The organism is Maribacter arenosus (assembly GCF_014610845.1).
GTDB classification, from domain to species: Bacteria; Bacteroidota; Bacteroidia; order Flavobacteriales; family Flavobacteriaceae; genus Maribacter_A; species Maribacter_A arenosus.
Genome location: NZ_JABTCG010000005.1, coordinates 173,015 through 230,685, shown reverse-complemented (window position 1 = coordinate 230,685; position 57,671 = coordinate 173,015). Strand labels below are relative to the sequence as shown.

Here is a 57,671-nt window from a genome sequence, read left to right as displayed (position 1 = left end):
AAAGGGCTGCTGGATAACATGATGTTACAAAAGACTTTTCAAGAAGTAGACTATCAATTGGACCTATTTCATTTTAAATGGACTAGTCTTGATGCACATAGAGTTTTTTTAAAGGAAGATTTTTACTTTTCCAGAATACGATCTACTACCGAAGCCCATATTCAAGGGAAGGGTTATGGTAAAAATCCAAATTTTACTTTTACTAACTTCCTAAAAGCAATCCCGCAAAAAACTTCTAACCTTGCGATTCCTTCAAAAAAGGAACCGAAAGATAATGGCATTGAAGTCATTGAGCACCGTACACCCTTAGAACTGGTGAAAACGCAATTTGACCAAACAGGAAAAATAGATATAGAAAAAGTTGCTATAGCATTTAAAAAATCTGAGAAGGAACTTTTACTAGAAGGACTTTCTAAAAAAAATTTTTCAGTGCAACCTAATTATAATGGTGGTGAGATACAATATGAGGTAGTGCCTTATTTCATTTTTACCAGTGGTCTTATTGACGATAAAATTGGTCAGATGCAAAAAAGTATACCTCCTTATGGTTTGGATGGTAATGTTCTTATTGCCGCTTTGAATAAAGTGAAACCTCCGCATCTTCCTTTAGAAGCTATCGAATTTAATTTTGAAAGTCATTTTATACCCATTCATGCCAAAGAAGCTTTTTTACGGCAATTAATAAATGAGACGGTTAAGATTAATATAGGTCAATTTAGTTCAACCTTGACCCTGTTATTTGCACAAGAATATAACCAAGAGGCGCATGAACGTTTTAGTGTTGTTTTAGACAAAGAGGTTAGGGCAGGATATAAACGCATTCTACAATGCTTTTCAGAAAACAAATACCCGGTAATATTTTCCTCTTATAAGGATGCACAAGGTAAAACCATTAAAAAATTGGATAAAGATGCCACCTTAATGGCCCAAAATATCTATGAAGAATTACAGCTGCATTTCAAATCCTTTATCGAAAGTGATGAGCATTTAAAACTTGAAATCGAGCAAAATTATTATCAGGCCTTTCTGGCAGATGTTAACCTGAAAGTACCCAAAGATTGGCTGCGTTTTCCAAAGACCTTAGTTCACGAACCTTACCAACATCAAATCGATTCCGTCCTTTTTGGGTTAAGTAGGGGTAGTGCTTTAAACGACCACCAAGTAGGTAAAGGAAAGACTTTGTCAATGGCTTTATTAGCTTACAAATTGAAGCAACAAGGCAAGAGCAGAAAAACAATTTTGTTAACCTTAAAAAGCGTTGCACCGCAATTGGAACGGGAGATTAGATCTAATTTTCCCCAACTCAATATTCTCAGATTGGATTCCAAGAATATGGCCAAATCAAAAAGAGCTAAAACCTTGACATCTTTAGCGGCAAATAAGCGTATTGATTTGGTCATCGCAGAACATGGCCATTTAAAACAAATACCCAAACAACGTGAATTTGTATTGGAAATACTGGAGAGTAAAATACGAATGATCGACCAAGACCTGCAAACTGCCAAAGAATTTGGGAACCTTAGGGAATCAAAAAAAATGATAAAAGGACTCATTAAACGTAAGGCCAATCTTGAAGAAAAATTAAAGCACACTTTAAGGACCTTGGACGAGAAAAAAGAAGGTGAAACGACCCTTTCCGATTTGCAGTTGGACGCCATACTCATAGACGAAGCCCACTATTTCAAAAATATTGGCTTTACCACAAGGCATCAAAATGTATCAGGACTTAACAATAATGCCGATAATCTGCAAAACTTGGATTTGGAAATCAGTATTGCATCCATACATCAAAGAGTCGGTGCCGACAAAAATATATTCTTTTATAGTGGTACTCCGCTCAAGAATTCTGTAACAGAACTCTATGCGTATCAGAGGTATCTTATCCCTCAAGAACTAAAAAGAAAGCAGATCTATAATTTTGATGCTTGGGCTTCCATCTTCCTAAAACAAAGCGTTAGTATTGAACCAAATATCTTTGGGGACCCCAGAATGCATGCCCGTTTTCGCTATTTTATCAATTTACCGGAGTTGAGTAAAATGTACAATTCGTTCACACATATTTGTAGAGATAAACATTTTAAGACACATAACTTGCAACTGGATAGGGATTTTGTGATATTGGAAAGTTCGCCTGCATACGAAGAACTAAAAACAGCATCTCTTGATTTTACGAAAAATAGAAATCAAAAAGCCCTGTTTACCATTCCCATTTATAATGAAAGTCAAATGAAGTCGGCACATATAACCGCCTTGAATATCAATAGGAGTTTGCTTATAGATCCTTTGTCCAAGGATAATATTTCTATATCATTTTCTGAAACCGACCAATTTAAATTGAGAAGGATTGGCAGCGATATAGCAGCACTTTATCACCAAACAAGCCCTCATAAAGGAGTTTGTTTAGTATTTAGTGATTTGAATGTTTGGAAGCCAAATCAATACAACACCTATAGCACACTTGCAAAATTATTAATGGATGAACATCAAATTCCCAAAACCGAAATTGCCTTTGCCCAAGAGCGTAAAGCAAAAAATACCACCGAAAAATTCCAAAGAGATATAAACGAAGGCAATATTCGAATAGCTATGGGCAGCACCCAAGTTCTAGGTACGGGTACAAATATCCAAAAAAGGGTGGTGGGGATTTTTCATATGGATATTCCGTATTCGCCTGATGCTTTTGACCAAAGGGCAGGAAGAGGATTACGAAAAGGAAATGAAATAGCGAAGCAGTATAACAATATGGTGGTTGAGCGTTTTTATGGTATTAAGGATACTACTGATATTTTCTCCTATTCACTGAACACCCATAAGGAAAAATTCAGAGAACAGATTCGTGAAGCGGATCCCAACCAAAGAGTATATGATGATTTGATTCCCGATGATAAAAATCTGTCCTATGCGCAAATGCAAGCAGCCTTGATAGGGGATATGGAGCAATTTCAAATGGTCAAATTATCCGATGACCTAAAGTTCTTACAAGCGCAAAAAAGATTGTTTGAGCTGAATAAAGCAAACTCCTTTAAGACCATTGATCGCATAATGTCGGAGAATAAAGAAATTAAAACACAGCTGGTTGAACTAGAACACACCCGAAACATCATGGGCCCAGATTTGATAGCAGAATTGGTATCGGAATCGCCTTTTTTTGAGCCATTGTCCATAATTAAAAAATTAGTACAGGGCAGTTCTTTGGAATTTGAAATCGATGGTTGCGATAATGCAAAACAAAAGCTCGAGCACCTTAATAAAACTTTAGTGTCTAAGTCAAGGATAAATGTCAACCACAATGCAAGGGTACTAGTGACATTCTTACCTGCTATTCGGGCTAACTTAGTTTTTGTGGCGGATTATGTGCCTAGCCAAAAACATTATTTGTTTTCGTATGGTCTAGAATTGAAACATTGTACAATTCATGGTAAACGTCAACAAAAATTTGACACAGAAAAAATACATCTTCAATTGCTTAGCCTTCTCAAAAAAGTGAATAGTGAAATACGGATGAAAAAATTTGATTTTAACCATAACCTTAAGTCCTTGGAAACGCATCAAAAGAAGGTTACTATTGGTTTCCCAAAAGAGAAGCAAGTAAAAATATCAGCATTAAAAGCAGAAATCAATTCGGTACAGCGCAAAAGGGCCATAGGTTAGTCCTGAAGGTTGGCTTTCCGTTTGCACTTTGTTTAAACCCCAAAGGTAATGGGGTACTAGTCTTTTTCTTTCCCTGTCCATAAAATAACGTCCTACGGAATTTTGGGCAACATTACTCCACTAGTATTAAAAATTGCGCCTTAGGGCGCTTGTGGTTAGGGAAAAGAAGACAAAGGTGGATTGAACAAGGTACAAGGCAGGTTTTTAACTGGACATGGTTTATTTTGAAGGATATTTAAACCTAAAATCATGTTGACCTTTGAGCTCTTATTGCAAAAATTTTCGTTATTCGGTTTTATCTGTTTTCTATTTGTATTGTTTATGGGGCTTTATCGATTAAAAAGAATGTCTAGATTACCTTTGATAGTGTTTCTTATTCTACTCTTGGCCATACCGGGCATAACAGGACTTCTTTGGTTATTTGCTGCCTTCGAGGTGGCAGTTTGGGGGTGGTGGGTTAGCAGAAAGCTAAACTAATTAAATAGAAATTTTATGGTGAAATATGGTAATTAAAGCACCGTTTATATAAACTTTAAAGGCTCCGCGAGTTAATTATTTCCACAAAGTTAATCTTACCGTACTAATTAATTCGTTTCTATTTTGACCTTAAATTAAACTTTAAGGTCATGATATTTGGATATGCAAGAGTAAGTACGAACGAACAGAATCTGGATCTACAGATTGATGCCTTTCTGAAAGAAGGAATCAAGGACAAGAACATTTATATGGACAAGGTTTCTAGTACCAAAGAAGAAAGAAGAAAACTTGGTAAACTATTGGACTATGTCAGGGAGGGCGATACGATCATGGTCTGGAAATTGGATAGGCTGGCAAGAAGTCTGATTCATTTTACCAAATTGATGAATGAATTTGAGGAAAAAGGAGTGAAGTGCAAGAGCATTACCGAACCCTTTTTAGATACGACCGATAAGTCGTCCCATTCCAAATTGATTGTGAATATGTTCGCTGCCTTGGCACAGTTAGAGCGAGATATTATTATTGAGAGAACCAAAGCTGGTTTGGAATCTGCTCGGAGGCATGGAAATGTTTTGGGGGTTCCCAAAGGAATTAGTAAGAAAAATCAGCAAAAAGCCGTACTTTGTGTGGAGTATTTTAGAGATGGGTAATTGACGGTCAGTGAAATTTGTGGGTGCCTAGAAATATCGAGGGCTACCTATTACAGCTATTTGCGACATAGAGGACTTTCTGGGAAACTTAGACCGTACAAAACAACATAAATTTATGTAGGTTCTAGATAGTCGCCCTTGTTGGATATATATACTGATTAAATTTCGGAATATGAACGAGTTAACTGCACTTAAAAAGTAAAGATGTATATATCCAACATTAAAGCATGGAACTTTAGAAAAATTAGTACATCTGACAGTAGCGGTGAAATTAGAACAGATAACCCAGGAATTAACCTTGCTTTTAATCCTAAATTAAATGTACTTGTTGGGGAGAACAATTCCGGAAAGACTGCAATTGTCGATGCAATCAGGTTCTTGCTCGGCACACATAGTTTTGAATACCAACGTTTGGACGAACGTGATTTTTATTCCAACCAACATGGTCGTAGTCGGGAATTAAGGATTGAGTGCATTTTTTCCGGTTTCACCGATCAGGAAGCAGGCCATTTTTTGGAGTGGCTCCATTTCAATGAAAAAAAACAGTATGAACTCCGGGTATGGCTCTACGCATATTTAAGGGATAACCGGGTAATATACAATATAAGAGCAGGTGTTGACGAAGATGGTACGTTTTTGGACGGAGGAGCTAAAGACTTACTTAGGTTAACATACCTGAAACCTCTTAGGGATGCTGAAGCCGAATTATCTCCCGGATATGGATCAAGATTGGCGCAGATACTAAGCAGCAATCCACTTTTTAAAGATCAATTTGATGCTGACCAAAAGAAAGTTCCGCACACCCTTGAGAAATATCTATCAAAAGGCAACAGTTTGGTAAGAGACTACTTCTCTAAGGAAACACTTGACCAAAATGAAGAATACCAGATTGAAGCAGACACTCCAGGAGGCGGACCAATAAAACAAAGTATTCAGGAACATTTAAATGACTTTTTCCATTCTGAAGATCCACAGAACCCGGAATTTCATATATCCGGTTCTGAATTGGCAAGCATTCTGCGAAAACTGGGTCTTACATTAGAAGAAAATAGATCAGGGCTTGGTGCATTGAATCAACTATTTATTGCCGCAGAGTTACTGTTGCTGCAGGGCACCAATCACCAAGGGCTGAGATTAGCCCTGATTGAGGAACTGGAAGCACATCTTCATCCGCAAGCTCAACTTAGAGTAATAAGTGCACTTCAGGACAAGCAACAGGAATTCAAAAACCAGTTCATTCTAACAACGCATAGTACCACATTGGCATCCAAAATACATCTTGACAATCTAATTCTATGCCAGGACGGGCAAGCATACTCATTAGCTCATTGCCAAACAGGCCTTGAAAAAGATGATTATGATTTTCTCGAAAGATTTCTGGACGCAACAAAAGCCAATCTGTTTTTTGCAAAAGGAGTTCTTCTTGTAGAAGGAGATGCCGAGAATATTCTGATTCCGGCCATCGCTGAAATACTTGAAAGGCCGCTCCACAAGTACGGTGTATCGTTGGTGAATGTGGGAAGTAAAGCTCTTTTAAGGTACGCTAAAATATTCCAACGACTACCTGACGGTACATTACCAATACAGGTGGCTGTTATTACTGACCTGGACATTGAACAGGTGAACCCCTCTGCCGGCTTAATAAAATCCAAAAAACGAATAACTACCGGTAAGGTACCAGATGCGCAAGAGGAAGCAGAAAAATTAAAAGCCGAATATGACTCACCAGATGGAAGGGTTAAGGTATTTCATTCCACGCTATGGACAATGGAATACGACATCGCCTTGGGAGAGTTAGTAAAACTAATCAATTATGCTACCTACATAGCGCAACTGGTAAAATCAAGATCGACACATCAGAATTTTAAGGGAGTTAACGAGAAGGAAGCCAAAAACAGGATAAGAAAAGCCAATGAAATATATGCCAAATGGGAAGCAATTCCGTTAGGTCAGAGTGAGATTGCTTTCAAAATATACAAGCGGTTTAAAGACAACAAAGCCTCTAAAGCAGTAACCGCCCAATGGCTAGCCAGAATACTCCTGAGATATAAATCCCGAGTGCTACCTATTCTGAAAAGAGATGCTCAATTGAAGTACATCGTGGACGCAATTTATCATGTAACCAAACCCGAAAATGGAGATAACTGAAAGCGACATAAACCGGGTAGAAGAAATTTTCTTTAATGGTAGCGGTTCATTTCAAGATGAAAAAGGAGAAAGGTATTCATTTATATCTTGCATAGATAAATCCATTGATGTAGAGGCTTGTCCGGGAAGTGGTAAAACCACGAGTCTTTTAGCAAAGCTTTACCTGCTTTCTGAAAGAATGCCTTTCGAAAATGGAAAAGGGATATGTGTTTTGACTCATACTAATGTGGCGATTGATGAGATAAAAAAAAAGCTGGGAAACAAAGCTAATCGACTCTTTCAGTACCCCAATTTCTTTGGCACCATTCAGTCCTTTGTTGACAAATATTTAGCAATCCCGTATTACGTTGGTAAAAACAAGTACCGACCTAGAACTATTGATACGGCAATAGCAATAGAGCGATTATTCAATACCTATTATGTGAGGGATGTTAGTAAACAAGATTTAAAGCTGGTAAAGGCTTTTTTACATCAACCTAATGGGATTGCAAGTAAGCTAACTTTGAAAAGAACGGTAGAGGGTGTGGTACTTGTAAAAGGAAGTGGTGGTGAGAAAATTAAAGTGATAAAGCCGAAAAACCAAAATTGGAAAGATAATTCTGAGGCTAAGGTTTATGATGCACTACGATCTTTGAAAATTGATATTTTAAGTAATGGGAATTTATCTTTCGATGATGCCTATTTCTATGCCAATGAATATTTAATTAAATATCCAAGGATTAAACAAGCTATATCCAGCCGTTTCTCACACGTTTTCATTGATGAAATGCAAGATACCTATTCTCACCAAGATGCGATTATTAAAGAGATTTTTGATAAGCATATTGTCATTCAACGGATTGGTGATCCCAATCAGGCCATATTGAACGACAATAATTCCGAAAGTGCTTGGGAAGATTCTGAAAGACTAAAAATAACCGGATCCAGAAGGTTTTCGCAGCCTATTGCTAATGTGCTCCGAACTGTAGCATTAAAGGGTGATCTCGATCTGACCGGCATAGGTGAAGTACGGATTCCACCGCATATTATCAGTTATCAAAATGGACAAGAGCCACAGGTTCTTGAAAAGTTTGTGTCCCTTATTCACGAACTCGGTATAGAAGATGACTATGCCTACAAGCATCCAATTAAAGCAGTTGGATGGGTCGGCAAAGAAAAAGATAGCTTAACCATAAATAGTTACTTCCCGTCATATAGCAGAGTAATGGCAAAGAAAAAGTCAATGGGTAATTTAAAATCGGCGATCCTAATTTGTGAAGCCACGAATCCAAAGGAAGTTTACAACTCGGTGATAGATTGCTGCCTTGAGATACTTCGATTAGCAAGAATAAAACATGACACCCCTAGAGGTCAAAGATTTTACAACAAAACATCATTTTTTAATCTACTAAAGCATCAATATCCTGAATCATTGGTGACACTCACTAGTAAAGTTTCTGTTTGGAACCGAAAGTTAGTGACTGACAAATCAGAAGAAGTCATTCAGGAGATTCGAACCTTTTTAAAAGATACTCTTTTCCCGGCTATCAATTTCACGTTGAATGAATATGCCTTTGCTTTTATTGATGAAGATGAGTTAGTAGATGCTACAGAAGAACAACTAAAATCAAAAAACACCTATCATTCTGAGCAGGAAGACTTGAAACATATTTCCGTTGAAGTAGGAACCATTCACTCCGTGAAAGGAGAGACCCATCGAGCAACGCTTTACCTCGAAACTTTCTATCATAAATCTTGTGGCGAGCATTTAATTGATCAGCTTATTGGAAAGCCTTATAGTCAACCTAAAAACAAAAAGGATACCTATAAAAAGGCCTGTTTAAAGATTGCCCACGTTGGTATGTCTCGACCCACTCATTTACTGTGTGTTTCGCTTAATCAAAATCTTATTGACAAAAAGTATAAACAATTAGAAAATAATGGCTGGAAAATAATATAAAATCCCATGACAATAATATATTGGAGGCATTAAAACGATTAATTGATATACAAGCCTAGAAGTTAGCCACAATTATACTGGTAATGAATAAATTAGATTATAGTATTTCGTTGAGAGAAAAAGGATTTGACTCAAATGAAATAAAAAAGAATAGAGGTCAGTAGTTAGTTACTTATTAATTGTGATTGATATATTTTCTCTCCCTGCACCATCTTGGTGATAAGGTTGTTGAATATGGTTGCCTTGCTCTGTGATCGGTTGATCCGAAAACAGAATTCATTGAAGTACCTGTTCAGATTATCATCGCTCACCCAGGAATAGGTTGTCCTTATCCAAGATTTCACTTGGTGGATCATTGTGTGGAGTGCTTTAAAGTTCAGCCCCTTGTTGCTTTCTATCTGGGTGATGTCATATGCTTTGGCTATGGGCCTGTAGCCCCTCCACTTATCGGTTGTTACCTGCGCTTCCCGACTGATGTGGTTCACAAAGATGTATTGTAGGGACCGTGCGGAGAAATCATCGATCTTCATTGCATACATTCTCTTTACCTTGCCATCCTGGGTAAGCTGTACGGCTGTCACGGCCTTCTTTTTCTTGCCGTCATAGCTCCTTCCCGTTTTGCCTTCGTCCCTTCCGCCAAGGACAAACTCGTCAACGTGTACTTCTCCGTCCATGGGATCGTTGCCGCTGGAGGTCATCGCTTCCCTGACCTTGTGCATAAAAAGCCTGGCGGTCTTTTCCGTAACACCGTAGCGAACCGACATATAACTTGCCGATAGGCTCTTGGTGGTGGTTGCCATCTCGAAACAGATGAAAAACGCTTTTCTGACACCGAACTTGACCTTATGGAAAAGTGTATCGGCGGTAGCGGATTCGATATGGCCACAGATATTGCACTGTCTGCCGAAGTCCTTGCGGATTTGACAGGCGGTATGGTTGCAACGAGTACATTTATAAGCACTTTTAGCCTTTATCGAAGCTAAGTATTCCTTGCAATCATCATCGGTTTTGAACCGATCAGAGAACTCTAGAAGATTTTGACCCTTGAAAACATCCATAATATTATATCTTTACTATAAATAAAGATACGTATTTAAATACTGACCTCTAAAAAAGAAAATGTAGAGGTCAGTAGTTAGTTACTTATTAATTGTGATTGATATATTTTCTCTCCCTGCACCATCTTGGTGATAAGGTTGTTGAATATGGTTGCCTTGCTCTGTGATCGGTTGATCCGAAAACAGAATTCATTGAAGTACCTGTTCAGATTATCATCGCTCACCCAGGAATAGGTTGTCCTTATCCAAGATTTCACTTGGTGGATCATTGTGTGGAGTGCTTTAAAGTTCAGCCCCTTGTTGCTTTCTATCTGGGTGATGTCATATGCTTTGGCTATGGGCCTGTAGCCCCTCCACTTATCGGTTGTTACCTGCGCTTCCCGACTGATGTGGTTCACAAAGATGTATTGTAGGGACCGTGCGGAGAAATCATCGATCTTCATTGCATACATTCTCTTTACCTTGCCATCCTGGGTAAGCTGTACGGCTGTCACGGCCTTCTTTTTCTTGCCGTCATAGCTCCTTCCCGTTTTGCCTTCGTCCCTTCCGCCAAGGACAAACTCGTCAACGTGTACTTCTCCGTCCATGGGATCGTTGCCGCTGGAGGTCATCGCTTCCCTGACCTTGTGCATAAAAAGCCTGGCGGTCTTTTCCGTAACACCGTAGCGAACCGACATATAACTTGCCGATAGGCTCTTGGTGGTGGTTGCCATCTCGAAACAGATGAAAAACGCTTTTCTGACACCGAACTTGACCTTATGGAAAAGTGTATCGGCGGTAGCGGATTCGATATGGCCACAGATATTGCACTGTCTGCCGAAGTCCTTGCGGATTTGACAGGCGGTATGGTTGCAACGAGTACATTTATAAGCACTTTTAGCCTTTATCGAAGCTAAGTATTCCTTGCAATCATCATCGGTTTTGAACCGATCAGAGAACTCTAGAAGATTTTGACCCTTGAAAACATCCATAATATTATATCTTTACTATAAATAAAGATACGTATTTAAATACTGACCTCTAAGAAAATGAAAGAGAAGGGATTCGAGGAATCTGAAATACAGTACTATTTAAAAAAATCGGATGAAATTTTCTTAAATCAATTAATTCGAAGTAATAAGACATCCAAGCCGAAAGGAAAACTCAGTAAAGGCATAAAAACGATAGTAATGGTCCTTAGTCTTATATTATTAACTAGTGTATTCCTTGGTTATGCAAGGATAGGATTAATCGGACTATTTATTATATGGAGCTTAGTGGGCTTTAGTTCATTTAGATAAGGATACTAGGTATTTTGAAAACGAAAAAAGGGTTAACAAAACCTCTTAGGAGAGCCTTCCTCCAGATCTCTAAAGTTTAAATGTTATTTTTATTGGGCATAAATGAAAGTTCAAATAAACGATGAGCAATAAATTCGATGATCAGGTTCAAAGGAATTTGATGGGAAAACAATTGGAAAAAGAAGACAACGTATTAGAAGCTATGTCTCTTTACGAAGCGAACATCTCGGAGGCTTTTGAAGGTAGTTTTCCTTATCGAAGATTGGCCATTTTATATCGTAAAAGAAAATTGTTGTCTGAAGAGGTGCGGGTTCTAGAGAAAGCCATTACTGTTTTTAATTCTTTAATTTCATCAGGCAGAACCGATATTAAACCGAAATTAAATGAGTTCCAAGAAAGGTTAAATAAGGTAAATTATAAAATATCAAAGTTCAAATAAACGATATGATCTCAAACTATATTCACTGGGATCCTGACCCCGAGATTATAAATGTCTTCGGGATTTCGATTAGATACTATGGATTGCTCTTTGTAAGTGGATTGATTCTAAGTGTCTATATTTTAGGTTGGATTTATAAGAGAGAGAACCTCCCATCAGAGAATCTGGAAAAGTTAACAATTTATAGCGCAATTGGGATATTAGCGGGTGCACGATTAGGACATTGTTTGTTTTATGAACCTTCCTACTACCTGTCACATCCGATAGAAATGATTTTACCGATTACCTTTCCTACTGATGGAGGAGTTGAATTCATAGGTTATCAGGGATTGGCAAGTCATGGTGGTGCATTGGGATTATTGATTGCGTTATATCTCTACTCTCGAAAGACCAAACACTCAATGATCGATACGATTGATCTGATAGCAGTTGTAGCAGCTCTAGCTAGTGGGTTCATTAGACTCGCAAATTTCATGAATTCAGAAATTATCGGGATGCCCACAACTAAACCATGGGGGATAATTTTCGAGCGAGTTGACAGTATTCCACGACATCCAGCACAATTATACGAGGCAATTTCTTATTTTTTGATATTTGCACTGATGATTTTGCTATACAAGACGCAGAGAGAAAAACTTAAAAACGGCTTTTTCTTTGGATTGGTACTCGTTCTAATATTTACGGCTAGATTTATTATTGAATTTGTTAAGGAAAATCAAGTAGGATTTGAAGATGGAATGACTTTTAATATGGGACAACTCTTGAGTCTACCTTACATTTTTGTTGGGATTGGATTTGTAATATATGGACTTTGGAGAACTAAAATGCTCAGGGCACAACAAGGTATCCTCTGAAAACCTTTAATCCAGTTCACTAAAGTTCAAAAAAACGATTGATAAATCAACAATATTTGAGGTACTCACAGAACAGAAACATAGTGACATATTACTATATTCGTACGTTAGTAAACATTTATGCTCAAAAAAGTAATTCGTACAATTTTTGTTTTTTCGTCTATTGGATTGACTATATCCATTGTTGTCCATGTACTGACAATTTTTGGAGTTATCGTTCAGGATTATTTTAGTGGCGTCTGGTTACTGCAAGCTTTTGGAATTGGAATAACTGGTATCACGATAATATTGTCTAGAACTCACGAATACCAAGCCAAAAAAACTACCGATGAAAAAACTTTAGGTTCCTGGGATACAATATTTGATGGAATTCCTAAATCATATATCGGTTTGCTCATATTTTCTGCAGTATATGCTTTTTTCAATATTATAATTTCTTTGAATTATTTTGAAGGTAGTGCGAGTTTGGAGAACGGACAGTATGTTTTAACCGACCACGGGAGAATTATTCGTGCATTGACCAAATCCGAGTACAATTCCTATCGAATTAGTGATTTAAGGACTTTTAGTAGTGGTTGGGTCGCGCTATACGGACTAGCTTTCTTAATGTCAAATCCTTTGGCTCGATTTTGGAATAAATACTGAGTATTTTCTAATATTACGAATTGACTTGTTAAGAAGTTTATACAGAAGGACAACCTATTCGAACTCAATTCTTGGGTTGGTAGACTACTTAATCAAGTGGATTAAGAATAAAGAACGCTTACTATTAACTAAGCGTTTGTATGCTAACCTTGAAACCGAACTGTTCAAAAGTAGAATTCATTAACTTTAAATTCAGGTAAGCAATGGATTATGGATAGGTTAGGACACCATGTCGGTGAACCAGATCAAAATTAAAAGTTCAAATAAAGGATACAAATAAGCTGTAGCGAATTTAAATAGGATTCTTGTATGAAAAAATTTCTATTTGTGACCTTAATGATGTCTTGCTTGTGTTCATGTGCACAGACGCATAACATTACAGGCAAATATGAAACAAAAGGTGGGTCGGTTCGATATTTACTAAAATTATACCCAAATGGCGCTTTCCATTTCGATTCATATCATGAATTTAAACTGGGCTTGCCCGCTGAGCCCAGTATTAGTGGGAGAGGAACCTGGAGGGCTGAGAATGACATTATCTATTTCGGAACAAACCCAAATACGGATATAGACCACAATAGCACGTTAAACTTCAATGACACGAAGGCAAAATTTATAAATGCTTCTTCTGATAATATATCTAATGAAAAACCAATCGCAAAGCTGGAATTCTTTGAGTCAGGTATTTTCTGGATTAATGGAATTGAATTGAAAAAAAGAAACTAATAATGCACTACAACAAAGATGCTGAGCTAAAACCAAAGTTCAAATAAACGATCGATTATTTTTTGCTCCTGCTCAAAGTTTTCATTGGTCTGAAAAACAGAAACTACGTATTCTTCACTAGCTGCGATATTGGTAAAAGAGCTAATGATGTTTGAAAAAAATTGGTGGTTTATGTTAGGAACGATAACGGCAATGGTTTTTTTCTTTTCTCCCCGTAATTCAAGGGCTGCCACATTGGTATTATAGCCATGGTGCTTGGCATATTCCTGAACTGTATTTCGCAGGTTGCTTCTTTTACCCATTCATCACCGCGTAAGGCCCTTGAGACCGTTGAATGATGTATGTTTTTGCTATATCTTTTATCGTAATTCTTTCTGACATCCCCTTAATAATACACACGTGTGCAATATTAAGGTAATTTCTTGTTCCAAAAAATATATGGGGTTTTAATTCTGGAAATTTTTGATGTAACTGAACGAATATCAGGGAACTACGTTGAACGGATTGACTGTTGGCTAATGGTATCTAGGCCAATCCCAAGTTTACTTGGGGTCTTTTTGTTTTAATAAGGCCTTCGTTTTATAGGGCTCAACTGTTTACTCATATTTCGGATTTGGAAGCCCATATTTTTTGGTAAGATGGGGTTTTACCCGGCGCTTCCCATTGGCCAACGTAGAACAGTACAGCATCGGTGCTCTAAAAACCACTTTATTAGCGTTCTAAGCCTTTAGTTTTTGTAACAGTTCGTCCTTTCTTCTTACCGCAACTTCTATTTTGGTTTTATCCGACAAGGTTATGTGTCCTCCTTTTCCTTTTGTGTAGGTTTCTATGTAGTCTAAGTTCACCAGGTGCGATTTATGGACTCTAAAAAACATATTGTCATCTAGAATTTCCTCAAAATACTTGATGGTTTTAGATGCGGTTAGTTTTTTGTTCTGCAAGGTATGTATATGGGTGTAGTTTGCATCCGATTGAAACCTGATGATCTCTTTGGTATCCAACATTGTAAAACCTTCCACCGTGGGAATGGCAATTCTTTTGGAAGTGGCGTTACTCTCTTTAAAATTATGAAATAGGATATCTATTTTTTGTGATGTTTCTTTCAGGTTTTTTTGTTGCCGTAACTTTTGAAGGGCATGGTCAAGTTCCGTATTATCTATAGGTTTTAAAAGATAGTCCAAGGCAGAAAACTTAAAGGCCTTTAACGCATATTTATCATAAGAGGTAGTGAAAATTACTTCGAAATCTATATTGTCCAATTGTGAAAGAAGGTCAAAACCAGTCGCATTTCCCAGTTGTACATCCAAAAACAGAATATCCGGGGCAATTTTGGCAATTTCTTTTTTTGCTTCATCAATTGTTTTACAATAAGCTATCATTTGTATATCGTGCGCACTGGATCGTAACAACCTCTCTAGGCGATCGATGCAGTGTTGCTCATCATCAACTATTATTGCTTTTAACATGCTGCTTTTTAAAATTGGAGTTCTAAGGGGAGTGTTATTTCAACGCGGACCCCTTCCGGTTTATCCATCAAATTAACGGTTCCTTTTTTGTTTTTTATATGGCTCAGAATATCAATTCGGCTTTTTGTGATCTTGATACCAAAAGATCCATTCGATTTTTTCTCCCTCATATTCTTTTTGGGTTGTCCTACTCCATTGTCATCCACCACATATTTTAGCATATCGCCTTCTTTTTCAATTTTAATGTCTATATGGCCATCTCCGTTTTTAGGGGCGATACCGTGCCAAATACTATTTTCGATAAAGGGCTGTAAAATTAATGGGGGCACCAGCGTGTTGTTGGGCTCAATATCTTGATCGATCGTAATTTGATGGTGCAATTTGTTTTCTAGACGTATGGCTTCTAACTGCATATATAGTTCCATCAGTTCAAGATCCTCGTTTAAAGTGATCGATTTTTTTTCTGAGTTTTCTAGAATTGCCCGTGTAAGCCTGGAGAATTTGATCAAGTAGTCATCTGCCTGTTGGATATCGTTTTTAGAAATAAAATCACTGATGGAATTGAGCGAGTTAAAAATAAAATGGGGGTTCATTTGCGAGCGAAGGGCCTTAAGTTCCGTCTCCGATACCTTGGCATTGAATTCGGCGATTTTCTTTTTTTCCAGCCCATCCCGCCTACGCTTGTAAATATAATAACCGAAGATGGCCAGCAGCACTAATAAAATGGCCCCGATCAAATAGATGTTTTTTACCAGTTCCTGCCGTTTGATCTCTTCGTTGGCCACCGCTTGCTGGCGCTCCATCTGAAACTGCATTTCCTTACGGGTCAATTCCGATTTCTTTTCTTCATTTAGTACGCTGTCCCTTAATTGTATATGTTCTTTGTAGGCATTCAACGCCTCTGTCATTTTACCATTTTGTTCATAAACCTTACTCAATACCTCCCAAGAATCAGCTTCCCACTCCATGGCCCCGATTGCTTTGGAAAGGGAAAGTGCTTTACTCGCATTTGTTTCGGCAACGGTATAGTTTTTCAACAATACGTTTATTTTTCCAATACTGTTCAGAGCGGATGCCTCAATGTATTTATTACCTATTTTTCGAGCCATTGCCAAAGCTTCTTGATAGTGGAAAAGGGCCTTTTGGTACTCCCCCAAATTTTTATACGCCAAGGCCAAATTGTTGGTAATGGCCGCGATGAACAAATCGTTTTCCTCGTCTTTGGCCAATGTTAGGGCCTTATTCAAGTAAGATATGCCCTCATCAAAATTTTCAGTATCGTTGTAGATAATGGCGATATTGGAAAGTGCTTTAATTTCTTCCGACCGGTTGCCCATTGCCTGTGAGGTTTCTAAATAGGCACGGTAATTCTCTAGGGCCCGGTCGTATTCCTTTAAATCCGCATGTATATTCCCAAGATTGCTTAAAACGCTGGATTCTAGCTGTTTATTTGGTGTTTTTCTGCTAAGCACCAAAGCCTTTTGATAGGCCTCCAAAGCATTTAAATTATCCGCTGCAACATAATATAAATTCCCCTTTTGGCGTTGGGCCAAGGCCTCACCTTTGATCCATCTATTTTTTTTTGAAATAGCAATGGCCTCTTCTATGAATGCAAACCCCTCATTTGGTTCGGAATAGGTCATTTCACTCGCTAACTCAATAAGCAGGCCTGCCCTTATGGTATCTTTTAAGGTGTGAGTTTGTATCTCGTTCTTTAGGGAGTCTAATTTGTTTTGCTGGGAAGTACCAAAAAAATGTACCAGACAGATAAGTAAAAAACAATACTTTTTATTAGTTGGTCGGGGCATATTATAAGGTTGGTTATTTTCAAATTTAAACTTTTTGTTCAATTAATCCGCTGTTATGCCCGTGTTTACGAATATCTGAATAATTACCACGGTAAAATGGCAAACCAATACGTAGAATAATTGGTTATGGTGCAAACCGGTTGTAATTGATAGTTTAGGTATAATTAAACCGCATAATTAAGTAACCGCATGAAGAAGAATATTAAAAATTTACTGTACTGTTTAACCTTCTTTCTCATTTTTGGTTGTGGCTCGGATGATGGAGTTGATCAAGAAAATGCGGGTGATAACCAGGTTTCTGGAACCATAACATTGTCTGGAGTGGAGACATCGGAATTGGGAACCTCGTTAACCGTTGGAAATATTGAGGTTGCAAATACTTCCCTTACAGGAACGGATAAGTCCGTTATACTCTTGTCCCAGAATATTTCCGTGGTCGATAATGAACTTGTTTATGACGATTACCAAAACGGATTTGTCCTCGTAGCTGCTGATTTTTCTACTGGAGGTTCGGCGGATATCGACAAAAGTATTTCCATGACCATCGTAAAAGATGGAGAAGAGTACAGCCATGCTTGTTCTTCTCCCTATCTAAACTTTTTTACTGTATGCGGTGATGGATTCGGAATTGATTTTGATGCCAAGAGCGTCACTTTTGATGGTACTACGGTAATCAACACCGAAGATGACACCATTTTGACCATGGACGGAACCATCACTTGGGATTAAAAATTATAAAGGGAATAGTTATGGTAAGGTCATGTTTATTCATTGTTTTATGTTTTTTGGGAGTACTGGTTAGCAACGCCCAGTCTACAGTTGATAAGGAAACCGTTATGCTTCAGGCACCTTCCGATAAGTTTGTTTCCATTACATTACAGGCACATAAGGGTTTGCCACGTTTTGGGGTTCCGAATATGTATCGGGAGCAAACTGGTGGGCAAAGACAGGGAATGCGGACCGTTAGACCAGTTCGTGGGGGCAAAAATCCTGTGAGTAATGATAAAAACAAGATTGTAACTAGGGGCAAAAATAATTTCTCCCTTTTGGTCGGCTTAAAATATTTACGGCCGTTTATGGAGGATCTGGATAGGAAGGGGTTAACTACAATAACCTCCAATATGTCCGAAAAAGAATCTAATTCCGCTTTCTTACAGCGATTTTTACGGAGCCAGGTGGCACCTAATCTGTGCTTGGCAGATGAATGTAAGAATGCCGGCCAGGGAAAAAATGAATTTGAAAGACTTCGTAATTATACATCCTTTGTAGATAACTGTTTAGGTCCACTTTTAGATTGGAGCAAAAATATAATGGAGGGCGATGAACTGGTCGGCTACCACGTTTCTATGCTGAACATAGGCAATAATTATGATTTTGATAAAAAGGGATATACAGTATACCATTCTATAATACTCAACAATATTTTTACTAGAAAGCAGGGTATCTTAAACCAAGTGGTGTTCAATCCTGTAAAACAATTCGAGGAGGCACTTCAAAACTCGATAGATAGGAACAAGAACATAAAATTTTTACTTCACATAGATGAACAAACGGCAGAACGATTTCAAAAAGAGGGCATAAGACGCTTGTATGTGGTAAAAAAGATAAAGGTACAACGGTCAAACAAGCCAATGGGGTCACCGTCTGAGACCATAGAATTTAATTATTCGCACGAAAGTACCGATTTGGAAATCTATACGGACGAGGCACTGACACAACACTTTAAAACATTGTCTCTGGCAGACCTAACCAATTAAATTTATGAAAAAGTTCCTCATTATTCTAATACTACCAGTAGTACATTTTTCGGTTTGGGGGCAAGGGGTAGAAAAAGTTTTTGATGCTCCTTCTTCAAGTTTTATAGACCTGTCGCTACAGACCCACAATGGCAAACTACGGTTTGGCCTCCAAGATGGGTATTACATAAAATCGGATGGTAGCTATGTAAAGGCCAACGAAGCGTCCTATTTTGAAATGGATAAAAGATTCAGCCATAACAATGCCAGTAGGCATGCCTTTACCGAACTTTTAAAGATGCGGTTCAAAGAAGATATGTTCGCTGCAATGGATAAAGATTATTTCACCGTACGTACACCGAACATGTACGACAAGGAACAGAAATCCTACACCGCACAGCAACATATACTTGCTCTGGCGAATGCCCTTTGCACCACCCAACAGGCAATCCAATTTTTCTGTAATCCAAAAGAAGAGGATTGTACCAAGGTGTTCCCAGAAGAGGGGTATTACAATGAACCTCGAAATATAAGGTACTGGGGCGGAAGGGGAGCTTCGGAGTTTCAAAAGTTGAGGGCATACACCTCGTTTGTAAAAGAAAAGTTTCCGTTGGTACAAGAATGGGCGAAAACCTTATATCCAGAAAATAAAATAAGCGGTTATTACGTGGCCAAAACAAATTTGGGCACCTACGATTTTAAAGAGGGCGGCTACTGGTTACGTACCGGAGAGTATAGTAACAACGGCTTTTTGTTGAGGTGGTTCGGCCTTCAGCCCAGTAATTCTTCGGAAAGAAAATTAATGCATCCCAACGGTTCATCCATCCTCTTAAAAATGTCTCCTGAAAAAGCGGAGGCCTTTTCGGAAAACCATCAGTACCTGTTTTTAGTTTTTGACGTCACGGGGCAGCTGAACGGACTGGAAAACTATAGGGCAGACCAGCTAAAGACCACCTTTACCCTGAACAGTCCGGTTATTGAAATTTATACCGATGATGCGCTTACCAATAGGGTGGTGGAAATTGATATAAACACCATGGTATCTAAAACCAGATAATAGACAATGATGAAAATTAAAAATATAAAAGCACGTTTTGTACTACTTTTTGCCATAATTGGTTTCTTGGCACCAAGTGCCGTACATGCCCAGTTTTTAAAAAAATTGAAAAAGAATGTAGAGGACAGGGTAGTGGAGGTCGCCGGTGAAAAATCGGACCAACTTTTAAACGGCGAGACGGAAACCACCGCAAATTCCGATGTAAAAACAGGGGTAGAGACCAAAACAACACCAACGGGAACACAGGTCAAAAAGGTAGACCCAAGTCTTCAAGACCAAGAGGTTTTAAGGTTCAAGGCGCCTTCCAAAGATTTTAGGGATATTGTAATACAGTCCTATAACGGCCTGCCAAGATATGGTGAACTCAATTTTCAAACAGGAACAAATGCCTTGATCACCAATAAGGCCTATAAAGCCCTTTTAGAGTTGAAATTTTTAGAGGATACTTTTAAGGATATGGACTGGTCTAAATTGACGAAACAAAAAAACACATCAGAAGACCTTGCCAAAAAGAATTCAGAATTTGCCCAGAATCACTTAAGGATTCTTGCAGGTGAAACGCTATCCGACGAAAAATTGAAAGAATATTTTTGTGATTCGGAAGCATCATCATCTTGTGATTTTCAAAATCGGGCAGGGGAGAGGGTGTTTGTTTCGTATTGGGGAGGTACCTCTAAAAATGAATTTGCCCAGAACCGCAGTTATACCACGTTTGTAAAGGAATATTTCGATATCCTTAAAACCTGGGGCCAATCGTTTTATAAAAATGATAGCGAGGTCGCCTATTATGTGGCAAAGGGTTTGGTGGCCGAAAAATACGATTTTAAAGAAAAGGGGTATTGGATAGGAAATCTATTTTCCAACGGAGGTGACTTCATGCTACACCAGTCCAATTTTATACCCTACACCGAGAACGAAAAAGCAATAAGGCACCAACGCAAAAAAATATTCCTGCCCATAGATGCCGATAAGGCAAAGACCTACAAGTTAATTGCTAGGTCACCGGTATATGTAGTGTTCAAGGTGCTTGTAAACCCCAAGCCCAACAATACAACCTCTGTAAATTGGGAATTTGAACTGGAGAGTCCGATCCTTGAAATTTATAAGGATGTGACACTTACGGACAAAATGGGAGAGGTAGATATTAATAGTACAAATCTTAAAAACTGACAGATGGGAAGCAGTCGTACAATTATGGTGGTAATGGGAATGTTGTTTTTTATAATGGCACCCCCAGCCAATGCCCAGTTTTTTAAAAAGCTAAAACAGCAAGCCGAGGCAAAGCTTATAGATAAGACCGATAAAGAGGTAGACGATATCTTATCAGGAAACAAGGGTACAACAAAGAAAGAGGAGGAATCAAAAGAATTGGGAACCGTCAAAAGCGATGATAACAAAGCGGTACCACCTACTTCAGTAAAGCAATCCACAACCACTATTAACGAATCGGATTATTTGGTGTATAAATCGCCAGATCCAGCGTTTCACGATGTTTACGTTCAAAAATCTAAGGGGCTGCCAAGATTTGGTTCCTGTGATTTTTATACCAAGCCCGACAATCCTAAAATGCCCGTGTCTACTCCCGAGGTCAATGAGATAAGAAGTAAAATGAAAATAGGCTATAATGCTTTTTTACTGTTGGCACGAATGCATACGCTAAAGGGTCATTTTAAGGTAATGGACAGAACGGCTCTCACCCCTCTTAGTAAACCCTTGGTAGAAGAAGCGGTAAAATCGAATATGGCCCAAGGGTACCTAATGAATTTTGCATTTTTATTGGGTACGGATGCCTTGAAAAAGGAATATTTTATGAATGATCGCAACGGTACCGGTAATGCCCCCATTGTATCCAAATGGGGAGGGGAATATGCCGATGATTTTACCGAGAATGAAAAATATGTGGCGTTTGTAGAAAAGTATTTAGATAAAATACTACAATGGACCCAAACATTTTTTGAGGACGCTACCGAAGATTTTCAATTTGTTGTTCCGTTGGAGTTCAAAGGGTCCTATGATTTTGATAAAAACGGATTTTGGGTGCAACTGCCTACCAAAAGGAGGTCTAGTTATAGTATGGATTTTGGAAGTACGAGGGATAATTATTTTTTTGAGTTTTTCCCCAAGACACCTTACGGGCAACAAATCTTTAATAAAACACAACAGGTAGAACATATAAATGCCGAGGTGCTCTTTAAAATAGATCCGGCCGCGGCCGAGGCTTTGATAAACGATAAAACAAAGAACCCGCAGATGGTGGTAAAAGTAAGAGTAGTCTATGAAGGTTTCCGACCCGAGAATCCCACGATTTATGCTCCAAAATACACCTATCATTTACTGGACCCTATTATGGAACTGTATTCCCATGCTGGGCTGACTTCAAAAATTGGGGAAATAAATCTCGAAAACTTGACTTATAAGGGGACTGATTAATTTTTTACTGCGAATAGAACCACATCATCTTATATAGGTACTTCCATTTTTTCGCGTAGTGATTTCCTCCAATTAAAACGGACAGTTTAAAAGTGGAATTGATTAACTTTTGGTCTTGATGGACAAAAGATAAGTTAGGACAATATCTTGGCAAGCCAGAATGGAATTAAAAGCTCAAATAAAGGATGATATCAAGAATGGCAGTAGGGTATTTACTGACTAGGGCGATTTTTGATAAGCCCAGTTAGAATAAAAACAATAACACTTAGGGCAAAAATTATGGCTGCAGTGGCGATATAGGATATAAGTGGATTCATAATGTTACATGTTTTTTGATTAAAAGACAATTGCTCTTGCAAGGACGTGATTCTTATATTGATGTTAATCTAGTAATTGATCATGTATTTGAGGTATACAATTGTGTGAAGTGCTGTTCTTATTGTATAAAATGTAAGAAGATCAATTTTTTCAGATATACCGGTTCGTCTGAAATTGATATATTTTAAGAAAGCAAAGTTGAAATAAAGGGTGATTGAAGAGCTACTTAATTTGATAGTAGAGTGTATTAAAGGGAATACGGGGTTAGGTATAATTCTTTCGATTCTTATAATATTCTTTTTTGTAGGATTTTTAATTTGTTAAAAGTTCAATAATACGATGGGCAGCAAAACACCTTGCCAAAGCCCCATAGAAAATTTATATAATCTAAAAAAAATCAAATTGTTATGGAAAAGAGCCGAAGTAAATTTGGTCGATTTATATCTAAACCGAACAACTTACAATTTTTATGGATATTTGTGATCGTACTATTTTTTGTTGTCGTGGGTATTTTTATGCTCTTAAAGTCCAGTTAGAAGATGATCTTAGAAATTGCAATGTTAGAAGTGAAACCTGGTATGGAGGAACAATTTGAAGTTGATTTCAAAATTGCGAATACTTATATTTCTGCCATTAACGGATATGTAAAGCATAGTTTGCAAAAATGTATCGAACAAAAAAATAAATATTCTTTATTGGTCGAATGGGATACATTGGAAAATCACATAGTTGATTTCAGGCAGTCCTCAGAATATCTTAAGTGGAAAAAACTATTACATCATTATTATGATCCTTTTCCTACTGTTGAACATTTTGAAAAAGTTTTTGAAAGTAAAAAAAGTGATACAATTGAATGAAAGCAAAAGTTTAAATAAAGGATTGAAAAACCAATATTAATATGGCCAACCTAAGAGAAAAATCAAAAAAACAACAAAAATTCGAAGCTGAAAGAGCAGATTGTACAGAACGTGAAATACAGATGGAAATTCTATATTCTAACTGGTTGATCCAAGCTGCAACCGAGAAAACTCGTGCAAATACTTCAACAATAGTTTGGATAATAGTAATTGGAATCATATTAAGTATTATGGCCGCTATTCTGCCCACAATATAAAGTTCAAATAAACGATCAATGAAAAACACCTTTTTCATACTATTTCTTTTGTATTTCTTAACGGGATGCAGCGACCAGAAATTAACTCATCAAGAGACAGTTACTAAATATTACAATGCCAGAGATGCAGCTAACTACAATGAGCTAAAAACACTAATAAACGATAGCATTACGATTATTGCAGGGGATTACGTCATGCCTTATTCCCATGATAGTTTTTATGAACAATTTAAATGGGATTCCATATTTAGACCGTCTTATAAAATAGTTGAATTAGAAGAAAAAAATAATCAGATTATTGCCTCTGTTGCTTTAAATTCTGTTCGTAATGAATTTTTAAAAAACAACGCCATGACATGCCAGTACAAAATCTCTTTTAATTACGGAAAAATTTCAAAAATTGAAGAATTGGAATGTAAAAGTGCCGATTGGAATATTTGGCAAAAAGAGAGAGATTCTTTGGTGAGTTGGATTAAAAAAAATCATCCTGAACTAGATGGTTTTATCAATGATATGACAATGAATGGCGCAATGAATTATCTAAAGGCGATTGAATTATATGAAACGGATAAAAACGCTCTGTAATAAAGTTTAAATAAAGGATTAGTTATATAGGAAATATTCAATGTTTAAATTCTTACGTTAGCTGCTATAAAAACAAAAGGATGCGAAAATTCTTAAAAATTATCGGATGGACATTATTAACCTTCCTGATCTTGGGATTTGGAATTGGAATCTATTTCTATCAAACCGACCCGATGATTAAAGCGATGGTGAAAAATGATGAATCCAAACTTTACTATTTCCCACTGAAAGAAATGGGAGATATGGACGAGTTGGTTTATTCAGAAAATATTCTACCTGTAGATGATTCTATTAAGATCCATACATACCAATTCAAACCGGCCACTGGGCCTAAAGGAAATATTTTTCTAATCCATGGTGCGGGTGGAAATGTCAGTACATATAAAAGTCTAATAAAACCGTTGGTCGACAACGGATTTGAAGTTTATGCTTTAGACTGGAGAGGTTATGGAAAATCCACTGGTGTTCCGAACTACAAGGGAGTTATGAAAGATACCGAAGTGGCTTTTAAGGACTTTCTGAAAAGGAACGCTGCCGACAGTCTAAAAACAATAGTTTACGGAATGTCATTAGGCGGACCTATGGCAATTAAAATAACAAAGGATAACCAAACCAAGGTAAATGCCTTGGTTCTCGATGGAACGGTCGAATCAGCACAAAGTTTGGCCATGGACTATGCGCCTGCGGACTTTTTGAGAAACAAAATAAAACAAACTCCTGAAAGATTCAATCAGGATTATGTTGGAGTGAGGGATATTGCCGAGATTAAAAATATTCCAAAACTAATAATCCATAGCAGAAAGGATAGAGACGTTCCGTTCAAGCGTGGAAAAAACGTATTTGAAGCTGCCAAGGAACCGAAGGAATTTTGGGAAACGGAAACCGAACATATTATGACCTTAAAGGAATTATCCGACGATGCTATCAAAAAGATCAATACATTAATTCAGTAGCGACTATTGTGTCCTATGAAAAGCACTAAGTGAATTTCTCAAAGTTTAAATAAACGATGAAAATTATGACTATGAATAGAGAATTATCAGCAATCTTAACCAGCGTAGCATTAATTTTATTCCTAATAGTTTCTATATGGCTTTTTAGATATTTTAAAACTAAAAAGAAAGCTAAAGCAGGTGATGCAAAGGACCGTTCTTTTGAAAAATAGACAGATAAATGTTTACATCTAGCAAAAGTTCAAATAAACGATGAATAAAAACACCATAGAGATTATTGATTTTACTTTGTCCGGGAATAGCAAAAGTCCTACTGCCGTAATTGATTTTATCAGTAACCTGTTCGTTTATCTGATACACGAGAGCAGTCTTGAGAAAACTCAAAAGAAGACCTTCCTAAAAGTAACAGAAGAAAAAAACTTGCCCATGGTGGAAATGGCCAAGCAGTTCGCTTTTCATTTGATAAATAATTTTTCGGATGAAACAAGACATGAGCTTTCCGCCATTCAAACTAAAGAAATAGGGTTTGAAAACATGCTGGATAATGATGAGCTTGTTGATTTTGTGGAAATGGAAATGGTTGACCCCACAACAACATACCGAAAGTGGGAATTCGGAAAATTTGCCATCCAACATTTTATCCATGAAATTAGTAGTGCGGAATTTGAGAAAATAAAAGGGAACAACGATATTGCAACTAAAGAGTTTGTAGAATCATTTGCTTCAAACCTAGATACCCAAGCCACTAAACTGGACGACCATGAGAAGCTGTTCTTAATTGTGGCAATAAGGCATAAGTTGTCCGAAAACAAACTGAATATAGCTACTTATGATTTAATGGGAAGTTTCGTGCATCGCAACCTTTTAGGAATGTCCCTACGTATGGATATCCTGAAAAATTCGTTCAGAGAATCCCTCTCCCTAACCATAAAGAACCAAAACCGAAAAGGCCCCAAGCGATAATGAATGCCAAAAAGTTGCTTACATACTTGGATCAGCTCGAAAGGGAGCCCAATCTTAAGGTCAATGGGAACACCTACACCTTGGAACAGGTCAAATTGGCCAAAAAGATAACTTCCGATATAGAAATTGAACTTGGTGTAAAACCTTCAAAGCCAAAACTATCAAGAAGGCGAGCATTTATAGTCATTTTGGAGGAGTTGTATTATGATGTTCCGGAATACCCTGAGAACCTATCTTTGGATGCCATTCACAGAAGGGCCGTCCAACGCTTTGAGTTCGCCCAACGCACCTTAAACGGACTGGTAACCCCTAAAGAAATCCATCCAAAAGATGCCTGTCGGTCTTTCGAGGACAACGGTAGTAAAAAAATGAATTATAGACGGGCGCTCTCCTATCTAGTAAATTTTAGATCCCTTTTTTTTCAGGTTGCCCCAGCAGCAGAAACCCTGAAAGAAAAATATCAAGAAGTATTGCTTTGTTCCTAAAAAGTGGTGTACACTACTTTATGTACAGCACTCAAAATCTAATTCTTCACTTGCCCTTAGGTTTGCTATAAGTTAATCGGAGGTCACGTAGCAAGCCATGTTTTTGCAAGCAAAAACTGCTCACTTTGTTCGCAAGCTTGTTGGTGTACCTCCCCAAACCCCAGAATTATGGCACGGCCAAAAAAGGATATTGAATCATTGAAAGCAATACGAATCAACGTTCGGATGACGGTCAACGAATACCTGATCGTTTCCGGGAATGCGGCAACATTGGGCATTGGCATACCGGATTACATTCGAAAAAAGGTAATAGGCAGACCGCTTCCCAGAACCAAAGTGACACCGGAGAATAGAAGACTGTTCGTCGAGTTGAGCCGTATCGGCAACAACATCAACCAACTCTCTAAAAATTCCCATTTGCGGATGCACTCTCCAAAAAATCTGTATCGACAATTGACAGAGCTACGGCACCTTTTAGGCGAATTAAAATCAAATATCAAGGATAAATGATAGCCAAGCAGATAAAGGGCAAGGATTTTTACGGACTGTTGGCCTACAACCAGAAAAAGGTTGAACTATGCCAGGCCGCTGTACTGGATGCGAACATTGATTTGGGTAGTGCGGTTGAAATGACCAAGGAATTCAATTTGGTAAGGCAGTTACGTCCCAGGTTGGGCAAAGCCGTGTATCATGTTTCCCTGAACCTTCCTCCCGATGAAAAAATGAACGACAAAAATTTTGTTTCGATGGGATTGGACTATCTAAAGGGAATGGGATTCGACGATAACCAATATATCATTTACCGTCATGATGACCAAAGTCACCAACACATCCATATCGTTGCCAACAGGGTCAAATTATCTGGAGAATTGGTCAGCGATAGCAAAGACTATGAGCGAAGTGAGCGTTTAGTAAGGAAATTGGAAAAGAAATACGGTCTTTCTCTACTGCCCGATGCAACTTTGGAGCGAAGGGCAGCCCTTACCCAAAATGAAATTGAGAAAACACTTCGGACGGGCAAGGCACCGACAAAAAGTATGCTACAACACCAACTGATGGAAGCATTAAATCGCTCCGAAACTATCGAGGAGTTCATATATCGAATGCAGTCAAGAGATATTCGGCCAAAATTTAATATGAGCAACACTACAGGAAAGGTCTCTGGTATTTCTTTCAACTACGAAGGGGTTATTTATAAGGGAAGCAGTTTGGGAAGACAATATTCATGGAATAACATAATAAAACAAATAGACTATGAACAAATCAGAGACCGTGCAGTTATTCTCCAAACTAATTCAGCAGAACAAAGAGATTTTAGAGGAATTGTCGCTGATAAAGAAGGGGCAGGAGAAAATGCGGAACAACCAAAAAATACTATCGGAGGGGCAGGGAAAATTATTGACCAACCAACGGACCATTTGGGACTTTCTGAAAAAGATATCTTAAGTCCGGAACCCTTCAATAATTATAGAAACGAATTGGATGGCCCGCTTTGGAGAAGGCGAAGAAAAAAAGGGAGAAGTAGGTAGTGAAAACCGCGAACGTACATATAGAGCCATTGAATCTTACAGGGAGGGCATTTTGCGAGCGATTAGGTATTTCCTATAATGGACAGATAATGCAGTCATTAAGGGATCAAGGATTGGTCGATTTTTTTAAAGTGGGTAAAAAATATTTGTATCCAAGAGAGGACATTGAAATAATAAACCTAAAATTACGGAAAGGTGAAATATCTATTAAAGTCAATAATGGGTATTATATCACGATAAACTAACTATTTCACATTATCCAAATAACCTATTCATTTCTTCAGCCTCTTCTTTGTGATAAAAGTCTTTTAGATAGTGCTGGGTAGTAGACAATTTGGTATGCCCCAAAAGCTTAGAAATCAATAATAGACCTGTATCGTTTTTTACGGCAAAATCTGCAAATGAGTGCTTAGCCATATGCATATTCACCCATTTTCCGATATCCGCTTTTTGGCAAGCATTACGCAATGAACGGTTTATGGCATTATTTGCAATATATAATTTGTGTTCTATTTCTTCTGCGTTTTTATTGTCCATCCCATAAAGGGGAGGAAAGATATAAGTATTGTTTCTGCCTCTATAATCTTCTAAAATAGCAACGGCCTTGGGAGTCAGAGGCAAAGTTCTTTTAGCACCGGCTCTAGTCCTAGATTTACCCATAGTATAGACAATTTCATTTCCAACAATATTTTCCCATTTAAGTTTACATATATCAGAAAATCTCATGCCAGCGGTATAGAAGGAAAATAAGAACATGTCCCTGGCCTTAATCATTCCTTTGAACCTAACAGGGATTTCCAAATCTGAAAGTTTGCTGATTTCTTCAAAAGTCAATGAATCTTTCTGCACGTTTTCAGTTACTATCGAGTAGCCTCGTATGGGGTTTTCTTTTATAATACCCATTTTCAAAGCCTTGTTCAAAACAGCGTACATTGACTTGAAATTTGAAGCTACTGTATTTATTTTGTTCCCTTTTTCAAGCATCCATTTTTCGTAATCTTTTGCTAATTGGACCGAAAGATCAGAGAATGAAACATGGCTTGAGAATTTTTTTAGTTTTTCTATATACTTCTGCTGCGTATTTGCAGTGCGTATCTTTCCTTTTAGCTTAGCTTCATCGACAATTTGTTGGTAGAAGTCCAAGAAGGAACTGGAGTCATATTTTTTGTTGTTTTTATATAAAAAATGCAATCGCTTGGCCGATACTCCTTTATTGCTATAGTAGAGTTGTTGAACAGAAACCATTAAAGATTGGAGGTTGGCATTCAGTTTTTCTTCTATTGGATGTCTTTTTACTTTTTTCTTCCTGTCATCCCATTGGTTTTTTTGGATTGATATTCCGGAATCCAAATACTGAACATCTTTTTTAGAAGTCTCCATTTTGAGCCGTATCATCTGAGTACCGTTCTTCTTAACATAATGGGAGAGATAATAGTTAAAATTCATTTGTTCGTTATTTGTTCGGAATTTAATCAAATATAAAGAATTATAAACGATTATAAAAAATAAAACCCCTAATAAAATTAGGGGTTTATGCGAGTATTATAAGGTGTTTCAAGGATTATTCCTGCATAGTGTGGTATACGTTCTGTACATCATCATCCTCTTCGATTTTTTCCAATAGTTTTTCAACATCGGCAGCTTCCTCTTCGGATAGTTTTTTGGTCACTTGAGGTATCCGCTCGAAGCCAGAAGACAGGATTTCAATTTCCCTATTTTCCAATTCTTTTTGTATAGATCCAAAGCTTTCAAATGGTGCGTATATCAATATACCGTCCTCATCAACAAAGACTTCTTCGGCGCCAAAATCTATCATCTCGAGCTCGAGCTCCTCCGGGTCGATTCCTTCGGCAGGAATACGGAAATTGCAAGTATGATCGAACATGAATTCTACAGAACCGGAGGTGCCCAAACTTCCGTTGCATTTATTAAAATAACTACGAATATTGGCAACCGTCCTTGTATTGTTGTCCGTTGCCGTTTCTACCAAAATAGCGATACCATGGGGCGCATAGCCTTCAAACAAAACCTCTTTATAATCACCAAGGTTCTTATCCGTAGCTCTTTTAATGGCCCTTTCAACATTATCTTTCGGCATGTTTACCGATTTGGCGTTCTGTATGACCGCTCTTAGCCTTGAATTGGAATCGGGATCTGGTCCACCTTCTTTGACCGCCATAACGATATCCTTGCCGATACGGGTAAACGCCTTGGACATCGCGGACCATCTTTTCATCTTACGGGCCTTCCTGAATTCAAAAGCTCTTCCCATTGTTTACATATTTAATTTAATGAAGGCAAATTTAATAAAAATTAGTCCCTTGACAAGTACAGGGATGTAAGTAGAACTAGTCACTTTCAATAATTTCTTCAATGGTCTTGGCCAATTTGAAATCCTTTATAGTAACCCCTCCGGCATCATGGGTATTCAATCGAATAGTTAATGTCTTATACACATTGCTCCATTCAGGATGGTGGTTTTGTGCTTCGCATTCGAAGGCAATTCTTGTCATGATAGCGAAGGTTTCCTTAAAATTCTTGAATTCGAAAGTAGTTTCCAGGGCACCCTCATTGTATTCCCAACCTTTTATATCTTCCAGCTGTTCAAGAATTTCCGATTCGTTTAACTTTGTCATGGTCTTTGTTTTATCCAAAGGTATAAAAGCCAAAGACTAAAAGCATAAAATTATAATGAAAGATGATGGTCTATAATTTCCTGATACGTCGTTTCGAGGTTTTTAGGTAGTTTATTGGTTTTGGCAAGTACAGCCAAATATCGGTCATCGTTTGTAGTATAAATCCTTTTGAAAATGGGACTGAATTTTCCGATTCGCTCAACAATTTCCCTTATAAAGTCATCATGATGCACCAGATCCTTACTGCCTAAATGAAAGATACCACTTTTATTATGGTTGATCAGAAAATGAATTTGTTGGGTCAATTTATCAATGTGGGTGACATTCATGATCAAATTTGGGAAAACATCAATGGGTTCATTGTTCCAAATCCGGTTCTTTATTTGTTTGATACGTGGCGATGAACTGCCGAAAACCATGGGGACTCTGAGGATGACTATTTTATCGGTCGGTAAACGCATCATCATATTCTCGATTTTTATCTTAAACCGGCCATAAATACTTTCCGAAAGTGTTTTATCATTCTCATAGGAAGGATATTTACTATAAGCGTCAAACACATTGGCGGATGAGATAAACATTAATTTACATTCATTTTCGGAAATATATTCCACGAGATGTTGATGCACCTGTATTTGTGAGGCAAAATTTCCCCGGATGGCAGAAATAATGATTTGAGGGCGTATCTTTTCCAGCAATGGAAAAATATCATCCTCTTCGATATCAAATTTGAAAAACTGTTGATTATCCTCGAATGACCTTCGCGAAGCGTTGAAGGTACCGTATGTATCAAAATACGAACGAAGCTCTCGATAAATAGCATTGCCGATAAAACCACTTCCTCCCAAGATCAATATTTTTTTTCCTCCTTCTTCCATCAATTCACATTACTTGGGTTGTTCGTGCTTAACCTTTATAAAAAGGTAGTTTTACCACGGTCGCCGGAATGGCATTCTTACGTATCTGAATCTTGATTTTACTGCCAACTTCTGAGAAAACGGTAGGTACATAACCTAGACCAATACCTTTGCCCAAAGAGGGCGACATGGTACCTGACGTTACAATACCTATGGTTTTTCCATGTCCGTCGACGATATCATACCCTTGTCTGGGAATACCACGGTCATCCAGTGCAAAACCAACAAGCTTACGACTTGGTCCACGTTCTTTTTCCTTGGCCAAGGCCTCGCTATTTACAAAATCTTTGGTAAATTTTGTAATCCAGCCCAAACCTGCTTCCAATGGGGAAGTTTCATCGGTAATATCATTGCCATAAAGGCAATATCCCATTTCCAGTCGGAGCGTATCCCTCGCTGCCAATCCTATGGGTTTGATACCAAAATCCGCCCCAGCTTCCATAACTTTATCCCAAACTTGTTTTACCTCAGTATTCTTACAGTAGATTTCGAAACCTCCAGAGCCTGTATATCCCGTTGCGGAAATGATAACATGTTCAATTCCCGCAAAATCGGCAACGACGAAATTGTAGAACTTTATTTCTGCCAAGTCGACCGAGGTCAAAGCTTGCATGGCTTCAACCGCTTTTGGGCCTTGAATGGCCAATAGTGAGTAGTTTTCAGAGATATCCTTCATCCCTGCATGGATAGTTTCATTGTATTTTGAAATATGGTCCCAATCCTTTTGAATATTGGAAGCGTTGACCACTAATAAATAGGTTTCTTCCTTGACTCGGTAAACGATCAAATCATCAACAATACCTCCAGTTTCATTAGGTAAGCAGCTGTATTGCGCTTTACCGATAGTGAGTTTGGACGCATCGTTAGACGTGACTTTTTGTATCAAATCCAATGCATTTGGTCCTTCGATTAAAAATTCCCCCATATGGGAAACATCAAAAACTCCCAACCCATTTCTCACGGTTTCATGTTCAACGGTTACACCTTCATAGGAAATGGGCATTTTATACCCAGCAAAAGGTGCCATCTTGGCCCCAAGGGCTTCATGGGTCATGGTAAGGGCGGTATTCTTCATGTACACTGACTTTTAGTTGGGCAAATTTATTGAAAATAAGTAGAAGAAATACTTTTCTCAAATTTTGACCGATATAGTCATTGAAATTAGCAAGGTACGAATCAATGATTCCCTAATAAATGCATTTTCAAAGCCTCATAGGTTGCTATTTTAATTGATTTCTTTTCTTTACCCATCACTTTTCGTATTTGGACTGGAAGTTCTAAGGATTGGCCGATAGTATCTTCGACAACATCCAAAAATTTTACGGGATGCGCAGTTTCTAAAAACACGCCATATGCGTTTGGATTTGTTTCGATGTACTTTTTCAATCCCAAATACCCCACTGCACCATGGGGATCGGCAATATAACCGGAAGTGTCGTGAATTGCCAACATGGCTTCCCTTGTCTCGCTATCAGTAAACGAGAAGGAACTTAGGTTTTCTTTCAATACTTTAAAATCATCTTTATACAAATGCCGAATACGGATAAAGTTGCTAGGGTCGCCCACATCCATAGCGTTGGAAATCGTGGCTGAGGAAGGTTTAGGTTCATATTCCCCGGTTTCCATAAATTCAGGGACCGTATCGTTTACGTTGGTAGCGGCCACAAAATGTTTTACGGGCATACCAAGGCGTTGGGCCACCATTCCGGCACAAATATTCCCAAAATTGCCACTGGGAACCGAAAATACCAATTCCTTTCCCCTTGACTTCAATTCTTTATAAGCAAAAAGAAAATAAAAGAGCTGAGGTAACCATCGGGCCACATTTATGGAGTTCGCCGAAGTGAGTTGCATTTTATCCAAGAGATCGCTATCCAAAAAAGCGGTTTTTACCATTTTTTGACAATCATCAAACGTACCATCGACTTCCAAAGCGGTAATGTTTTGGCCAAGGGTCGTCAGTTGTCTTTCTTGGATATCACTGACTTTACCACTCGGATAAAGGATAACCACTTTTACGCCTTCTACCCCAAGAAAACCATTTGCCACGGCACCGCCAGTATCTCCCGATGTAGCGACCAAAACCGTAACTTCGGTATGTTCCCCTTTTGAAAAATAACCTAAGCATTGTGCCATAAATCGTGCGCCTACATCTTTAAAAGCCATTGTGGGCCCATGAAAAAGTTCCAACGTAGCGATATTTTCTTCGATTTCAACTATAGGAAAATCAAAATCCAGGACATGCCCGATGATGCCCCGTAGTACGTTATCGGGAATATCCGCACTAACGAATTGGTGTATGGCCGTAAAGGCAATTTCTTCACTGGACAACTTTTCAATGTTTTCAAAAAAACTTTGGGGTAAAGGGGTAATACTTTCAGGAAAGTAAAGTCCTTTATCCGGAGCTATACCCTTTATTACGGCTTCTTTGAAAGAAACTTTCGGGGCTATATGGTTAAGGCTATAAAAATTCATGGTTTCAGTAGCGTCATTTCCCTATACATCGGAAAACGTAATAGATTCTTTTAATTAATTTTTCGTATTCCCTCGACATTTATTTTGGATATATGAATATCATGGTCGATACCTATCTTTTTATATACATTTTTCATTGATTGGGCGACTTTTTCAGCGGTATCTTCCCCTTTGCTAAATGCAAAAATGGAAGGTCCTGAACCTGAGATACCGCAGCCTAATGCCCCTGAAGCAATGGCGCTTGCCTTAACCTCATTGAAACCAGGAATGAGAATAGATCGGATTGGTTCAACAATGTGGTCGACCAGGGAACGCCCGATTAGATCGTAATCCTCGGTAAAGAGGCCGGCGACCAGTCCGCCTACATTACCCCATTGTTTAATACCTTCTTTCAAGGTAATATTGGTTTTTAATATTTTTCTTGAATCGGATGTTTTTATTTCTATCTGTGGATGTATGACCGTAGCAAATAATTCTTTTGGATTATGGATGGGTATAATGTCCAACGGTTCATAACTACGGACCAAGGTAAAACCCCCGAAAAGGGCAGGGGCCACATTATCGGCATGGGCGACACCGCTCGCCAATTTTTCACCTTCCATGGCGAATTCGACCAATTTTAAGGTCGTAAATGGCCTACCCAATAATTGGTTCATTCCCCAGACCGCCCCTGTAGAACTTGCCGCACTACTGCCTATTCCACTTCCGGCCTTTATTTTTTTGTAAATTTCGATTTCGAATCCCCCACCATAATCACTTTCCCCCAAAAAGGCCATGCCTGCAACACCCGCAACATTTTTATGGGTTTCCATAGGTAGATCCTGACCTTCCAATTTAATGATATGGATACCCTTTTTGGACACTTTTCGAATAACCATTTCATCACCAACGGAGTCCAAGGCAACGCCGAGGACATCAAAGCCACATGAGATATTCGCAATAGTTGCCGGACAGAATATTCGTAATTCGTTTTTCATTAATTGGCGCCTAAGTTGTCTGCTCGAGCGCAGTCGAGAAATTGAAATTATTAGCTTTAATCATTTCGACTGCGCTCGATATGACCTCCTATGTTTTTAAAACCTAAAAGTTACCGATTCTAATGATATCGGCAAAGATACCAGATGCGGTTACTTCGGCCCCGGCCCCCGCTCCTTTGATGATCATGGGTTGGTTAGGATAGCGTTCCGTATAGAACAATACGATATTATCACTGCCTTCAAGATTGTAAAAATCATGCCCTTTAGGAATCTGTTGTAATCCAACACTGGCTTTTCCATCTTCAAATTGGGCCACATATTTTAATTTGCTGTCATTCCCAACAGCCTTTTGATACAGGGTTTGGAAAGAGGATTCGTGCTTTTTCAAAGAATCGAAGAAATCGTCATTATTGGTAGTGTCCAAACTTTCTTGTGGTAAGAATGAATTGTTTTGAATATCTTCGATTTCCAATTGATTGCCACTCTCCCGAGCTAGGATCAATATTTTCCTCATCACATCGATACCGCTTAAATCTATTTTAGGATCAGGTTCGGTATACCCTTCTTCCTGGGCCTGTTTTACCACATCGTAAAACGTAGTTTTATCATTGAAGTTATTGAAAACGAAATTAAGGCTACCGGATAATACGGCTTGAATTTTTTGAACCTTATCCCCAGAGGCGATCAGATGCTTTAAGGTGTCGATTATTGGCAGACCAGCCCCAACATTGGTCTCAAAGAGGAAAGGAGCATTGTACTCCCTTGCTAATTCCTTGAGTTCCAAGTAATTCGAATAATTCGATGAACAAGCTATTTTATTGCAGGTTACTACAGAAATACTATTGCGAAGATACGAACCATAGGTATTTGAAACCTCATCACTTGCCGTGTTATCCACAAAAATACTATTGCGATAATTCAGTTTGTTGACGGTCTCGAAGAACTTGGATTTGTCCGCTTTTTCACCAGTGGCCAATAAACTATCCCAGTTTTTTAAAGAAATTCCATCTTCATCGAAAATCATGGTCCTTGAATTGGAAATACCAATCACCCTCGGATTGAGTTTTAAGTTATCCTTGAGGTATTTTTTTTGTTTATAGATTTGATTGAGGAATTTTCCCCCTACATTTCCCACTCCCATTACAAAGAGGTTCAATTGTTTTATGTTCTCTTCAAAGAACTCTTCATGAAGGGCATTCAAGGCTTTTTTGACGTCGTCCTTATTTATGACCGCCGAAATGTTGCGTTCGGAGGCGCCCTGGGCTATCGCCCTGATATTCACATTATTTTTACCTAGGGTACTGAACATTTTACCACTAAGTCCTTGATGGCTTTTCATATTATCGCCAACTAGGGCGATTATGGCTAAATCTTTCTCAACGACCACGGGATTGATCTTACCACTACTCATCTCATACTCAAAGGCCGCATTGACCGCTTGTTCGGCCTCGCCAACGTCGTCTGCGGAAATACCCACACAAATAGAATGCTCGGATGAAGCTTGGGTAATAAGCACAACACTGATGTTCGATTGGAAAAGCACCTCGAAAAAACGTTTTGATATCCCTGGGATACCGACCATTCCTGCTCCTTCAAGGGATAAAAGAGCGATATTTTCTACATGGGTGATTCCTCGAACCGTCTTCCCTTTTTCATTTTTGTTCTTGGTTATAATGGTACCCGGATTATCGGGGTCAAAAGTATTCTTTATTTGGATGGATATACCTTTGGAAAGGACAGGTTGAATCGTTGGTGGATACAGCACTTTTGCACCAAAATGGGAAAGCTCCATGGCTTCCTCATAAGAAATATGGGGAATTGCCTTGGCTTGTTTCACCAGTTTGGGATTGGCTGTGTACATACCACTTACATCGGTCCAGATTTCCAATAATTCCGCATTGATCGCAGCGGCAACAATGGCGGCCGTATAGTCGGAACCACCCCGACCCAAAGTGGTCGAGTCTCCATTCTCAGCCGATGCGATAAAACCTGCCATGATAATAAACTTCTGGGGTACTTTTGATATGAAATCTTGGCATAGTGCATTGGTCGAAGCGAAGTCTACCGCGGTCTTACCATTAATAACTTTAGTTTTAATGAGTTCACGGCTATCTTTATGGACAACATCCAAGCCTTCCCCAAGAAAGAATTCCCCTATTATATACGATGATAATAATTCACCATAACTTACTATTTTATCGGAAAGTTTAGGCGTTATCTCGCCAATTAAAAATGCACCCTCCAATAGGGTTTCCAGCGTATTAAGTTCGCTTTTGACCTTGCTTAATATCCTACTTTGGGAAGCTATAGGAATAAGCTCCTTGATTGTTTGCAAGTGCCTGTCCTCAATTTCCTTTACAAACGACTTATAAGTGTCGTTTTGTATTGCAGCTAAGTCGGCAGCTTTCAATAGCAGATCCGTAATTCCGCCCAATGCTGAAACCACGACAATGTTTTTGTCGCTAACGGAATTTGCTACAATATTTTTTACTAAGATTATATTTTGGGCATTGGCAACCGAAGTGCCTCCGAATTTTAAAACTTTCATTATTTATATTGATTTACAGGTACTGGGGAAATCTGAGCGATAGATCGCAAAAACTGCTGGATGATGATATGTAGCTTGTTACCCCAATGGGGTCGTACGCAAAATGGAGGTCTTACATCCATTGGCCAATGGAGAAAATAAGGTTGCTATGTCTGAATTGTTCAAAAGCATAGTTCGTTGTAAGGCCCAAAAGTAGTATTTTTGGGCTATCAATCAAACGATTCATGTGATTTTTATGGAATTGGCAAAAATTACCAAAAATTCTTACTGAATGAAATTTTTTAGTGCAAAGCAGATCTATGCTGCTGATAAATTCACAATAGAAAAACAACAAATTTCGAGCATCGACCTTATGGAACGTGCAGCCATACAAATTTTTAATTGGCTTCACGTACGGATGCAAGGAGCGCAGGTGAAAATCCATCTATTTTGTGGAATTGGCAATAATGGAGGGGATGGGCTGGCTTTGGCAAGACATTTAAAAGAACATGGGTATAATATTGAAGTGAATGTGGTCAATTATAGCGATAAACGGTCTAAGGATTTTTTGATCAATCTAGATCGTCTAAAAGAGCGCAAAGTTTGGCCGAACTTTTTGGAGCGGGATGGTGAATTTACCGTCATAGGTCCGGATGATATTATTATAGATGCGATTTTCGGCATAGGGTTGAATAGATCTCCAGATCCATGGGTTGCCAGATTGATCGGACATTTGAACAGTTCGGGAGCATTTATATTATCGATAGATATACCTTCAGGATTATACATGGACAAGGCGATTGAGGATGTGAATGCGGTCATTAAAGCAAATCACGTCTTGAGTTTTCAAGTACCAAAATTGGTTTTCTTCTTACCTGAAACAGGTGTTTTCAGTAATCAATGGGAAATCTTGGATATAGGATTGGACCAAGAGTATTTGAAGGACACGGAAACCGAATTCGAGGTAATCGGAAAGAGTGAGGTCTTACCGATGTACAAGCCCCGGGAAAAGTTTTCGCATAAAGGCACCTATGGGCATTCATTGATCATCGGTGGCAGTTATGGAAAGATAGGGGCAGTTACACTTTCGGCTAAGGCCTGTTTAACTTCGGGCAGTGGTTTGGTAACCGCCTATGTACCTCGTTGTGGATATGTGCCTATACAAACTGCCTTACCAGAGGTTATGGTAATCACCGACAAAAATGAAACCGCTATTGGGGCTATAACGTTCGATATAAAACCAACGGTAATTGGACTTGGTATCGGTATGGGTATGGCCTCCGAAACAGGGGATGCCTTATCGGAATTTTTGGAAACCAACAAACTGCCCTTGGTCATTGATGCCGATGGATTGAATTTGCTCGCTAAACACAAAAGTTTTCTCAACAAATTACCGTCAAAAACCATTTTGACACCTCATCCTAAAGAATTGGAGCGATTGATCGGTACTTGGAAAGACGATTTTGATATGTTGAAAAAGGCCAAGGTGTTTTCAAAAAAATACGACGTTATTCTAACGATCAAGGGAGCCCATACCATGACCATCTATAATAATCATGGATATGTGAATTCCACGGGGAATCCGGGTATGGCAACAGCGGGAAGTGGGGATGCATTGACCGGAATTATTACTGGATTGATAGCACAGGGTTACGAACCCTTGCAGGCTGCAATTTTTGGAGTGTATTTACATGGAATGGCGGGTGACTTAGCTATTGAACATACCGGTTATCAGGCCTTAACGACTTCTAAGTTGATCGACAACATAGGTATGGCTTTTGTTGACTTGTTTAAAATGCCCGAACCCCCCCAAGAAGCGGAACCTCAAGAAAAGCCGTAGTAGCCAATAAAGTATGATAACTTCCTATTTAGCAGATTTTACTCTTTTTTTGACCCATGTTAGCGCATTATCAAATTCGATGAAGAACTTCATAGGTTTTTTATAGAAAAGTTTTTCAATTTTAAAATTGTGCATATCGATTTCCTTGACAGAAACAATGGCAAAGGCTTTAAGGTTGATAAGTTCCCTAAGATAAGTATAAACCGTTGGGTCTATCGCATAGGAATGTTTCCGGAGACTAATGAATCCGAAAGGTTTATCCCTAAAATGTATTTCGGAAATACCGATGATCTGATAGGTTCTTTCTAAGGTTAGAGTAGCACCTTCCTCAAAGATGGCAACCATGTAATTCTCATATACCTGTACTACCCCGATGCCTAAATTGTATTCTCTAACAATGATGGTTTTCTTGCGTGATCCCACGTCCATTTCAAATATATTATAGTGTCTAAAACGAATGTAGAAGTAAGCGTCATGAATTTATAATATATTAGACTAAAGGCTTAAATATCGTGTATACTGCTATTAGGGGGAAGGTCTTGTGTTTTATTCCTACTTTTGAGATAAAAAAAGGGAGTCAAAACTAATAACTCCCTAAGTATTTATTGTTTAAAAAAAGTTACGTCTTCTTTGAAGATTTTTCGGCCTTCTTGATTTTAATGGTAAGGCTTTCTTTCTTTTTGTCGAGGTCCATATAAATACTATCGCCTTCTTCCAACTTGGAATTAACGATTTCCTCTGCCAAGGTATCCTCAATATATTTTTGGATGGCTCTTTTCAAAGGTCTTGCACCATATTGTTTGTCGAAACCTTTTTCCGCTATATAATCCTTCGCTCTGTCGGTAAGGTTCAAATGATATCCAATGTCTTTGATTCGAGAGTAAAGTTTCTCCAATTCTATGTCGATGATCTTGTGTATATCATCCCTATCCAATGAATTGAAGACTATTACATCATCAATTCTATTCAGGAACTCTGGCGCGAAAGCTTTCTTCAAAGCATTTTCAATGACGCTTTTTTGGTGTGTATCCGCCTGTGATTTTTTGGCAGCAGTACCAAAGCCCACACCTTGTCCGAAATCCTTTAATTGCCGTGCCCCGATATTCGAGGTCATAATGATTATGGTGTTTCTAAAATCGATTTTCCTACCTAGGCTGTCTGTTAGGAAACCGTCATCTAGAACTTGTAGCAACATATTGAAAACATCGGGATGTGCTTTTTCAACTTCATCCAACAAGATGACCGAATATGGTTTACGTCTAACTTTTTCGGTCAATTGTCCCCCCTCTTCATATCCAACATACCCTGGAGGAGCACCCACCAATCTTGAAATGGCGAATTTCTCCATGTATTCGCTCATATCAATACGTATCAAGGCGTCTTCGGAGTCGAATAGTTCCTTTGCCAAAACCTTGGCCAATTGGGTTTTACCAACCCCTGTTTGACCTAAAAAGATGAATGACCCAATGGGCTTGTTGGGGTCTTTAAGTCCGGCACGGTTTCTTTGAATGGCCTTGGCCACTTTTGCTACGGCTTCATCCTGACCTATAACGTTGGCCTTGATAAGATTGGGCAATTCTGCCAATTTATTACTTTCGGTTTGTGCAATCCTATTAACAGGAATTCCGCTCATCATCGAAACAACATCGGCAACATTATCCTCTGTAACCACCTCTTTATGTAACTTACTATCCTCTTCCCATTTTTCTTGGGCTGCGGCAAGTTCCTTTTCCAATCTTTTCTCATCATCCCTTAACTTGGCGGCCTCCTCATATTTTTGCTTTTTAACCACGCTGTTCTTGAGCTCCCGCACATCCTCAAGCTGTTTTTCGAGCTCTAGAATCTGCTTGGGAACATCCATATTCACGATATGCACCCTAGACCCCGCTTCATCCAAAGCATCAATGGCCTTATCCGGTAAAAACCGATCGGTCATATACCTATTGGTCAATTTAACACATGCCAATATGGCTTCATCTGTATATGACACATTGTGATGGTCCTCGTATTTGCCTTTTATATTCTGCAGAATTTCAATAGTCTCGCTTACAGAAGTAGGCTCTACTATTACCTTTTGAAACCTACGCTCCAAGGCCCCATCTTTCTCTATATATTGTCGGTACTCGTCTAAAGTTGTTGCACCTATACATTGAATCTCACCTCTCGCCAAGGCGGGTTTGAACATATTCGAGGCATCCAAACTTCCGGTGGCACCACCTGCACCAACAATGGTATGTATTTCGTCAATAAAAAGAATGACATCCTCATTTTTTTCAAGCTCGTTCATCACCGCTTTCATACGCTCTTCGAATTGACCGCGGTATTTTGTACCTGCGACAAGGGAAGCCAAATCTAAAGTAACAACCCGTTTGTTGTACAGGATCCTAGAAACCTTTTTATTGATTATTCTCAAGGCCAAACCTTCAGCAATGGCACTTTTACCAACGCCAGGTTCCCCAATCAACAGAGGGTTGTTCTTTTTACGCCGGCTTAAAATCTGTGATACCCTTTCAATTTCCTTTTCACGTCCCACTACAGGGTCTAATTTATTCTCTTCGGCCATTTGGGTAAGGTCCCTACCGAAATTATCAAGGACTGGGGTCTTTGACTTTTTACTGCCTTTTTGGCCCGATGATGATCCAAACGTACTCTCCTTACCTCCACTGGCATCATCCGAATCGCTAGGGAATGATTCCGAAGTAGGGGAATCCACAATATCATCATCGCTTGTGATCATAAACTTAAACTGTTCTTTAACCCCATCATAGTCAACTTTCAATTTGTGAAGTAATTTGGTCGTTGGGTCATTTTCATTTCTGAGAATACATAATAATAAATGGGCCGTATTAATTGAAGAACTCTGAAATAGTTTTGCTTCTAGAAATGTGGTCTTCAAGGCGCGTTCCGCCTGTCTGGTCAAATGTAAGTTCTTTTTGTCTTTTTGTACTCCGCTAGGGTTTGGATTGGATGGACTAAGAATTTCCACTTTTCTACGCAAGTGGTCCAAATCTACTTCCAAAGCATCCAAAATGCTGATTGCCTTTCCATTTCCATCACGCAAAAGCCCAAGCATCAAATGTTCCGTGCCAATAAAATCATGGCCCAGTCTCAATGCCTCTTCCTTGCTGTACGCAATCACATCCTTTACCCTTGGGGAAAAATTATCATCCATATACTATTATCCTTTCAACTATAAAATTAGTAAAACATTACCAATCTAAACCAAATACCGTACCTATAATCGTTAAAGATGTCCTAAATGACGAAAAAAGCACCTAATTACAAAATAATTAACATTGAAATTATCAACGAATTAGGGAAGCAAAGGTGTTGATAAATTTTTAGATAAAGTATTTGATATGTGCCTTGAAAGGTATCAAAATACGTATATTGCCTTGCTTTTTTAACTAAATTAAATAGATAAAATTCAAGAATGGCAGAAGGAGAAAAATTGATTCCTATCAACATTGAAGACGAAATGAAGTCTGCTTACATTGATTATTCAATGTCGGTCATTGTGTCACGTGCCTTGCCAGATGTCAGGGATGGATTGAAACCTGTTCACAGAAGGGTACTTTATGGTATGCATGAATTAGGTGTTCGGTCGAATAGTGCACATAAAAAATCGGCTCGTATTGTCGGTGAGGTTTTGGGTAAGTACCATCCACATGGCGACACTTCTGTATATGACACTATGGTGCGTATGGCACAGGAATGGAGTTTACGATATATGTTGGTAGACGGTCAAGGTAACTTTGGTTCTGTAGACGGTGACAGTCCGGCAGCCATGCGTTATACAGAGGCAAGGATGCGAAAGATCGCTGATGATATGTTGATAGATATCGACAAAGATACTGTGGACCATCAGTTGAATTTTGACGATTCTTTACAGGAACCTACCGTACTTCCTACGCGAATCCCAAATTTGTTGGTTAACGGCGCATCGGGTATTGCTGTGGGTATGGCAACGAATATGGCACCCCATAACCTTTCCGAGGTAATCGATGGTACAGTAGCCTATATTGATAATAACGACATTGAAATTGATGAGCTCATAACCCATATCAAGGCACCTGATTTTCCGACAGGAGGTATAATATATGGGTATGAAGGGGTTAAGGAGGCCTTTCATACGGGCAGGGGTAGAGTGGTTATGCGTGCCAAGGCAATTATTGAGGAGGTACAAGGACGTGAATGTATTATTGTAACCGAGATTCCTTATCAGGTCAATAAGGCCGATATGATAAAAAAGACTGCCGATTTGGTCAACGACAAAAAGATCGAAGGAATTTCTTCGATCAGGGATGAATCGGACAGAAAGGGTATGCGTATTGTATATATTCTTAAAAGGGATGCAATACCGAATATTGTGCTGAACACCTTGTACAAATATACGCCTTTGCAATCATCGTTCAGTGTCAACAACATTGCTTTGGTCAAAGGTAGGCCCCAAATGCTGAACGTTAAGGAGATGATCCACCATTTTGTGGAACATAGGCATGAGGTCGTTGTTAGGCGCACAAAGTATGAACTTCAAAAGGCGGAAGACAGGGCGCACATCCTTGAAGGATTGATTATAGCCTCTGATAACATAGATGAGGTTATTGCAATCATAAGGGCATCTTCCAATGCAGATGAAGCTCGGGAGAACCTCATGGAGCGATTTAAATTGACTGAGATTCAAGCCAAGGCCATTGTGGAAATGAGGCTTCGTCAACTAACGGGTCTTGAACAGGATAAATTAAGATCTGAATATGAAGATATAATCAATACCATTGCCGATCTTAAAGACATTTTAGAGCGTAAAGAGCGAAGAATGCAGATTATTAAGGAAGAGCTGCTTGAAGTTAAGGAAAAGTATGGTGATGAAAGACGTTCTGAAATCAATTATGCGGGTGGTGATCTAAGTATCGAGGATATGATACCCGATGAACAGGTGGTCATAACCATATCCCATGCCGGTTATATAAAAAGAACACCTCTTACCGAATATAAGACCCAAAATAGAGGTGGGGTTGGTCAGAAGGCATCTTCAACCAGAAATGAGGATTTCTTGGAGCATTTGTTCGTAGGCACCAATCACCAATATATGTTATTCTTCACCCAGAAAGGAAAATGTTTCTGGATGAGGGTGTATGAGATACCAGAAGGAAGCAAGACTTCCAAAGGTAGGGCCATCCAAAATCTTATCAATATTGAACAGGATGACAAGGTCAAAGCCTTTATTTGTACTCAAGACCTGAAGGATGAGGATTATGTAAACAACCATTACGTAATCATGGCCACCAAAAAGGGCACAGTCAAGAAGACCTCTTTGGAACAGTATTCAAGACCAAGGCAGAATGGAATAAATGCCATTGGTATTCGTGAAGATGATGAACTATTAGAGGCTAAATTAACGACGGGTACGAGTCAGATATTCCTAGGATTAAAATCAGGCAAAGCCATACGATTCGAAGAGAGTAAAACCAGACCTATGGGACGTAATGCCTCGGGAGTTCGTGGTATTCGTCTAGCCGATGAGAACGATGAGGTCATTGGAATGGTCTCTGTCCATAACTTTGATGAGGAAATTCTTGTAGTGTCCGAAAATGGGTATGGTAAGCGCTCCAATATTGATGATTATAGGATTACCAACCGCGGTGGTAAGGGAGTTAAGACGATATCCATTACGGAAAAGACGGGTGGACTTGTAGCCATTAAGAATGTATCCGATTCCGATGATTTAATGATCATCAACAAATCGGGAATCGCCATACGAATGAGTGTAGAAGATTTACGTGTCATGGGTAGGGCAACACAAGGTGTCAAGCTGATCAATATTAAGGGGAATGACAGTATTGCCGCTGTTGCGAAGGTCATGAAGGATGATGATGCTGTTGACGAGGTAGATATTATGGATATGGACGTAAAAACCGAAGATGGCACGGCTATTGATAATGATAGCGATGAAACAAAAGAATAATCAATAAACACTAATATTTTAATTAAAGTAAAATGAGAACTAAAATTTTAATACTTGCGGCAATGTCCTTCACAATGATTGGGTTTTCGCAAAAGAATGAAATTAAAGCCGCAGAGAAAGCCCTTAAAGGAGGTGATGCGGGTGGAGCCAAAACAGCACTTGAAGCAGCAGCTGGTGCGATTTCAGGTGAGGATGCCAAAGTTCAGGCACAATACCATTATCTACGCGGTAGAATATATGCGGATTTAGCAAGGAAAGGTGATGATAGTGCCTTCGAAACTGCAATTTCATCTTTTCAAAAAGCAAAGGAAGTTGAAGAGAGTAGCGGAAAAGCTAAGTACAGTCCTCTGATCGCGCAAGAAATGTCGACCTTAGCTGGTGACATCGTTAATTCGGCTATTGAAGACAATAAGAACGAAAAATACAAGCAGGCAGGCGAAAAGCTTTATATGAGCTACAAACTCAGTCCTAGAGACACTAATTATCTTTATTTTGCCGCAAGCAGCGCCGTAAATGGGGGTGAGTATGAGCAGGCATTGACCTACTATAATGAACTTAAGGAAGTAGGTTATGATGGTGGCGGAATAGAGTATAAGGCCACCAATGTAGCCACCGGGGAAGTTGAGACCATGGAGAAGGTGCAAAGGGATTTAATGGTGAAGTCAGGTACTTACAAAGATCCCGTTGATGACAAGGCCCCATCAAAAAAAGCAGAGATCGTTAAGAACATGGCTCTAATATATACACAGTTAGGGCAAGATGATAAGGCCTTGGAGGCTTATAAGTCGGCACGCGCCGAGAACCCAAAAGATGTAACCCTGATATTGAACGAGGCCAACTTACATTATAAATTAGGGGATAAGGATAAATTTAAGGAACTAATGGCCGAGGCTGCAACAGTAGCTCCTGATAATCCGGATTTACATTATAACATCGGTGTAATCAATATGGAGCAAGATAATATTGAAGAAGCACGAGTGGCCTATAGAAGAGCACTTGAAATAAATCCTGGATATACCAATGCACAATTGAATCTTTCAACCACTTATATCAATGAAGGTAATGGGTTGATCGATGAGATGAATACCTTGGGGAACTCCAGAGCGGATATTGCCAGATACGATGAGTTGAAAAAACAAAAAGACGATTTGTTTCAAGAAGGAGCCGATGTACTGGAAGAAGCATTGAAAACCAACCCGGATAACCAAGCTATTCTAACTCAATTAAAGAATATCTACGGTGCCATGGGCGACAATGAAAATTTTATGCGAATAAAAAAACTATTAGGTGAATAGATAAAATTTCGCAAACGATAAAAAAGTCCTGGTTTCCCGCTAGGACTTTTTTTTATATGATCTGTTTTATTACCCGAAGTTTGTGGGAATAGGTTTTTGAGTCAGTATTAAAAATCCCGGTATGATCCAATCGGTCAATCCGTACTTTTCCATGGACATGAATGATATAATTATTTTCCATGATGATTCCGACATGATCGATAACACCATCATTATTATCGAAAAAGGCAAGATCTCCGGTTTCTGATTCCTCTATAAAACTTAAGGGTGTACCTTGAGTAGCTTGATCCGTTGCACTTCTAAGTAGCTTATAACCGTTTATTTTGTACACCATTTGGGTAAAACCCGAAGCATCAATCCCAAAAGGTGTTTTTCCTCCCCACAAATAAGGTGAGTTCAGGTATAATAAAGCAATATTGATCAGCTTTGATTTTTGTTGGGTGGTAGATAATAAATTTCCTTCATGCACATGCATGGATTTTTTGTTGATTACCGAACCTAGGACAATAGGCAAAAGATTGTTTTTGTCCAATTCAACATAGGAAACAAGATCAATGGTATACTCAGGGGAATTGTTTTTCGTGAGAACCTTATAGTTGGTTTCATCAATAAAAGTAAGCTGTAAATTCTGAATCCATCCCTCGCATTTGTCATAACCGACCCTGATTTTGCTCCATTGTCTGCGCTGTTCAAGAACCTTATAGTGTTCGCCATACAACAATTGGGAAACCATCTCCGCTGATTCTTCTGCATTGGCTCTGATAGGAACAATGCTTAAATGACAAATACCGTATTGCATAGTATCAATTGCAGTAATAATTTACTTCCTTTCCACAATCATGGCAGAAGCACCACCACCACCATTGCAAATAGCCGCTGCACCGATTTTGGCATTGTTTTGTTCCAATACATTCAAAAGGGTTATAATAATACGTGCCCCAGAACATCCTAAGGGGTGGCCCAAAGATACCGCCCCGCCATTGACATTTACATTGCTATCTTCCAATCCTAGCAATTTCATGTTGGCCAAACCAACAACTGAAAAAGCCTCATTAAATTCAAAATAGTCCACATCGTTCAAGGATAACCCTGCTTTATCCAATGCTTTGGGCAAGGCCTTGGCAGGGGCCGTTGTAAACCATTCCGGTTCTTGCGCCGCATCGGCATAACTTCGTATGGTAGCCATGGGGGTAAGCTTTAATTCCTTGGCTTTTTGAGAACTCATTAACACCAGCGCAGCAGCGCCATCATTAATGGTAGAGGCATTGGCGGCTGTTACCGTACCCTCTTTCGTGAATGCCGGACGCAAAGTGGGTATTTTTTCAATCTTCACATTCTTGAATTCCTCATCTTCGGAAATTATGATAGGCTCCCCTCTTCTTTGTGGGACTTCAACGGGAATGACTTCATTGGCAAACTTTCCATCTTTCCATGCATTTGCGGATCGTTGGTACGACTGAACGGCAAATTTGTCTTGGTCTTCACGGGAAAACTTGTATTCCGCTGCGCATGCATCGGCACATACACCCATTGCATTATGGTCATAGGCATCGACCAGACCATCTTTTTGCATGCCGTCCTCAAAAGTAGTTGGTCCAAATTTCACGCCATTTCTAAGATGTGCGTAATGGGGTATAAGGCTCATGTTCTCCATACCACCAGCCACGGCGATCGAAATATCACCCAAGGCGATGGCTTGGGTTGCCTGCATTATGGCTTTCATTCCTGATGCACATACTTTGTTAACCGTGGTACAGGGTACACGATCGGGTATACCCGCGAAGATAGCTGCTTGCCTTGCCGGTGCCTGACCGGTGCCAGCTTGTACGACATTGCCCATTAAAACCTCATCAATAAGATTGGGATCCAATTTTATTTTTTCCAATGCACCCTTAATGGCAATGGCACCCAGTTTTGGTGCCGGTATCGTTGACAACCCACCCATAAAACTACCGATAGGTGTTCTGACCGCAGAAACTATGACAACTTCGTTCATGACCATTTGTTTTAATTGTTGCGAAATTAATAAATTAAAGTGCAATCAAAATGCATGTTGTAACAAAAGGTCTATTATATTTTCTATTTTTGACGTTAGATATAAATTAGATACGAAATTGTTGGATAAGCTTTACAAAAACCAATCCCTCATTTATAAATACTTCCTTTACGCGGTATCTATTTTTTGCATTGTATTTTTTTTCCCTAAGGGGGGCAAGTTTAAATATGAATTTCAAAAAGGCAAACCCTGGCAATATGAAAATCTCTATGCCCCATTTGATTTTTCCGTCAAAAAAAACGAAGAGGAAATTGCAGCCGAAAAGCAAAAGATAGCAGATAAGCATAATAATTATTATCGCTTTGACGAGACAATTTCACAAGAAGTGTATCAGGAATTCGATACGGCCTTTGGTAATACCTTCAAAACCGATGAATATACCGCAGCAGAGCTGACAGTATTGAAAAAAGCGGGACAAGCAGTTCTTGAACGGATTTATGGGAATGGGATTTTACAAAAATCATACCCAAGTGACTTAGGGAAGAAAGTGTATCTCATAAAACAGAACGAGGCAAAACTTATCGATTATGACGATATTCATAGCATCCAGGATGTAGAGGGCGTTATCGGAAAAGTTTTACGCGAAAAACAATTAGGACGATTTAATAGATCCTTTCAAGCACTCTTTTTTAACCTGATAAAGCCGAATGTAGTTTTTGATGATAATCTGTCAAAAAAGGCATTGGACGATGAATTGTCAAAGATTTCATTAACGAGGGGTACCATAGATGAGGGTAAACTGATCATCGCCAGGGGAGAAGTCGTTGAATCGGATAATTATATGATTCTGGAGTCTTTGAAAGACGAGTTCGAATCCGAATTATGGGCATCCTATAATTACTATTATATACTTGCAGGGTATACCGTATTGGTAGCTTTGGTGCTTATCATGCTTTTTCTTTTTCTTAAAAAATACAGACCTGAAATTTTTGAGAACGGCACGAAGGTCACTTTTATTTTCATAAATATACTCCTCATGGTTTTTGTGACCACTTTAGTGGTGAAATATAATGAAGCTTATGTTTTTGTTGTGCCTTTGTGTATACTTCCGTTGTTGTTAAAAACCTTCTTTGATGCAAGACTGGGTCTGTTTGTACATGTACTAACGGTATTGATCCTGGGCTTTGTAGTGCCTAATAGTTTCGAATATATTTTTATCCAGATCATTGCGGGTATTGTGACTATTCTTACAGTTTCAGAGTTATATAAAAGGGCCAATCTCTTTATATCCGTTGGGCAGATTACATTGATATACATTGTTGGTTATTTGGCCTTTCACATTATCCATGAGGGTAATCTTGATAATATAATTTGGCTGACTTTGGGTTTGTTTTTGTTGAATGGAATGATCACGCTTTTCGTACAACCTTTGATTTATATCTATGAAAAGATATTCGGATTGGTTTCCGATGTTTCCCTTTTGGAATTATCGGATACCAATTCCAAATTATTAAAAGAGCTTTCGAATAAGGCTCCAGGGACGTTTAATCATTCCTTGCAGGTAGCGAACTTAGCAGAAGCGGCCGCGAATGAAATAGGGGCTAATGCTATGTTGGTACGAGTGGGTGCCTTATACCATGATATTGGGAAATTGGGCAACCCAAACTATTTTACCGAAAATCAAATTACCAATGTAAATCCCCATGATGATTTGGAACCCCGGGATAGTGCCAGAATCATTATTAACCACGTGATTGAAGGAATTGAGATTGCAAGAAAGAATAACTTACCGGATAGGGTTATAGACTTTATACGCTCCCATCACGGTACGACTTTGGTCCATTACTTTTATACAAAACAAAAGGAGTTGAATGAGGAGTTGAACATAGAAGACTTCAGGTATCCAGGACCCATACCTTTTTCAAAGGAGACCGCAATCCTTATGATGGCAGATTCTGTGGAAGCAGCCTCCAAGAGTCTAAAGAATCCGACGTTTTTGATTTTGGATGAGTTTGTGGATAAGATCATTGGGGGACAAATGGCAGCCAATCAATTTTTGAATGCGAACATAACCTTTAGGGAGATCGAGACCATCAAGAAAATCTTTAAGCATAAACTGACGAATATCTATCATTTAAGGGTAGAATACCCCGAATAGCAAAGGTGTTAGAACTTCTATAAAAAAACATAGAAAATAGTTGCGTTCTATGGCATATAAAATTACATTTGCATCCGCATTTTAATCCGATCGATATCGGAACGTTCTTTAGAAAAATTATAGGAGAGGTGCCGGAGTGGTAACGGAGCAGATTGCTAATCTGTCGACGCGTAAGTGTCGCCTGGGTTCGAGTCCCAGTCTCTCCGCTTTTTCGGGCTGTTTCGATTTAAAGGAATAGCAAAAACTATTTGGGTTGTAGGGGGTCTTAGCTGATGTTGGAGCATTGTCGTGCCGTAACGACCCAAAACCGAACCATTCGTTTTGGATTGCTTTTTGTGTTTTGAAATAATAGAGGTATAATTCTTACCTAAGGCAAAGGAATTAAGGTTTGAGCTTAGTGATTGGAAGCCCGCCCGCCGGCTGGCCCTTTCGCTAAAAATGTCTACAAGACATTTTATTAACGCTCAGTCCGGGGTGTACCACGCTGAAAAAGCGTGGCAGTCTCGCCCGGTTATCGCGCCTGCTTTGGGAGCAGGAGGTCGTCACGCCCAAGGCGTGACCACCCCAAAAAGAAGCTAAGATGTTCGTTTATATTTTATATAGCGAAAAACGTTCAGGATATTATGTAGGCCAGACTGCTGATATCGAAAAAAGATTGAAAAGACACAACCATGGGTTTGTTCCCTCTACAAAAGGTGGGACCCTCTGGAAATTGGTTTTGCAAATTGAGGTATCTTCACGTTCCGAAGCGATTGTCTTGGAACGTCAAATAAAGAAGAGAGGAGCAAAACGATATGTTGATGACCATTTCGGGGTGTAGCGTAGCCCGGTTATCGCGCCTGCTTTGGGAGCAGGAGGTCGCAGGTTCGAATCCTGCCACCCCGACAAATAGGGTATTTTTAAATACCATCTTTTTGCTAAACAAATGAAAATCAAGGAATTACATTTTCCTTGATTTCATTTGATTGGTTTTAGAATCATATTTGAAGGTGTCCTATTAGGTGTCCTATTGATAAATATCAATTTTGTATCTTACACCTAAATCTTCGCAATTGATCTTCACAGCGATTTGACTTTCGTTTAACGGAATTAATAACTCTAAAACGAAAGTGATGAAAACAGTACACACTTTTAGCGTAGTATTTTGGTTAAAGAAGCGTTCCACCAAAAAGGATGGTACTATCCCAATTTATGCGCGAATTACGGTAGACGGCATCCGAGCCGATGTCAGCACAAAACATTCTGTATTACAATCTTATTGGTCTTATGATACAGGTAGGGTAAAAACCAAGGTAAATGGAGCCAAGTCTATAAACGATGACTTGACGGAAGTTTACCAAGATATTACCCAGAGCAAAAAAGAGCTCCTAGAAGAAGGTAGGATCCTTACTGCCCAGTCCGTAAAATTGAGATATCTCGGTCAGGACGTACCTTTGCGAACACTCAAGGACTTGCTTCAATATCATAAGGATAATGAAGTACAGAAGTTGGAGGCTGGTACGGCCAAGAATTATGGTGCTACGGAAAAATACTTGTTATTGTTTATCAAAAAGAAGTATAAGTCTTCGAATGTGCACTTGGGCCACATTAATTATTCCTTCGTTCTTAGTTTTGAGAACTACCTTCGGAATTGTAAACCGTTAAAGGCCTCTCAACCATTGACAAATAATGGAATCATGAAGCATATGGAACGCTTGAAAAAGATGACGACCATCGCATTTAAATTGGATTGCATCAAGAAAGACCCTTTTGCGTTTTTCCGTGCAAACTTCAACCGCTATGATCGACCTTTCCTGAGTATCGAGGAATTGAAATTGATGGAAAGCCTTTCTTTGAAGGACATTGGACTTGAATATGTTAGGGATGTATTCGTCTTTTCCTGCTATACGGGCTTATCCTACATAGATGCAAAGCAACTTAAACCTGAACACGTTGTTCTTGGAATGGACGGGGATGATTGGATATTTACGCGAAGGGAAAAAAGTGAGACATTCGTAAAGATCCCATTATTGGAAAAGGCCAAGGCCATACTGAACAAATATGCGGATAAACTTTACGGGAAGAATGAAGACTTGCTTTTACCTGTTTATTCTAATCAGAAATGTAATAAATATTTGAAGGTCTTAGCTTCCAAATGTGGAATAGACAAGAATCTTTCTTTTCACTGTGCAAGACATACTTTCGCAACATCCGTTACTTTGGCCAATGGTGTTCCAATAGAAACCGTATCTAAATTACTTGGTCATAAGAAACTTTCGACCACTCAGATCTATGCCAGAGTATTGGAAAAGAAGATTAGCGAAGATATTTCGGACCTCAAAGTAAAACTTAAATCAACGGAAAGAAAAGTTGCGTAAAGCGTGTTTTTTTGAAGATTACGAAATTTTGATAAACAAAATGTGTTAAGATCGTTCGATTTTGGTTCCGTGCGTTTTGTTTCCAATATGTTTATCGTTGAAGGTCAAATTGCGAGAAAAGGCTGAAATCAAAATAGGTTTTTGATTCAGCCTTTTTTATTGGAGTTACATTCATTACAAATACCACTTGGCTAATCCTACCCTTAGTTTCCCTAATTACAGTTTGAATTTTTAAGCAGGTTCAAGTATATTTTGGAGTTGTCGATAATGAAGGCATGATTTTTGGGGTTTGATATTCTCAAAGAAATTCAAATTTCAAATTCAATACTCGTCTACACGAATCCCCATTCCTACAATGAACGATGGTGTTAACTGTTGTCAAAATTTGGGGATATGGAAAGAGCATTACTTTCAGAAAAGCTATTAGAAGAATTAAACGTCCTTGAAAATACAATTTCAGAGGTCATTAAAAAATGTGATCTATCTATCACGAAATGCAGAGATCTTATCTATCGATTCAAAAAACAGATTTCAAGCTTCAAGTTTAAAAATACCGATGCCGAAATCCACTTCTTTAAATACATCAAACAAGTTCCCTTGTCCAATTTGGTGTACTATTCGGAACTGCGTTCATTTGAAATTCAATTTCCAGTTGGTAACCAAGATGTCCAAAAAGAGTATATACAGAAAAAGATGGATAAGATCAATCGATTCTTCAGATACAATCTTGACTTTACGCAATACATTGAGCAGGACAAAACCCACCTAGATGAGAATTACTTTACTAGGGCATATTTTCGAGATGTAAATATTACTTATTCGAGACACTATTATCGTGATAAGGATTTCAGTACATCTCACGATTTATTGTTGGCCAAGTTATTTGCAAATAAGAGGTTGATAGACTACTTGAAAAAGCGCCTTGCAAAAATTGATTCCGACTGTCCACCATGCGATGAATGTTCTGAGAGTGAATTGAGATGGACATTTTCAAATACCGCTTATGTTGAACTCATATACGCTCTGGTAAGTGTTGGTGCGGTAAACGATGGTAAGATTGAAATTTCAATAATTGATAGGGCTCTTCGTAGGGTTTTTAACCATGACTCTGGAGATATTTATAAAATCTATTCCGAAATTCGTCGAAGGAAAAAAAGCCGGGCCAAATTCATGGAAGACCTTACAAGAGGGTTGGAAGACAGAATGGACAGTGCTGACGCGTGATAGGTTATCCGAGGATAATACTTTCTCTAAAAATGTTAAAATTTGACCGGAGGTCAGGTGTACTGTTGAATTTTCTCCATCGTTTATAATCAAATTTGTTTAAAGGGATACAAAATATTACAACGATAGTAATTGGCTCCCTAAAGATTAATTCTAATGTAAACAAATGGGTTATGGCAGCAAATATAATTACTACCGAAGATTTAGAGGAGTTTAGAATTAAACTGCTCAACGAAATCAAAGAATTACTCGTAACACATGGCAGGATAGGAATCGATCATTGGATCAAGTCGGGACAAGTAATGAACAAACTTGAAATAAGTCCTGGTACTCTGCAAAATTTCAGGATAAACGGAACCATACCCTTTTCAAAACTTGGCGGTATCATCTACTACGATGAGGAAAAGATTAATGAGATCCTAGAGAACAATGAGATTGACTTTAAAAGAAATGCGGCATGAAAATAGCGACCTTTAATATTCAAAATCTATTCCACAGGCATACCGAAATGGTGGAGTTGGAATATGAAATCAAATCCGAAATTTGGAAAGAAGAGTTTGAGATTCTAATGCTAAAAGCAGAGCGGACGGAGGAAAATTATATTCGCATGCGAGAATTGGCAAATCTTTTAGGCTTTCACAGCGCGTCGTACGAACCATATTTATCGATGCTGAATTTTGACGGAAGCCTGCACGTGAAATCGTCAATGAAAGTTATGGAGACACGAGCATCATACATGACCGATTGGAACGGTTGGACAAAGCTTAAATCGGTACCGATATCCAAGAACTCAATAATCAATAAAGCAAAAGTCATTAACGAGGTAAATCCTGATATTATTTTAGTGCAACAAGTTGAAAACAGGGAATCACTTATTCAGTTTCATAATTCATTCTTTAAAGAGAATCAAAGCTCAAATTATGAAGAGATTATGCACCTTCAGGGAAATGACGGTAAGGGTTTAGGTATGGGCATCCTTTTAAAGAAAGGTTATCATTTAAAATCCTTGAAATCCTTTTCAAATGAAAGAGATACAGATGGCAGCTTACTCTTTAATACAGATTTTCAGCAATACAAAATTAAAACCCCGGAAAGCAAAACATTGTATTTGCTCTGTTGTCAGCTAGCAGGTGAAAACGCATCTGACACTTTGCGAAAAAGGCAAGCTAAAAAGGTAGCCGAAGTCTATACCGACCTACTTTCAAAAGGAATTGAAAATATTGTTATCGCAGGCACCTTAAATGCTCCTTCCTATGCCGATTGTATTTCTCCCATTATGGAATCAGGAGTTTCAGACGTTGTTAAACATCAATCTTTTGATGTAATAGTGGATTCAGGAAAAGATGCAGGCTATTATCGAATGGGGGCTTATCGAATGGGTGTCAACATTAAGCAAAAAGACTACCTATTGGTTTCTCCTATCTTGTATGATAAAATAAACACGGTTGGCATGAACAGAAAGGGCATGTGGCCGTTGAATAAACCGGAATGGGAAACTTATGAAACTGTAGAGAAAGAAAAAGATGCGGCAAGCGACCATCCCTTGTTATGGGCTGATTTCAAATTAGAAGATTCCATTCGGCTCTATAAAAAAAGCGCATAGTATTATTTATAAGTGGCCAAAACTATTGAAAAAATATAGTTTTGGCCACTTATAATTTTTTAAATAGGTCCTCTATCGTGAGATCATTTTGTACATATTGTTTTGCATATGAATTAGGTGTCAAACCATTTGCAGTTATAAAGGTTACGAATATGCTTTTCCTCGTTTTGGTACTTTCAATGAATACGTTGGTCTTCTTAGCAATCTCATGGGCATATTTTTTGTTCAAGGTATACGGTGCATCATAAAATTTCATTTCGCATAGGTTTATGACATCGTCGTCTCTATCAATTAACAAATCAATTTGGGCGCCATTGCCGTCATTTTTTTCAATCCAACTTCCATGGGTAGAATGGATTCCAGATATTTTAAGGCCCTCCTTGATCTGTTCGATATGTTTTATACAAATTGTTTCAAAACTGTAACCGCACCAGATTTTATAGGAAGGTTTCCCCGCCATTTTTGACCACAATGGCCTTGATGAAGGTTTTGTTTTTTCAATGTACTTTATATAAAACATAGAATATTCATCACTGAGCCGATATATGGAATTTTTGATTCCATCATACGGGAGATAGTTTTCTATGAACCCGGATTGCTCGAGTTCCAACAAAGTTTTGGTAAGTCTTCCACCGGAATTCTTTTTAATCTTACTTAGTAGCTGATTTCTTGTCAATCCTTTTCTAACGCTTGCCAGGGCTCTGACTACCATTTCATGGTTCTCGTACTGCTCAAAAAGTGAGGCGAACACATTATCATATTCAGTCCTCAAAAAACCATTTTTCTGAAAACATAGCCGATCTATGACTTGAGGTACACTTTCGCCTGGAACTATTTTTTCCAAGTAATGCGGTATTCCACCCATAGTCATATAGAGTTGTACTATTTGATATCTATTTAACTTAGTTATGCCAATACTTTTCAATAATTTTTCAGTCTCATATAGGTCGAATGGTGACAACTGTATTCTCTGGGTCAACCTATTGTGAAGGCCACCTTTGCTTTTTACAATATTTTGAATCATATAGGAAGCTGCCGAACCACAAACCACCACAATGATGTCTTCTCTTTTAGATGCATAATTGTTCCAGAAATTATCAAAGGCAGGAAGAAATTTTGACCGTCTTGAATCAAGCCAAGGAAACTCATCGATGAACAATACTTTTTTCTTCTTTGATTTCAAGGTATCAAAGTACTTACCCAAATGATGGAATGCTTCAATCCAACTTTTTGGTTCGTTTAACTTTGGTCTTTTGTCTGATAGAAGTAAATGAAAATTTGAAAGCTGCTCCTTTAACGAAGCTCCATGAATTCCTGAAAATCTAAATTGAATATGATTCTTATAAACTTGATCGATCAAAAATGTCTTCCCTATTCTTCTTCTACCATA

At 38.6% G+C, this 57,671-nt stretch carries 50 protein-coding genes and 2 tRNA genes (2 of these 52 running past the window's edge); 34 read left to right on the top strand and 18 right to left on the bottom strand.

Features of this window, described 5'->3' with window-relative positions:
* The 4 genes from HPE63_RS14690 to HPE63_RS14675 form a co-directional block, all read left to right on the top strand.
* A protein-coding gene (locus HPE63_RS14690; RefSeq protein WP_188315044.1) for a helicase-related protein crosses the window boundary here: on the top strand, positions 1 to 3,651 show its 3' portion. Its footprint begins 1,371 nt before the window's first position; only the last 3,651 of its 5,022 coding nucleotides appear in the window; the start codon falls outside the window, past its left edge; its stop codon occupies positions 3,649 to 3,651.
* Between the two features lie 626 nt (positions 3,652 to 4,277).
* Positions 4,278 to 4,778, top strand: coding sequence for a recombinase family protein (locus tag HPE63_RS14685; RefSeq protein WP_188315043.1), 501 nt, complete (start codon positions 4,278 to 4,280; stop codon positions 4,776 to 4,778).
* Positions 4,779 to 4,982: 204 nt separating this feature from the next.
* Positions 4,983 to 6,926 carry an ATP-dependent nuclease gene (locus tag HPE63_RS14680; protein ID WP_188315042.1) on the top strand — a complete coding sequence of 648 codons (1,944 nt, stop codon included), beginning with the start codon at positions 4,983 to 4,985 and terminating at the stop codon, positions 6,924 to 6,926.
* The gene (locus HPE63_RS14675) at positions 6,913 to 8,865 is read left to right on the top strand and encodes a UvrD-helicase domain-containing protein (RefSeq protein WP_188315041.1); all 1,953 of its coding nucleotides are present in this window, start codon (positions 6,913 to 6,915) and stop codon (positions 8,863 to 8,865) included. The genes HPE63_RS14680 and HPE63_RS14675 overlap by 14 nt, the downstream gene beginning before the upstream one ends.
* Before the next feature lie 164 nt (positions 8,866 to 9,029).
* Here HPE63_RS14675 and HPE63_RS14670 read toward each other — a convergent pair whose 3' ends face one another.
* A complete protein-coding gene (locus tag HPE63_RS14670; RefSeq protein ID WP_026809533.1) occupies positions 9,030 to 9,923 on the bottom strand; it encodes an IS1595 family transposase in 894 nt (297 codons plus the stop codon).
* A 77-nt stretch (positions 9,924 to 10,000) separates the two neighbouring features.
* Positions 10,001 to 10,894 (bottom strand): IS1595 family transposase, encoded by an 894-nt coding sequence (locus HPE63_RS14665; RefSeq protein ID WP_026809533.1) that lies wholly within the window; start codon positions 10,892 to 10,894, stop codon positions 10,001 to 10,003.
* A 430-nt stretch (positions 10,895 to 11,324) separates the two neighbouring features.
* On the opposite strand from HPE63_RS14665, the gene HPE63_RS14660 reads away from it, so the two are divergent.
* The 4 genes from HPE63_RS14660 to HPE63_RS14645 all read left to right on the top strand — a co-directional run bounded on the left by HPE63_RS14660 (position 11,325) and on the right by HPE63_RS14645 (position 13,867).
* The gene (locus tag HPE63_RS14660; RefSeq protein WP_188315040.1) at positions 11,325 to 11,642 is read left to right on the top strand and encodes a hypothetical protein; all 318 of its coding nucleotides are present in this window, start codon (positions 11,325 to 11,327) and stop codon (positions 11,640 to 11,642) included.
* 5 nt (positions 11,643 to 11,647) lie between these two features.
* A complete protein-coding gene (gene lgt, locus HPE63_RS14655) occupies positions 11,648 to 12,496 on the top strand; it encodes a prolipoprotein diacylglyceryl transferase (RefSeq protein ID WP_223198181.1) in 849 nt (282 codons plus the stop codon).
* Positions 12,497 to 12,616: 120 nt separating this feature from the next.
* Complete coding sequence (locus HPE63_RS14650; RefSeq protein WP_188315039.1) at positions 12,617 to 13,141, top strand: hypothetical protein; 525 nt, start codon at positions 12,617 to 12,619, stop codon at positions 13,139 to 13,141.
* 309 nt (positions 13,142 to 13,450) lie between these two features.
* On the top strand, positions 13,451 to 13,867 hold the full coding sequence (locus HPE63_RS14645) for a hypothetical protein (protein ID WP_188315038.1): 417 nt from the start codon (positions 13,451 to 13,453) through the stop codon (positions 13,865 to 13,867).
* A gap of 26 nt (positions 13,868 to 13,893) precedes the next feature.
* Here the strand turns inward: HPE63_RS14645 and HPE63_RS14640 are convergent, their stop codons facing one another.
* From HPE63_RS14640 to HPE63_RS14630, 3 genes are all read right to left on the bottom strand, one after another.
* Positions 13,894 to 14,169 carry a LacI family DNA-binding transcriptional regulator gene (locus HPE63_RS14640; RefSeq protein WP_188315037.1) on the bottom strand — a complete coding sequence of 92 codons (276 nt, stop codon included), beginning with the start codon at positions 14,167 to 14,169 and terminating at the stop codon, positions 13,894 to 13,896.
* Positions 14,170 to 14,586: 417 nt separating this feature from the next.
* Entirely contained in the window at positions 14,587 to 15,333 is a 747-nt protein-coding gene (locus HPE63_RS14635; RefSeq protein ID WP_188315036.1) for a LytR/AlgR family response regulator transcription factor, read from the bottom strand.
* Positions 15,334 to 15,341: 8 nt separating this feature from the next.
* Complete coding sequence (locus HPE63_RS14630; RefSeq protein ID WP_188315035.1) at positions 15,342 to 17,141, bottom strand: tetratricopeptide repeat protein; 1,800 nt, start codon at positions 17,139 to 17,141, stop codon at positions 15,342 to 15,344.
* A gap of 189 nt (positions 17,142 to 17,330) precedes the next feature.
* Here HPE63_RS14630 and HPE63_RS14625 point away from each other — a divergent pair, with 189 nt between their 5' ends.
* From HPE63_RS14625 to HPE63_RS14555, 15 genes are all read left to right on the top strand, one after another.
* Positions 17,331 to 17,870 (top strand): hypothetical protein, encoded by a 540-nt coding sequence (locus HPE63_RS14625; RefSeq protein ID WP_188315034.1) that lies wholly within the window; start codon positions 17,331 to 17,333, stop codon positions 17,868 to 17,870.
* Between the two features lie 20 nt (positions 17,871 to 17,890).
* Positions 17,891 to 18,898, top strand: a complete 1,008-nt coding sequence (locus HPE63_RS14620) for a hypothetical protein (protein WP_188315033.1) — start codon at positions 17,891 to 17,893, stop codon at positions 18,896 to 18,898.
* Between the two features lie 4 nt (positions 18,899 to 18,902).
* Positions 18,903 to 19,934 carry a hypothetical protein gene (locus HPE63_RS14615; RefSeq protein ID WP_188315032.1) on the top strand — a complete coding sequence of 344 codons (1,032 nt, stop codon included), beginning with the start codon at positions 18,903 to 18,905 and terminating at the stop codon, positions 19,932 to 19,934.
* 6 nt (positions 19,935 to 19,940) lie between these two features.
* Positions 19,941 to 21,104, top strand: a complete 1,164-nt coding sequence (locus HPE63_RS14610; protein ID WP_188315031.1) for a hypothetical protein — start codon at positions 19,941 to 19,943, stop codon at positions 21,102 to 21,104.
* 3 nt (positions 21,105 to 21,107) lie between these two features.
* Positions 21,108 to 22,364: a hypothetical protein gene (locus HPE63_RS14605; RefSeq protein WP_188315030.1), complete on the top strand. Its 1,257-nt coding sequence runs from the start codon at positions 21,108 to 21,110 to the stop codon at positions 22,362 to 22,364.
* Between the two features lie 857 nt (positions 22,365 to 23,221).
* Positions 23,222 to 23,539: an antibiotic biosynthesis monooxygenase family protein gene (locus HPE63_RS14600; protein WP_188315029.1), complete on the top strand. Its 318-nt coding sequence runs from the start codon at positions 23,222 to 23,224 to the stop codon at positions 23,537 to 23,539.
* A gap of 41 nt (positions 23,540 to 23,580) precedes the next feature.
* On the top strand, positions 23,581 to 23,796 hold the full coding sequence (locus HPE63_RS14595) for a hypothetical protein (protein ID WP_188315028.1): 216 nt from the start codon (positions 23,581 to 23,583) through the stop codon (positions 23,794 to 23,796).
* An 18-nt stretch (positions 23,797 to 23,814) separates the two neighbouring features.
* A complete protein-coding gene (locus HPE63_RS14590; protein ID WP_188315027.1) occupies positions 23,815 to 24,381 on the top strand; it encodes a hypothetical protein in 567 nt (188 codons plus the stop codon).
* A gap of 80 nt (positions 24,382 to 24,461) precedes the next feature.
* Positions 24,462 to 25,334, top strand: coding sequence for an alpha/beta hydrolase (locus tag HPE63_RS14585; protein WP_188315026.1), 873 nt, complete (start codon positions 24,462 to 24,464; stop codon positions 25,332 to 25,334).
* A 71-nt stretch (positions 25,335 to 25,405) separates the two neighbouring features.
* A complete protein-coding gene (locus HPE63_RS14580; RefSeq protein ID WP_188315025.1) occupies positions 25,406 to 25,546 on the top strand; it encodes a hypothetical protein in 141 nt (46 codons plus the stop codon).
* Positions 25,547 to 25,586: 40 nt separating this feature from the next.
* Positions 25,587 to 26,297, top strand: a complete 711-nt coding sequence (locus HPE63_RS14575) for a hypothetical protein (RefSeq protein WP_188315024.1) — start codon at positions 25,587 to 25,589, stop codon at positions 26,295 to 26,297.
* On the top strand, positions 26,297 to 26,782 hold the full coding sequence (locus tag HPE63_RS14570) for a hypothetical protein (RefSeq protein ID WP_188315023.1): 486 nt from the start codon (positions 26,297 to 26,299) through the stop codon (positions 26,780 to 26,782). The genes HPE63_RS14575 and HPE63_RS14570 overlap by 1 nt, the downstream gene beginning before the upstream one ends.
* 168 nt (positions 26,783 to 26,950) lie before the next feature.
* Complete coding sequence (locus HPE63_RS14565) at positions 26,951 to 27,292, top strand: plasmid mobilization protein (protein ID WP_188315022.1); 342 nt, start codon at positions 26,951 to 26,953, stop codon at positions 27,290 to 27,292.
* Positions 27,289 to 28,311 carry a relaxase/mobilization nuclease domain-containing protein gene (locus HPE63_RS14560; RefSeq protein WP_188315021.1) on the top strand — a complete coding sequence of 341 codons (1,023 nt, stop codon included), beginning with the start codon at positions 27,289 to 27,291 and terminating at the stop codon, positions 28,309 to 28,311. The genes HPE63_RS14565 and HPE63_RS14560 overlap by 4 nt, the downstream gene beginning before the upstream one ends.
* On the top strand, positions 28,311 to 28,556 hold the full coding sequence (locus HPE63_RS14555; protein ID WP_188315020.1) for a MerR family transcriptional regulator: 246 nt from the start codon (positions 28,311 to 28,313) through the stop codon (positions 28,554 to 28,556). The genes HPE63_RS14560 and HPE63_RS14555 overlap by 1 nt, the downstream gene beginning before the upstream one ends.
* A 10-nt stretch (positions 28,557 to 28,566) precedes the next feature.
* Here HPE63_RS14555 and HPE63_RS14550 read toward each other — a convergent pair whose 3' ends face one another.
* The 8 genes from HPE63_RS14550 to thrA all read right to left on the bottom strand — a co-directional run bounded on the left by HPE63_RS14550 (position 28,567) and on the right by thrA (position 37,864).
* Positions 28,567 to 29,757 carry a tyrosine-type recombinase/integrase gene (locus tag HPE63_RS14550; protein WP_188315019.1) on the bottom strand — a complete coding sequence of 397 codons (1,191 nt, stop codon included), beginning with the start codon at positions 29,755 to 29,757 and terminating at the stop codon, positions 28,567 to 28,569.
* A gap of 115 nt (positions 29,758 to 29,872) precedes the next feature.
* Positions 29,873 to 30,583, bottom strand: a complete 711-nt coding sequence (locus HPE63_RS14545) for a YebC/PmpR family DNA-binding transcriptional regulator (RefSeq protein ID WP_188315018.1) — start codon at positions 30,581 to 30,583, stop codon at positions 29,873 to 29,875.
* A gap of 76 nt (positions 30,584 to 30,659) precedes the next feature.
* Positions 30,660 to 30,947 carry a 4a-hydroxytetrahydrobiopterin dehydratase gene (locus HPE63_RS14540; RefSeq protein WP_188315017.1) on the bottom strand — a complete coding sequence of 96 codons (288 nt, stop codon included), beginning with the start codon at positions 30,945 to 30,947 and terminating at the stop codon, positions 30,660 to 30,662.
* Between the two features lie 50 nt (positions 30,948 to 30,997).
* On the bottom strand, positions 30,998 to 31,825 hold the full coding sequence (locus HPE63_RS14535; RefSeq protein WP_188315016.1) for a sugar nucleotide-binding protein: 828 nt from the start codon (positions 31,823 to 31,825) through the stop codon (positions 30,998 to 31,000).
* Positions 31,826 to 31,853: 28 nt separating this feature from the next.
* Entirely contained in the window at positions 31,854 to 32,939 is a 1,086-nt protein-coding gene (gene gcvT, locus HPE63_RS14530; protein WP_188315015.1) for a glycine cleavage system aminomethyltransferase GcvT, read from the bottom strand.
* A 101-nt stretch (positions 32,940 to 33,040) separates the two neighbouring features.
* Positions 33,041 to 34,339 (bottom strand): threonine synthase, encoded by a 1,299-nt coding sequence (thrC, locus tag HPE63_RS14525; protein ID WP_188315014.1) that lies wholly within the window; start codon positions 34,337 to 34,339, stop codon positions 33,041 to 33,043.
* Positions 34,340 to 34,389: 50 nt separating this feature from the next.
* Complete coding sequence (locus HPE63_RS14520) at positions 34,390 to 35,316, bottom strand: homoserine kinase (RefSeq protein WP_188315013.1); 927 nt, start codon at positions 35,314 to 35,316, stop codon at positions 34,390 to 34,392.
* 103 nt (positions 35,317 to 35,419) lie between these two features.
* A complete protein-coding gene (thrA, locus tag HPE63_RS14515; protein WP_188315012.1) occupies positions 35,420 to 37,864 on the bottom strand; it encodes a bifunctional aspartate kinase/homoserine dehydrogenase I in 2,445 nt (814 codons plus the stop codon).
* Between the two features lie 271 nt (positions 37,865 to 38,135).
* On the opposite strand from thrA, the gene HPE63_RS14510 reads away from it, so the two are divergent.
* Positions 38,136 to 39,683 (top strand): NAD(P)H-hydrate dehydratase, encoded by a 1,548-nt coding sequence (locus tag HPE63_RS14510; RefSeq protein WP_188315011.1) that lies wholly within the window; start codon positions 38,136 to 38,138, stop codon positions 39,681 to 39,683.
* A 24-nt stretch (positions 39,684 to 39,707) separates the two neighbouring features.
* Here HPE63_RS14510 and HPE63_RS14505 read toward each other — a convergent pair whose 3' ends face one another.
* Positions 39,708 to 40,112, bottom strand: a complete 405-nt coding sequence (locus HPE63_RS14505; RefSeq protein WP_188315010.1) for an STAS/SEC14 domain-containing protein — start codon at positions 40,110 to 40,112, stop codon at positions 39,708 to 39,710.
* Between the two features lie 190 nt (positions 40,113 to 40,302).
* Complete coding sequence (locus HPE63_RS14500; protein WP_188315009.1) at positions 40,303 to 42,855, bottom strand: ATP-dependent Clp protease ATP-binding subunit; 2,553 nt, start codon at positions 42,853 to 42,855, stop codon at positions 40,303 to 40,305.
* Positions 42,856 to 43,116: 261 nt separating this feature from the next.
* Between HPE63_RS14500 and gyrA the strand changes: the two genes are divergently transcribed.
* Positions 43,117 to 45,648 (top strand): DNA gyrase subunit A, encoded by a 2,532-nt coding sequence (gyrA, locus tag HPE63_RS14495; RefSeq protein ID WP_188315008.1) that lies wholly within the window; start codon positions 43,117 to 43,119, stop codon positions 45,646 to 45,648.
* Positions 45,649 to 45,680: 32 nt separating this feature from the next.
* Positions 45,681 to 46,943, top strand: coding sequence for a tetratricopeptide repeat protein (locus tag HPE63_RS14490; RefSeq protein ID WP_188315007.1), 1,263 nt, complete (start codon positions 45,681 to 45,683; stop codon positions 46,941 to 46,943).
* A 52-nt stretch (positions 46,944 to 46,995) separates the two neighbouring features.
* Here the strand turns inward: HPE63_RS14490 and HPE63_RS14485 are convergent, their stop codons facing one another.
* Both HPE63_RS14485 and HPE63_RS14480 read right to left on the bottom strand, forming a co-directional pair.
* Positions 46,996 to 47,742, bottom strand: coding sequence for a C40 family peptidase (locus HPE63_RS14485; protein ID WP_188315006.1), 747 nt, complete (start codon positions 47,740 to 47,742; stop codon positions 46,996 to 46,998).
* 21 nt (positions 47,743 to 47,763) lie between these two features.
* Positions 47,764 to 48,939 carry an acetyl-CoA C-acyltransferase gene (locus HPE63_RS14480; RefSeq protein WP_188315005.1) on the bottom strand — a complete coding sequence of 392 codons (1,176 nt, stop codon included), beginning with the start codon at positions 48,937 to 48,939 and terminating at the stop codon, positions 47,764 to 47,766.
* Positions 48,940 to 49,060: 121 nt separating this feature from the next.
* On the opposite strand from HPE63_RS14480, the gene HPE63_RS14475 reads away from it, so the two are divergent.
* The 8 genes from HPE63_RS14475 to HPE63_RS14440 all read left to right on the top strand — a co-directional run bounded on the left by HPE63_RS14475 (position 49,061) and on the right by HPE63_RS14440 (position 56,281).
* Positions 49,061 to 51,097, top strand: a complete 2,037-nt coding sequence (locus tag HPE63_RS14475) for an HD family phosphohydrolase (protein ID WP_223198180.1) — start codon at positions 49,061 to 49,063, stop codon at positions 51,095 to 51,097.
* A 122-nt stretch (positions 51,098 to 51,219) separates the two neighbouring features.
* Positions 51,220 to 51,303: transfer RNA gene (locus tag HPE63_RS14470), tRNA-Ser, on the top strand.
* Between the two features lie 374 nt (positions 51,304 to 51,677).
* Complete coding sequence (locus tag HPE63_RS14465; RefSeq protein ID WP_188315004.1) at positions 51,678 to 51,917, top strand: GIY-YIG nuclease family protein; 240 nt, start codon at positions 51,678 to 51,680, stop codon at positions 51,915 to 51,917.
* Positions 51,908 to 51,982: transfer RNA gene (locus tag HPE63_RS14460), tRNA-Pro, on the top strand. Before HPE63_RS14465 ends, HPE63_RS14460 begins: the two co-directional genes overlap by 10 nt.
* A gap of 227 nt (positions 51,983 to 52,209) precedes the next feature.
* Complete coding sequence (locus tag HPE63_RS14455) at positions 52,210 to 53,454, top strand: site-specific integrase (protein ID WP_188315003.1); 1,245 nt, start codon at positions 52,210 to 52,212, stop codon at positions 53,452 to 53,454.
* A 393-nt stretch (positions 53,455 to 53,847) separates the two neighbouring features.
* The gene (locus HPE63_RS14450; RefSeq protein ID WP_188315002.1) at positions 53,848 to 54,678 is read left to right on the top strand and encodes an RteC domain-containing protein; all 831 of its coding nucleotides are present in this window, start codon (positions 53,848 to 53,850) and stop codon (positions 54,676 to 54,678) included.
* A 173-nt stretch (positions 54,679 to 54,851) separates the two neighbouring features.
* Complete coding sequence (locus tag HPE63_RS14445) at positions 54,852 to 55,139, top strand: helix-turn-helix domain-containing protein (RefSeq protein ID WP_188315001.1); 288 nt, start codon at positions 54,852 to 54,854, stop codon at positions 55,137 to 55,139.
* A complete protein-coding gene (locus HPE63_RS14440; protein ID WP_188315000.1) occupies positions 55,136 to 56,281 on the top strand; it encodes an exonuclease/endonuclease/phosphatase family protein in 1,146 nt (381 codons plus the stop codon). The genes HPE63_RS14445 and HPE63_RS14440 overlap by 4 nt, the downstream gene beginning before the upstream one ends.
* 49 nt (positions 56,282 to 56,330) lie before the next feature.
* On the opposite strand, the gene HPE63_RS14435 is transcribed toward HPE63_RS14440, so the two are convergent.
* Positions 56,331 to 57,671 carry the 3' portion of an AAA family ATPase gene (locus tag HPE63_RS14435; RefSeq protein ID WP_188314999.1) on the bottom strand. The gene runs 84 nt beyond the window's last position, so 1,341 of the gene's 1,425 nt are visible here — the last part of the coding sequence; its start codon lies beyond the right edge, outside the window; it ends in the stop codon at positions 56,331 to 56,333.

Excerpts from the sequence above, each read along its gene's own strand:
- HPE63_RS14685 (WP_188315043.1), top strand. The coding sequence starts at position 4,278 with ATGATATTTGGATATGCAAGAGTAAGTACGAACGAACAGAATCTGGAT.
- HPE63_RS14680 (WP_188315042.1), top strand. The coding sequence starts at position 4,983 with ATGTATATATCCAACATTAAAGCATGGAACTTTAGAAAAATTAGTACA.
- HPE63_RS14675 (WP_188315041.1), top strand. The coding sequence starts at position 6,913 with ATGGAGATAACTGAAAGCGACATAAACCGGGTAGAAGAAATTTTCTTT.
- HPE63_RS14670 (WP_026809533.1), bottom strand. The coding sequence starts at position 9,923 with ATGGATGTTTTCAAGGGTCAAAATCTTCTAGAGTTCTCTGATCGGTTC.
- HPE63_RS14665 (WP_026809533.1), bottom strand. The coding sequence starts at position 10,894 with ATGGATGTTTTCAAGGGTCAAAATCTTCTAGAGTTCTCTGATCGGTTC.
- HPE63_RS14660 (WP_188315040.1), top strand. The coding sequence starts at position 11,325 with ATGAGCAATAAATTCGATGATCAGGTTCAAAGGAATTTGATGGGAAAA.
- lgt (WP_223198181.1), top strand. The coding sequence starts at position 11,648 with ATGATCTCAAACTATATTCACTGGGATCCTGACCCCGAGATTATAAAT.
- HPE63_RS14650 (WP_188315039.1), top strand. The coding sequence starts at position 12,617 with ATGCTCAAAAAAGTAATTCGTACAATTTTTGTTTTTTCGTCTATTGGA.
- HPE63_RS14645 (WP_188315038.1), top strand. The coding sequence starts at position 13,451 with ATGAAAAAATTTCTATTTGTGACCTTAATGATGTCTTGCTTGTGTTCA.
- HPE63_RS14640 (WP_188315037.1), bottom strand. The coding sequence starts at position 14,169 with ATGGGTAAAAGAAGCAACCTGCGAAATACAGTTCAGGAATATGCCAAG.
- HPE63_RS14635 (WP_188315036.1), bottom strand. The coding sequence starts at position 15,333 with ATGTTAAAAGCAATAATAGTTGATGATGAGCAACACTGCATCGATCGC.
- HPE63_RS14630 (WP_188315035.1), bottom strand. The coding sequence starts at position 17,141 with ATGCCCCGACCAACTAATAAAAAGTATTGTTTTTTACTTATCTGTCTG.
- HPE63_RS14625 (WP_188315034.1), top strand. The coding sequence starts at position 17,331 with ATGAAGAAGAATATTAAAAATTTACTGTACTGTTTAACCTTCTTTCTC.
- HPE63_RS14620 (WP_188315033.1), top strand. The coding sequence starts at position 17,891 with ATGGTAAGGTCATGTTTATTCATTGTTTTATGTTTTTTGGGAGTACTG.
- HPE63_RS14615 (WP_188315032.1), top strand. The coding sequence starts at position 18,903 with ATGAAAAAGTTCCTCATTATTCTAATACTACCAGTAGTACATTTTTCG.
- HPE63_RS14610 (WP_188315031.1), top strand. The coding sequence starts at position 19,941 with ATGATGAAAATTAAAAATATAAAAGCACGTTTTGTACTACTTTTTGCC.
- HPE63_RS14605 (WP_188315030.1), top strand. The coding sequence starts at position 21,108 with ATGGGAAGCAGTCGTACAATTATGGTGGTAATGGGAATGTTGTTTTTT.
- HPE63_RS14600 (WP_188315029.1), top strand. The coding sequence starts at position 23,222 with ATGATCTTAGAAATTGCAATGTTAGAAGTGAAACCTGGTATGGAGGAA.
- HPE63_RS14595 (WP_188315028.1), top strand. The coding sequence starts at position 23,581 with ATGGCCAACCTAAGAGAAAAATCAAAAAAACAACAAAAATTCGAAGCT.
- HPE63_RS14590 (WP_188315027.1), top strand. The coding sequence starts at position 23,815 with ATGAAAAACACCTTTTTCATACTATTTCTTTTGTATTTCTTAACGGGA.
- HPE63_RS14585 (WP_188315026.1), top strand. The coding sequence starts at position 24,462 with ATGCGAAAATTCTTAAAAATTATCGGATGGACATTATTAACCTTCCTG.
- HPE63_RS14580 (WP_188315025.1), top strand. The coding sequence starts at position 25,406 with ATGAATAGAGAATTATCAGCAATCTTAACCAGCGTAGCATTAATTTTA.
- HPE63_RS14575 (WP_188315024.1), top strand. The coding sequence starts at position 25,587 with ATGAATAAAAACACCATAGAGATTATTGATTTTACTTTGTCCGGGAAT.
- HPE63_RS14570 (WP_188315023.1), top strand. The coding sequence starts at position 26,297 with ATGAATGCCAAAAAGTTGCTTACATACTTGGATCAGCTCGAAAGGGAG.
- HPE63_RS14565 (WP_188315022.1), top strand. The coding sequence starts at position 26,951 with ATGGCACGGCCAAAAAAGGATATTGAATCATTGAAAGCAATACGAATC.
- HPE63_RS14560 (WP_188315021.1), top strand. The coding sequence starts at position 27,289 with ATGATAGCCAAGCAGATAAAGGGCAAGGATTTTTACGGACTGTTGGCC.
- HPE63_RS14550 (WP_188315019.1), bottom strand. The coding sequence starts at position 29,757 with ATGAATTTTAACTATTATCTCTCCCATTATGTTAAGAAGAACGGTACT.
- HPE63_RS14545 (WP_188315018.1), bottom strand. The coding sequence starts at position 30,583 with ATGGGAAGAGCTTTTGAATTCAGGAAGGCCCGTAAGATGAAAAGATGG.
- HPE63_RS14540 (WP_188315017.1), bottom strand. The coding sequence starts at position 30,947 with ATGACAAAGTTAAACGAATCGGAAATTCTTGAACAGCTGGAAGATATA.
- HPE63_RS14535 (WP_188315016.1), bottom strand. The coding sequence starts at position 31,825 with ATGGAAGAAGGAGGAAAAAAAATATTGATCTTGGGAGGAAGTGGTTTT.
- gcvT (WP_188315015.1), bottom strand. The coding sequence starts at position 32,939 with ATGAAGAATACCGCCCTTACCATGACCCATGAAGCCCTTGGGGCCAAG.
- thrC (WP_188315014.1), bottom strand. The coding sequence starts at position 34,339 with ATGAATTTTTATAGCCTTAACCATATAGCCCCGAAAGTTTCTTTCAAA.
- HPE63_RS14520 (WP_188315013.1), bottom strand. The coding sequence starts at position 35,316 with ATGAAAAACGAATTACGAATATTCTGTCCGGCAACTATTGCGAATATC.
- thrA (WP_188315012.1), bottom strand. The coding sequence starts at position 37,864 with ATGAAAGTTTTAAAATTCGGAGGCACTTCGGTTGCCAATGCCCAAAAT.
- HPE63_RS14510 (WP_188315011.1), top strand. The coding sequence starts at position 38,136 with ATGAAATTTTTTAGTGCAAAGCAGATCTATGCTGCTGATAAATTCACA.
- HPE63_RS14505 (WP_188315010.1), bottom strand. The coding sequence starts at position 40,112 with ATGGACGTGGGATCACGCAAGAAAACCATCATTGTTAGAGAATACAAT.
- HPE63_RS14500 (WP_188315009.1), bottom strand. The coding sequence starts at position 42,855 with ATGGATGATAATTTTTCCCCAAGGGTAAAGGATGTGATTGCGTACAGC.
- gyrA (WP_188315008.1), top strand. The coding sequence starts at position 43,117 with ATGGCAGAAGGAGAAAAATTGATTCCTATCAACATTGAAGACGAAATG.
- HPE63_RS14490 (WP_188315007.1), top strand. The coding sequence starts at position 45,681 with ATGAGAACTAAAATTTTAATACTTGCGGCAATGTCCTTCACAATGATT.
- HPE63_RS14485 (WP_188315006.1), bottom strand. The coding sequence starts at position 47,742 with ATGCAATACGGTATTTGTCATTTAAGCATTGTTCCTATCAGAGCCAAT.
- HPE63_RS14480 (WP_188315005.1), bottom strand. The coding sequence starts at position 48,939 with ATGAACGAAGTTGTCATAGTTTCTGCGGTCAGAACACCTATCGGTAGT.
- HPE63_RS14465 (WP_188315004.1), top strand. The coding sequence starts at position 51,678 with ATGTTCGTTTATATTTTATATAGCGAAAAACGTTCAGGATATTATGTA.
- HPE63_RS14455 (WP_188315003.1), top strand. The coding sequence starts at position 52,210 with ATGAAAACAGTACACACTTTTAGCGTAGTATTTTGGTTAAAGAAGCGT.
- HPE63_RS14450 (WP_188315002.1), top strand. The coding sequence starts at position 53,848 with ATGGAAAGAGCATTACTTTCAGAAAAGCTATTAGAAGAATTAAACGTC.
- HPE63_RS14445 (WP_188315001.1), top strand. The coding sequence starts at position 54,852 with ATGGCAGCAAATATAATTACTACCGAAGATTTAGAGGAGTTTAGAATT.
- HPE63_RS14440 (WP_188315000.1), top strand. The coding sequence starts at position 55,136 with ATGAAAATAGCGACCTTTAATATTCAAAATCTATTCCACAGGCATACC.